Genomic DNA, 47,530 nt, shown 5'->3' on the forward strand with positions numbered 1-47,530 from the left:
AACGCTTCTTGTGGTAGCTCAACGTTACCAACCTGCTTCATACGTTTCTTACCATCCTTTTGCTTCTGCAACAGTTTTTTCTTACGACTAACGTCACCACCATAACACTTGGCGAGTACGTTTTTACGCAATTGTTTAACTGTAGAACGAGCAATAATGTGGTTACCAATAGCTGCTTGTATCGCAATATCAAACTGCTGACGAGGGATTAGCTCTTTCATTTTTTCAACCAGTTCACGACCACGATGTTGAGAGTTCGCACGGTGAGTGATCAAAGCCAACGCATCAACACGCTCATTGTTAATAAGAACATCAACACGCACCATGTCTGATGCTTGGAAGCGTTTAAATGCATAATCTAAAGATGCATATCCTCGAGAGGTTGATTTTAAGCGATCGAAGAAATCCAATACGACTTCTGCCATTGGGATTTCGTAAGTCAGCGATACTTGATTACCATGATAGACCATATTGGTCTGAACGCCACGTTTCTCAATACAAAGTGTAATAACGTTACCTAAATATTCTTTAGGCATCAGCATATGGCATTCTGCGATTGGTTCGCGTAATTCTTCAATATTGTTCAATGCTGGTAGCTTAGATGGGCTATCAACATACACGATATCACCGTTGGTTTGCTGCACTTCGTATACTACCGTGGGTGCAGTGGTAATCAAATCAAGGTCATATTCACGTTCTAAACGCTCTTGAATGATTTCCATGTGCAATAGGCCAAGGAAACCACAACGAAAACCGAAGCCTAGTGCAGTCGAAGTTTCTGGCTCATAGAATAAAGAGGCGTCATTTAGACTTAATTTACCTAACGCATCACGAAATGATTCATAATCATCAGAACTTACAGGGAATAACCCAGCGTAAACCTGTGGTTTAACCTTTTTAAACCCAGGCAATGCTTTATCCGCTGGATGACGAGCTCCCGTTAGCGTGTCACCGACTGGAGCTCCTGTAATATCTTTAATTGCACAAACCAACCAGCCTACTTCACCGCAATTCAAAACATCGCGATCAATTCGCTTGGGTGTAAAAATACCGAGACGGTCCGCGTTATACACTTGGCCAGTGCTCATGACTTTAATTTTATCGCCTTTTTTCAATGTTCCGTTCTTAATGCGGATCAATGAAACAACGCCTAAATAGTTATCAAACCATGAGTCAATGATGAGTGCTTGCAAAGGCGCATCTGCATCCCCAACAGGTGGTGGGATCTCTTTAACGAGGCGTTCAATTACATCTTGAACACCAATACCCGTTTTCGCAGAGCAGCGAACCGCATCATGTGCATCAAGACCAACAATATCTTCTATCTCATCAGCAACACGTTCAGGATCGGCAGCGGGTAAGTCAATTTTATTTAAGACTGGAACCACTTCTAAGTCCATTTCGATAGCGGTATAGCAGTTTGCCAAGGTTTGAGCTTCAACACCTTGCCCTGCATCAACCACCAGCAAAGCACCCTCACAGGCTGCTAATGAACGAGATACTTCATAAGAGAAGTCAACGTGACCCGGTGTGTCAATGAAGTTTAATTGGTAAGTTTCACCATCTGAAGCTTTATAATCAAGCGTCACGCTCTGTGCTTTAATAGTGATCCCACGCTCGCGCTCTAAGTCCATCGAGTCTAAAACTTGCGCAGCCATTTCGCGGTCGGTTAAACCACCACAAATTTGGATAATGCGGTCTGACAAGGTCGACTTACCGTGGTCGATATGAGCAATGATGGAAAAGTTTCTTATATTATTGATTTTCAAGGTAATATCTTCTTTTAAATTGCCTTACAAAATCAGTTTTGTGCAAATGTCGCAACAAAACTAAAATGCTATGATTATCACAAGATTGTTAATTAGCTGCATTTTACATATAAGAACCCGCTAACACAAAGATTCAATGTAAAACAACTGTAAACCTACATAAGATAGGTAGGTTAGTCGCCCTAATTCAGTATAAATACGACTCACTTCAACCATTTTTATAGCCATAATCAATCTATTGTAATTTCTAACTCAAAACTGACAAAATATGTTAATGACCTGATTTGTCATAATACTATATCTGTCATAATACTATTTGCCTGCTAACTAACTCTCATCCACAAAAAAGGGAAACATATGTTCCCCTTCTATTGATAATATCAAATTAACCTTCTAACTCAACATATTGAAATTTAGCAATTAATTTGCACTGAAAGCTCGTTTGGATGTAACCCGATCTGTAAAACAACGGGTTGAAAAGCTTCATCATCACGCCAATTTGATGCGAGTCTACGCGCGGCATAAAAACCAATAATACCACCAATTACACCTGAAATCGCTATCCAGAGCTGCTCAAAATCAAACGCCTGCGCTAAGCCAGCAAAAATAAATAACCCGAAAATAGGCGTTAAATAAACTAATAGCGCTGAGCGAATTAAACTTCCTTCAGGAATACCGACTTCAACTTTTTGCCCCTCAACTAGCGGTTGCTCAATCGCAATTTCTAATTCATGTTCCGTATTTGGCCCTATTTTGCTTAAAGCATAAGAACCACAGGTTTTTCGAGCACTACAACTGCCACACCCGGACGAAGAACCATAGCGCAATAAAGCCCTACCGTTTTGCCAACGGACTACTGTTGCCCACTCTTTTACCATAATTTACTCCCGAAACTGAATACTACCTGCGACCATTTGTGCTGTTGCTAACGGTAATTCACCGATGATAGTGATGACATTTTGCTTTTGCGTCATTGTGTAAATAGTCCGACGCCCATTTTGAAGCGGTTGGTCAAGTAACGGGCCTTTAGTCGATTTTGTCACATTTACAGAAAAGGTAAATAAACCATCACTAAACATCGCGGTTTCTACTACGTCATCTTCCGCCAATTTTCGCGAAGATCGAGATATTTCTTCAAAACCTGGAGGTAACATGCCCACTTGCCATTTAAAAGAAGGATTTCCATTTGTAGGGGAAATCAATAATGGTGGCATATTTACCTTACTTAATGTGAGTAATGAATCCTTCACTGTTTGGCTATCTAGCACCGTCGAGATAACACGAAATTGTTCTAATGTTTGGCTATTATTATCGAGAAGGTCAATACGTAATGGCAATTTCGTTTCTTCGTCGATTAATACTACATAGTTAAACCGAGAGTTGTCTTTCGATATTATGCGAATTACTAATGCGGGCCTATCGCCAATGTGGGTACGCCCTGCATCAATAAAATTATAATAAGGCTTAATCTGTTGATAATTGGCAAAAACTACTGACGGTAAGTTATCAACTATATATTTGCCGTTTAAGCTAAAAGCATCAAAACCAGGTTCAAAATAACTGATTTTATTGCCCTTTTGTACAATTTCACGGCGCGATGAGTCCATTTGGATCATTTGTGAAACAGGCTCACCATTGATGACTGCATGACGATAACGTACTGGTGTTATTGATTGCGGGCTGAATGTCATATAAGACATTTCGTAAGAAAGGTTCTGGGCAGCATTTCCCATTTCTTTAAAAAGAACATCGGCATCTAGTTCAGATGCCGAAGCTTGATTAGAAATAATCAGGCTGCCCGTCAGGCAGATGACGGATAACCATTTATTCATTATTGCAATTTAACTCCTGCTGAAGACGCAGGTTGTGCAGACTCTTGATATTGCTGGTTAAGCATCGAGCGTCTTTCAATTTCATATTGTTGAAGCATCGCATTAATACGTTGATTTTGTTGTTCAACTTGTTGAATTTGCTGCTCATTACCAAATAATTGGTTATCTGAGATATTCAAGCTAACTGGCGCCCCACTACCGACAGGGATCGTGTTGAACATTGGCTCGTCAACAGGAGAGTCAACAGCACTACTTTGGTTATATTGTTGAACACCAACAATCACGGCCAAAGATACACACGCTGCAACACCAATTTGAGTCAACTGGCTCGCCCAAGGACGAATTTTGCCCCAGAATGGGAAAGCCCCCCAAGTCGCAGGCTCTGGCTGCGATTCGACAACTACCTGAGGATTAATACGCACAGCTTCATTCTCTAATGCTGCCGCAACTTTACTTGCAATATCAAAGTGCATGACTTCACTAGTATCGTTACGTAGAGTATCACGAATAAGATGATAGCTCTCCCAACGTTGTTTTAACGTTGAATCACGTGAAATAGCGTTGACCAGTTCTAAGTCTAGTACTTCGCCATCCATCATTGCGGAAAGTTTCTCTCTTTGCATGCCCAATTACCTTCAGTTAATTGCATCACAATTATATTTAATTGACTGATTTAACATATTAATACTGTTGAATCAGTGGTTGAACTTTATTGTCAATTGCTTCCCTTGCCCTAAAAATCCGAGAACGTACGGTGCCAACTGGGCAATCCATTATTTCTGCGATTTCTTCGTAGCTCAAACCATCTAACTCGCGAAGCGTAATTGCCATTCTGAGGTCCTCAGGCAGCGATTCGATGGTTCGGAAAACAACTTTCTTTAATTCATCAGACAACATTAAGTTCTCTGGGTTCGAAATTTCTTTTAAGGCACCTGCGGTTTCAAAGTTTTCTGCATCACTCGCTTCCAAGTCCGACGCAGGTGGGCGTCTATCTTGGGCAACTAAATAATTTTTAGCTGTATTTACCGCAATCCGATAAAGCCAAGTATAAAATGCGCTGTCACCACGAAATGAACCAATGGCACGATAAGCTTTTATAAATGACTCCTGTGCAACATCAGGCACATCCGCTTGCGGTACATAGCGGGATACTAGGCTCGCGACTTTATGCTGATATTTTATCACCAATAAGTTGAAAGCTTGTTGATCGCCTTTCTGTACCTTTTCAACCAAAATCTGGTCGGTCAGTTGCTCGCTCATTCCAGGAAATATCTCCCGAATTCAGGCCGATAATATGTTAACTTGATCATGTTCTCCCTTCCTAAAGCAAGCACTACTTTGAGTAGTAGAACTCGTTGAAGTTCAATTTAATCTAAAAAAATAGTCAAAAATTTACAAAACCGATAAAAAAATTACTTAGATGATCTTAAAGATCCTTATTAAAACAAATGCCTATAATAATCTTACTGACTCATAAGACAGCATACAGATTTTAAATATGAATGCGATAGCTATCACAGTAAAACCATTTGAATACGTAAATAGCGCTAGGTCAATATACTGTGTCTTAACAACCATCCACTAATAGCAATAGGACACTCGATAGGCTAACATAAAAAACTCAATACATACTATTATATACATGCAAACACTTATGAACGGATCCACACAGCATTACACTGATATTTTAATCATTGGGAGTGGTGTCGCAGGACTTTCAGCTGCCTTACGGCTCGCCCCTTTTCATCAAGTGACCATTCTCAGTAAAAGCAGCCTCAGCGAAGGGGCATCTTATTACGCGCAAGGCGGTATTGCCGCTGTTTTTGATGACACAGACAGCATCGAATCCCATGTTGAAGATACCCTAATTGCTGGTGCAGGTATCTGTCAAAAAGAAGCGGTTGAGTTTATTGCCTCCAATGCGAAACATTGCGTACAGTGGCTTATCGACCAAGGGGTTTTATTCGATACTGAAGTTACCGAGAACGGCGAAACACAGTATCATTTAACACGTGAAGGTGGTCACAGCCATCGCCGGATCTTACATCATGCCGATGCGACAGGAAAAGAAGTTGAAACCACCTTAGTCGATCTTGCTTTTGCCCATCCCAACATTCATATTAAAGAACGTTATAATGCCGTCGACCTTATCCTTTCCAATGCGTCTGAATCACCACGAATTTTAGGCGCTTACGTTTGGAACCGCCACAAAGAACAAGTTGAAACTATTCGAGCGAAAACAATTGTACTCGCCACAGGTGGGGCGGCTAAAGTTTATCAATATACCACAAACCCAGATATTTCTTCTGGTGATGGCATAGCAATGGCATGGCGAGCTGGCTGCCGTGTTGCTAACCTTGAATTTAATCAATTCCACCCGACTTGTTTGTTTCACCCACAAGCACGTAATTTTTTATTAACCGAAGCATTACGTGGTGAGGGGGCTTACCTCAAGCGCCCTGATGGAAGCCGGTTTATGCCCGATCACGACGATCGTGGTGAACTTGCTCCTCGCGATGTTGTTGCACGAGCTATTGACCATGAAATGAAGCGTCTTGGGGCTGATTGCATGTATTTAGACATCAGCCATAAGCCTAGCGATTTCGTTAAAAATCATTTTCCAACGATTTATGCGAAATTGATGACGTTAGGGCTCGATCTGACCAAAGAGCCCATCCCTATCGTTCCTGCAGCCCATTATACCTGCGGTGGTGTTATTGTAGATGAAGCCGGTATGACTGATATCACGAACCTCTATGCAATTGGCGAAGTTAGCTACACCGGCTTGCACGGTGCAAACCGTATGGCTTCCAATTCGCTATTAGAATGCTTGGTATACGGCTGGGCGGCAGCAGAAAACATTAATAAAACGATCAAACAGATCGATGAAATTCCCTATTTATCTGAATGGGATGAAAGCAGAGTACATAATTCAGATGAACAGGTCGTCATTCAACATAACTGGCATGAATTGCGTCTATTCATGTGGGATTATATGGGGATCGTAAGAACCACGAAGCGCCTTGAACGCGCACTGCGTCGCATCCATCTATTGCAGCAAGAGATTCATGACTACTATGCTAATTTCCGTATTTCAAATAACTTACTTGAATTACGTAACTTAATTCAAGTCGCTGAGTTAATGGTTCGCTGTGCATTAGAACGCAAAGAGAGCCGTGGGTTACATTACACCTTAGATTACCCAGAACCACTTCCTAATTCAGGTCCCACTATTTTAAAACCTGAATAACATGAGCTAGAGCCGGCCTTTGAGCCGGCTTTAATATTTCACATAAAATGGCTGAATGAGTTTACGAAATTCATCGGTATACTCACCCTTTTCATCTTTGAGTGCCAGCGATGTCACTTGTGTTTGTGTCTCTTGCAGTTGAATGCCCAATAGCATGCGATGGTAGACCGTTGTAGGTTTATCACTAACATTGACGCGAAAAGCGGTAAACCAACCTGAATTCTCAGCCATCTTCTGCATTTTTTCACCAACTTCATAGGGCAGCACTAAGCAAAATAGTCCATGAGCAGCCAGGCAAGCTTTCGCACTTTCAAGTAAAACATCATGTGTTAGCGTCGATGTATATCTTGCTTGGTCTCTTTTTTCATCTCGACATGCAACCGCAGGTTCGAAGTAAGGTGGGTTACTGACAATTAAGTCATATTGCGCGGGAGACGACTGGCTGTAACTCAGAATGTCTTGGTTGATGACCTGTAAACGATCCACCCATGGTGATTCAATAAAATTTTCTTGTGCTTGCGATGCAGCACTACTATCTAATTCAACGGCATCAACACGTAATATTACATTTCTCTGTGCTAGCATCAACGCGATTAACCCACTACCGCTACCGATATCTAATGCAGACTGGATCCCCTCTACAGGAGCCCAAGCGCCCAATAGCACACCATCCGTTCCCACTTTCATCGCACATCGGTCATGAGCCACAAAAAACTGTTTAAACGTAAAACCGCCTTTGCGGTAATTCTTTTCTTGCTTACACATTCAGGCACTCTATTGGTTAATATTTATTCGACCATTCTCATTTTAAGCAGATAGAAGTCATAATTTAACCTATTTGCTACAATATAATTCTCATATTACGAGAATTATATTTGAGGCGGAAAAAATTTACTGATAAGTTCGAAAAAAAGGAGATGCCATGAACAGTATAAACAGAACCTTAGACATCTTGTCTTACATTACAACTTGCGCCTCTCCGGTGACACCACAGTCTATTTCCTCAGCGCTAGATATCCCATTATCAACCGTTTATCGGCTACTGACAATTCTCATAGATTGGGAATTTGTATCTCACGCAAAACAATACGGTACATATTGCGTCGGTTCGCAGAGTATCAAAAATCAAGAAAAATACTATCACCACAGTTTATTGATGAGCGCCTCTAAACAAGAGCTACAAACTTTAGCGAAAAAAACCCAAGAAACCGTGGCGATTATCACCTCAAATATACGGGAAACCATTTGTGTCGACATGATTGAGAGTGAACAAGCACTACGCTGCTCTTTTATTATTGGCCGCGGTAATACCTTAATCAAAGGTGCAAGTGCGAAAACGCTGTTAGCTTTTCGCCATGAACAATACCAAAACCAAGTATTTGAGGCTCATGCAAAACAATTAACTACTGAGCAACAAAAATTGAAACTACAACAAGATTTACAACAGATACGCCAACAAGGTTACGGCGTGTCTGTAAGTGAAATCGATGAAGGCGTACTGGGTGTCTCTGCCCCGATTTTCAAAGGGAATGATGTATTAGCCGTCGTTTCAGTTATGGCACCTGAATTTCGTTCTACACATCGCGTGGATGAGTTTATCACGCACACCAGCCAAACCGCGCATAACATCACTAAACTCATTAACTTGGAGTAATTATGACACAACCTTTCCAATGGCAAGGGCGCACAGATGGTGAAACACAAGAACACTTGCGCATCCACCAAGTCATGAACAAACACACACCCGCCAAATTTGCATTAATTGGTTTTGCCTCTGATGAAGGCGTCCGACGCAATAAAGGCCGCCAAGGCGCTAAAGCAGGCCCTGATGCAATTCGTCATCAGCTGGCAGGGTTACCTATTCATCAACCACTTGCAATCAAAGACGTTGGTACAATCCGCTGTGATGATGGCAATTTAGAAGCTGCACAGCGCTGTTTATCCGACCAACTTATTGCTCTCCTCGCTGATAACCAAAAGCCGATTGTCCTTGGCGGTGGTCATGAAGTTGCATTCGCAAGCTTCCAAGGTTTGTTTGACTATGTTGAACAGTATCAAGCGGGTAAAACGATTGGTATTATCAACTTTGATGCACATTTTGACTTACGCGAAGCCCCTGTCGCCACATCGGGTACCCCATTTTTACAATCTGCCATCTTGTGTCAGCAACACCAGCGCCCTTTCCAATATTTATGTTTAGGCATCGCTGATCATGGCAATACAAAAGTCCTATTCGACACCGCAGATAAATTGGGTTGCCAATATATCCGCGATAAAGAATTAGCTTACTCTAAGCTTCCTCAAGTAATTGAAAAGATTAAAAACTTCATTGACGATGTAGACTATTTATATGTCACCGTTGATTTAGATGTATTCTCTGCTGCTATCGCACCGGGCGTGAGTGCGCCTGCACCAAAAGGCATTTCCACTGAAATTTTTGATGAACTGTTTGCCATTATCAAGCACAGCCAAAAAATTGCTGTTTTTGATATCGCAGAATGCAACCCTGAATTTGATATTGACAACCATACTGCCAAACTCGCGGCTTATTTGATTTACCAATACTTATTCTAATAAAACAACACAACAACTCGACTGATAAATACACTGTTTCTCACGCTGTTAAGATAATTAATTTTCAAACACCACAATAAAAATAGCTTTGAAGTTGATTATCAAACTAGCCGTAGCGCAATAACTTAATGGTTTTTAACTATTGAATTTCGCGTTACAGCTAGGCGGCAAGTGATGTTATCCCTAGGAGCATACAAAAGTATGTGATTAGGGTAACGGAGCGCGGCCAACAACGCTGTAGCGTGAAAGACAACAGTTAAAAAGGGAAAAATATGATTCTACACCTCGACACACTCTCCACCCTCTTCCTAACGGTGATCTGCCTACTCATGGGGATCCACTTAAAAAAACGCATCGAATGGCTACAGCGCTTTTGTATCCCTTCTCCCGTCATTGGTGGTTTTCTCGTTAGTCTGATTATTTGGGGGCTTAAATCATTTAACTTAGCCGAAATCAACTTTGATACAAGTTTACAAACCTTTTTAATGGTCGCTTTCTTTACGACTATTGGTATTGATGGCAGCTTCCGCATCTTAAAAAGTGGCGGCCGGTTACTCTTTATCTACCTGTTTATCTGCTGGTTTGTCGTTATCTTCCAAGACACCTTTGGTGCAGGCCTTGCGCATTTACTCGGTGTTGACCCCGTTATTGGTATCATGGCTGGTGGTGTTTCACTTACTGGGGGCCATGGCGGTGCGGCTGCCTTTGGTGGAATGGCTGAAGGCCTTGGTGTGCAATCTGCAACAGTTGCAGCAATTGCCGCGGCAACTTTTGGTCTAATTACAGGAAGCTTACTTGGCGGCCCTATAGCCACGTTCTTAATTAAGAAATTTAACGTTCAGATTAAAGCAGATGAAAACGTTGAGCGGGTTCAAGTTCCTGAAACTATTGCAGGAAAAATTGAATCTATCGATGCTCACGCTTTTTTAAAAATGTTAGCACTCGTCTTAGGGATTATGGTCATCGGTCAACTCGCTTCGGCGCAATTTACCAAGGCAACCGGGTTTTCACTACCCAGCTATGTTGGGGCAATGATCATTGCAATTGTGATCCGCAATATTAATGACCAAGTAGAATTGTTCCGTATCAACCAAAAATCCGTTGACCTTATCTCTGAAGTTTCACTTGGCCTATTTTTAACGATGGCCATGATGTCATTGAAAATATGGGAACTAAAAGCGGTTGCTTTGCCATTATTCACCATCCTATTGGCACAAGTCATTATTTTAATTCTATTAGTTGTCTTTGTTATTTTCCGCTTATTAGGCAAAAACTACGACGCTGCAGTAATGTGTGCCGGTTTAATGGGCCACGGTTTAGGGGCGACACCAAATGCAATGGCAAATATGTCCTCTGTATGTGAACGCTACAAACAAGTTTCAATGAAAGCTTTCATGATTGTGCCACTCAGTGGTGCGGTACTCATTGACTTAGTGGGTATTCCTTATCACACCTGGTTAATTAATATACTAAGCTAGCGATGCATGAAGGAGGAGAAACTCGCCCTCCTCCTTCAATTATTTATCTTCTCTATATTTCACTCATATCCATAGATATATCACTCCCTGTCCGTAGTGAAAACAGTTACACTTGAGCAAAGCTGATTTTTTCAGGTGAACAATTTTGCTAACCTGTTTATAATCAGCGCCCCAAATAGAGGTATATCATGACTGCATCCACTTTTACTGAACTAGAACTTGATGAAAGCCTAATAGATGCGCTTTCAGATAAAGGCTATCAACGTCCAACCGCGATTCAAGCGGCAGCAATTCCTGCTGCAATGGATGGCCGCGATGTATTAGGTTCAGCCCCGACAGGAACAGGTAAAACCGCAGCGTTTTTACTGCCTGCGATCCAACATTTGCTTGATTTCCCAAGAAAGAAATCAGGGCCGCCTCGCGTTCTAGTTGTCACGCCGACTCGTGAATTAGCTATGCAGGTTGCTGACCAAGCAAAAGAACTATGCGCCCATAATCACTTAGACATCGCAACAATCACGGGTGGTGTTGCTTATATGAATCACGCTGAAGTTTTCAGCGAAAATCAAGATATTGTCGTCGCAACAACAGGCCGTCTACTCCAATATATTAAAGAAGAAAACTTTGACTGCCGTGCCGTTGAAATTTTGATCCTTGATGAAGCTGACCGCATGCTCGACATGGGGTTTGCCAATGATATAGAAACAATTGCTGGTGAAACACGCTGGCGCAAGCAAACCATGCTATTTTCTGCCACTCTTGAAGGCGAAGCTATTCGTGACTTTGCTGAGCGCTTATTAGAAGACCCAATTGAAATTGACGCTGACCCTTCTCGTCGTGAGCGTAAAAAAATTCAGCAATTTCATTACCGAGCTGACACACTAGAACATAAAACAGCCTTACTGTGCCATTTGTTAAAACAAGATGAAGTCACCAAAGCTATCGTCTTTGTGCGTAAGCGTGAGCGTTTGCGTGAATTAGTCCAATGGTTACGTGAAGCGGGTATCGAACCTTGTTATCTTGAAGGTGAAATGCCACAGGCTAAGCGTAATGAAGCGGTACGTCGCCTAGTTGATGGCCAAGTTAAAGTACTCGTTGCAACCGATGTGGCTTCTCGTGGTTTAGATATCGAAAACGTTAGCCATGTTTTTAACTTTGACTTACCTAGAACTGCAGATGTGTATTTGCACCGTATTGGCCGTACCGGCCGAGCGGGCCGTAAAGGAACTGCAATTTCCTTGGTCGAAGCGCATGATTTCCCTTTATTTGGTAAAATTACTCGTTATATTGAAGAGCCTATCAAGATCCGTGTTGTTGATTCTTTACGTCCAACAACTAAAGCTCCTTCAGACGCGATGTTAAATAAACCAAAACCATCGAAGAAAGTGCTTGCTAAGCGTAAAGAAAAGAAAAAAGAAGAACAAGCCAAGAAAAAAGAAAAAGTACGCCATCGCGACAAGAAAAATATTGGGAAACGTCGTACTCCGGCTAGCCATTCCGTATCAATAGATAACGACAAAAACTAGTCACTAAAAACGGGTTTAGGCCCGTTTTTTATTTAGCTCATCATTTGAAAAGCTTTATCTCGCATTTGTTTTCCTTCAGGCGTTAATAAATCATATTTAATAATATGGTTACCAAGTATATCCTTACAATCTAAGCCTTTATTATTTTTAATACACCAATCAGCCCCATTCTCCAATAATAATGCGGCAACATCGAGAGCATGACTATTTAAAGCATCATGTAAAGGGGTATTCCCTAAACTGTCTCTCATATTAACTGTTAATCCATTTTTTATTAACAGTTGTGACTGTACAAAACAACCATTTTGCGCCGCTAAATGTAAAATACTTTTTTGTTCTCTTGATTGAAACATTTTAATTGATTGACCATAACGGGATTCAATTAAAATTTTCATAAATTGCCCATTAGCTGTTCTCACTGAGTGCTGAGCAAGAAAATTAATGTCGCAAGGTTTATGGTCTAATGATAAAAGTGCTGAAAACTCAGTTATATTGCCTTTTTTCATTGCATTTTCACAACACTCTTGCCAACTTACTTCTTGTTTTTTTTCTTTAGTGGGAAAAATTTCCAGTGGTATTTCTTGTATTTTATTATATTCACCTGTAATTGCATTCCAATTATTCCATGGTTTATGTTTGCACATAACCCTAATAATCTTAAGCATTGAATGAGCTATAAAACTTCTTGTTAATAAACGGGTGGGTAACCAATTTTTCCAAGAGCTATGTTCGCTATAAGCCATTTTAATACAATTTCCCAACGCAGAAGGGATTGGTAAAGAGTTTTGCAATCTATCAAGCCAGTCATATTGCACCGTGTAATAGCGTATCAACCCTTCTTGTGCAATTTTTTCAGCAACGTGATAATCAATCCCAATATTATTAATAGTGTTTTTTGCCAATCCAGCAGGAGTGAATGCAATACAGGGCGATTGACTTGCTAACGCTGCAATTGATGCCAACCCTCCACCTAATGAATGCCCTGTACAGATCGTATTTCCATTTACTGCATTGGATAAAATATTCATCAAACCAACGGCTTGAAAATATTGAGAATCATAAAGACCAAGACCTTGACGAATATTACTGTAAAAATCGATAATATCATTAGTACCAGCAAAACAAAGAATATATAAATCATTAAACCGACAGATATTAGCCTGAAACCCTGTTTGGCCGTCATTCAATAATTCAGCGTTAATCCCAAGATCATAAACCTCTTTATTATTTAACCTTTGAACCCCCTGTATATACCGCCAATCTTTATCATAGGCCCCCTGAGATAATAAAGCTAAAATATAATCACTTTGTTGTGCATGCCCCCCTAAAAAATCTTCTCTTACTACATCTTTAGGCCATAGTTCTGTTGTGCAAGGTTTAACCGCTTGGTGCTGATGCCGTAAATAAATATTTAAGTTTTCTCTAACAAAAAAATATTCATCTTTTTTTGATAGTGTTTGTTGTGTAGATAATGACATGAGTTCTCCCTAACAAGTATATTTGTTGGAAGAATATTGAAATACAAATAACCAAGGTGGGAAATAATCAACTTTATTAGTAACAAATAAAAAGCCATTGCTAACAATGGCTTTAGAATTTAATATACGTTATTAGATGTAATTATATTTAATATTTATTACAAGCTTTCAGTGAAAGTACGAGTAATAACATCACGCTGTTGCTCAGGCGTTAATGAATTAAAACGCACTGCATAACCAGAAACACGAATTGTTAATTGTGGATATTTTTCTGGGTTTTTAACTGCATCTTCTAATGTTTCGCGACTTAATACGTTAACATTTAAGTGCTGGCCACCTTCAACGCGCACAGTTGGCTTCATTTCCAAAGGCACTTCGCGATACTCAAAAGTACCTAATTCGTCTTTAGCAACGATTTGCCCTTCGTTATAATCGGCTTTCGCGCAAACACAACGAGCTTCATTTTTTTCGTCATCCAGTAACCAGAACGAATTCAACAGCGCTGCATTATCAGTTTTTGTAATTTGAATACCTGTAATCATGTCGACCTCCACGTTCGAGCTAGATTGCATTCGATTTACTTAATAAATCGAAGCTACATTAACCATTAATCTTATAAAAACTTGCAATTGGATATTTGGTCTAACCAATGTATATAGATATTTTATACCAGCTAGACCCTCTTGTTTCTTTGATATTTATCAATTATTCCATTTAGCAACTAATTTGGACCGCTCAACTTTATGATTTAAATCAAAATTCACAATTTGTTTTTTTAACTATTTTTATAAGATTTCAATTTTTTTTGAATCAATCGTCAACATCGGGGCTTTATCTCTCCTTCATGAACCAGTAAGCTTATGGTTAGCAACTGGTTCATATAATTGTTCCTTCATAAATTCATTGTTATGGAATATTTCATGTCAAACTCCATTACGTGGCACGATGTTATTGGCCCTGAAAAATCAAAACCTTATTTCAAAGAGACGTTGGCTTATGTCGCAGAGCAACGCAAAAATGGTAAGGTAATCTACCCTGCTCAAGACGACGTTTTTAATGCATTTAAGTATACCGAGCTTTCCGATATTAAAGTCGTTATCCTAGGACAAGACCCTTATCATGGACCAGGGCAAGCCCATGGCCTCTCTTTTTCCGTACTTCCTGGTATTAAGCCACCCCCATCATTAGTGAATATGTATAAAGAGCTCGAAAAGGATATTGATGGATTTCAAAGGCCGTCTCATGGTTACTTGCTCAGTTGGGCTCAACAAGGTGTTTTACTCCTTAATACCGTCCTCACCGTAGAGCAAGGCAATGCACATTCTCATGCTCATTTAGGTTGGGAAACATTTACAGATAAAGTCATTGAAGCAATTAATGAAAATACTGAGGGTGTGATTTTTTTACTCTGGGGCTCACATGCCCAGAAAAAAGGTAAAATTATTGATACCAAACGCCATCATGTTCTGAAAGCACCTCACCCTTCTCCACTTTCTGCTCACCGTGGTTTTCTCGGGTGCGGGCATTTCTCACAAACAAATGAAATTTTAGCTCAGCAGGGCAAAACCCCCATTGATTGGGCGCCAGTGATTAGTGAATAGTTTCAGGTTGTAGACATAAAAAATGGGATACTTAAGTATCCCATTTTATCAATTACTTAGATACAATCACCATTGCAGGTCTGAGTAAACGGTTATTTAACGTGTACCCTTTTTGCATCACATCAATCACATGGTTAGATTGGTGATCAGGTGACTCAATCATCGTCATCGCTTGATGAACCTCAGGATTAAATGGCACATTCACTTCACTTACAGGCTCAATACCGAACTTAGCCACTGCATCTAAGAAGGTTTTTAGCGTTAAATTTAGCCCTTCTAACATCGCTTTAGACTCTTCACTTTCGTGATCAGCAGCTTCTATTGCACGTTCCAAGTTATCAATCACTGGCAATAATTCATTTGAGAATTTTTCCAGTGCAAATTTATGTGCCTTTTCGATATCTTGCTCAGTCCTACGACGAATATTTTCAATTTCGGCGTGTGCACGTAACATCGCTTCACGTTCAGTTTTTTGTGAAGCTTCTAACTGTTGTTCAAGCTCAGCAATACGCGCGGCTAACGCTTGTTCGTCTGCTTGTAACTCATCAGCTTGTTGAACGCTGGCTTCTTGCTCAGCTTGAACTTTTTGTGATTCATTTTGTTCAAAAGCTTGCTCATTATGCATGTTTTGGTCTTTACTACTCATGAATATCTCCGCGTATTTAGCATTAATCCCATATATGAGAGTATTATGGGGATCTAATACAGGGATTCAAGGGAAGTCATACAATCAGAGGCCAAAAAAGTATGCAAAAGGGCAATAATACACCACAACCACATTTTAAAACGATAGGCATTGTCGGGCACCCTAGGCACCCTGAGGCTTTGGCGACTCATGAATTAATATACCATTGGCTAGTTTCAAAAAAATATCATTCCATTATCGATAAACAAGTTGCTAAAGATTTAAAATTAACCAATGCCAACACCGGGACATTAACTGAAATAGGCCAACAGGCTGACTTAGTTGTCGTCGTAGGGGGAGATGGCAACATGCTTGGCGCTGCGCGTATTTTATCTCGGTATAATAATAAAGTTATTGGTGTAAATCGCGGTAATCTCGGTTTTCTTACTGATTTAGACCCTGATAACGCATTACAACAACTTTCGAGTGTTCTTGAAGGTAAATATCGTGAAGAAAGACGTTTTTTGCTAGAAGCTCAAGTTATTAAAGCTAACCAAAAAGCCCGTAAAAGCAGCGCAATTAACGAAATTGTTCTACACCCAGGCAAAGTTGCCCATATGATCGAATTCGAGGTCTATATTGATGAAAAATTTGCCTTTTCTCAACGTTCTGATGGCTTAATTATCGCCACACCAACGGGCTCTACAGCGTATTCTCTTTCTGCTGGTGGCCCTATCTTAACCCCGAATTTGGATGCGATTGTATTGGTTCCTATGTTTCCACATACCTTATCCTCAAGGCCTCTAGTCATTAGCAGTGACAGCAGTATTCGGCTGAAATTCTTACGAACAAATATTGATTATGAAGTCAGCTGTGACAGCCAAATTATGCTCCCTATTCAGGATGGCGAGGAAGTCATTGTTAAACGTAGTAATAAAAACCTTAATTTAGTTCATCCACAAGATTATAATTATTTCAATACGTTAAGTTCAAAACTAGGATGGGCTAAAAAAACTTTTTAATTTTTTCACTCTGCCTCTTTACTGTATAAAAAAACAGTCATACACTGTATTAAAACACAGGTGTGTATTTTTACAGGAGAGCGCAGATGCTTACCCAACTAACAATCAATAATTTTGCCATCGTCCGTGAATTAGAAATTGATTTCCGTAATGGTATGACAACCATAACTGGTGAAACAGGTGCGGGTAAGTCTATTGCTATTGATGCACTTGGCCTGTGTCTAGGGAATCGGGGTGAAGCCAATATGGTACGTCCCGGTGCACAACGTGCTGACCTTTGCGCTCGCTTTTCCTTAGTAGATGCACAAATGGCTGCCAATTGGCTTACAGAACACCAACTTGATAACCAAAGTGAGTGCTTATTACGTCGTACTATCTCTCCAGACGGGCGTTCACGTGGCTTTATTAACGGCATTTCAGTTCCTTTATCACAACTTAGAGAGCTAGGCACATTACTGATCCAAATTCATGGCCAGCACGCACACCAACTCTTGCTAGATAGCGCTCATCAAAAATCCCTGCTTGATGCTTATTCAAACCAGCAAGAACTGCTTGTTCAAATGAAAAAAGCATGGCAAACATGGCATGATTCCTGCCAACAATTAGCCATATTTCAAAAACAGATGCAAGAGCGTGAATCTCGGCAGCTGCTGCTGGAATACCATCTGAAAGAACTAAATGAATTCCTCCCTGTTCAAGGAGAATTTGAAGAGATAGACCAAGAATATAAACAGCTTGCTAATCATGGGCAATTTTTAGCTATTGGGCAATCAACAACGCAAATACTCTCTGAAAATGATGATGCAAATGTTATTAGCTTATTAAATATAGCAAAAAATGAATTGACTGATTTGGTCGCTCTTAACCCTAAATTTTCAGAGCTACTTGATATGCTTGAAGAAGCATCGATACAAGTCAGCGAAGTCAGTGATGAAATTAAGCACTATTGTGACCAATATGAGCTTGACCCTAATCGTTTGTTTGAACTCGAAAAGCGTATCTCTAAACAAATTAACTTAGCACGTAAACACCATGTCACACCAGAAGCCTTACCGGAATTATTTCAGCAATTACTAAGCGAACAAGAACAAATAGCTAATCAGAATGAAGACGCTGAAGTCTTAAATGCGCAAGTACAAGCAAATCATCATATAGCTCTCGAATGTGCAGAACGCTTACACCATGTACGTCTACACTATGCCCAAGAATTAAGTACATTAATTACCAATAGTATGCATCAACTTTCAATGCCTCATGGCCTATTTACCATTGATGTAAAATTTATACCTGAACAACTACAAATCGATGGTGCCTGTAAAGTAGAATTCAATGTGACGACTAACCCAGGGCAGCCACACCAAGCGCTTGCTAAAGTTGCATCGGGTGGTGAATTATCACGTATAGCATTAGCTATCCAAGTCATTACTGCTAAAAAGATGGATACACCTGCATTAATATTTGATGAAGTCGATGTCGGTATTAGTGGGCCAACAGCGGCAATTGTAGGGAAATTACTACGCGAACTCGGTGAGTCAACGCAAGTGATGTGCGTAACACATTTACCACAAGTCGCTGGGTGTGGTCATCATCACTTTTATGTGAGTAAAGAGACAAATGGCATAGAAACAGAAACTCACATGCAATTACTGGATAAAAAAGCTAGATTACAAGAGCTTGCGCGTCTTCTCGCTGGTTCTGAGGTAACAAAAAATACGCTTGCCAATGCTAAAGAGTTACTTGCAGCATAATTTTTGACAACTTTTTTATGCTTATGTGGTCTTAGAGTCGATAAGGAAGGTTTTAAATTGTATCAATGTCGATTATCATTGATGTTCTGACTCCAAAAGGAATGAGATATCCATGCGTTATAAATTGTTAACTGCTGCAGCACTATCACTCGCATTAATGTCTACGGGCTGTTCAATGATGGAACGTCTTGTCTATCACCCAGACATTAACCAAGGTAATTACCTCACAGCGAAAGATGTTGCTAAGATCCAAAAAGGAATGACACAGCAACAAGTCGCTTATACTTTGGGCACGCCAATGTTATCTGACCCATTTGGTACTCAGACTTGGTATTATGTTTTCCGCCAAGAACTTGGTCATGACCCAGTTCAGCAAGAAACTTTAACTCTGATCTTTGATCGTAATGGCATTCTGACTGACATCAAAAACGAGAAAAATCTTGCCGCGCAAGAATCAATGGAAGCCGCTGAAACAAAAGTATCAGAAACTAAAGCAGCGGAATAACCTAAGACACTAGAGCTACTTAGAATGATAATAACGCCCTGTCTTTTTAAAAGTTACCTAGGCAGGTTGTTATTATAAATGTCTTTATTACAGATTTATTTAATCTCATTTAAATTAAATAAATTTCAATAAAAAACCGAGCTTTTGCTCGGTTTGCTACTCTAGAATAAGGTGACTTATTTTTTATTTTCTTTAGATTTTTCAGCTCGCTTACGACGTAATTCTTTTGGATCTGCAATCAAAGGTCGATAAATCTCCACCCGATCCCCATCTTGCACTAAATCAGTCAATTTTGCGGGGCGACTATAAATACCAATCTTATTTTTTTTAAGGTCAATATCATCCCTAAGAGCTAGGATGCCAGAAGCAAGTATCGCTTCTTCTACTGTACTACCCTCTTTAACTTTAACCGATAGCAAAAATTGCTTTTCAGGAAGCGCATATGTCACTTCAATATTCAGCTCAGACACTGTAAACATCCTTCGCTCTTAAAGTAAAAGCTTGAACCATATTATTTGCTAATTCTTTGAAAATTTTACCAAATGCAAGCTCTATCAATTTATTTGTAAACTCAAAATCAAGGTGAAACTCGATTTTACAAGCGTCAGCGCTTAAAGGAATAAATCTCCAGCCACCCGCTAATTTACTAAATGGCCCTTCCACAAGTTGCATATGAATGCACTTATTATCTTCTAGCACATTTTTTGTGACAAAAGTTTTGCTAATGCCTGCTTTTGACACTTCAACAGAAGCGGTCATTTCTTCAGAACTATGACTAATAATTTGGCTACCGACACACCCAGGCAAAAAGCTTGGATATGAAATAACGTCATTAACGAGTTTATACATTTGTTCTGCGCTAAACGGAACTAACGCAGAGCGGCTAATCTGTGGCATATCAATTCCTATCCCCAAAAACTGAGCGTATAATACCATCTTTGATTGGTTAAACAAAAAACAAAACCCACATAGGGCAAGATTTGCACAATCAAAAAAATATCAGCTTAGAAAGATTTCTTTCAACTCAGCTTACAGTATAATGATTGCACTATGACAAAGAAAAAACCATATAAACCCGGTTCAGCAACAATTGCTATGAACAAGCGTGCTCGCCACGAATATTCTATCGAAGAGGAGTTCGAGGCGGGTCTATCCCTACAAGGTTGGGAAGTTAAATCACTCCGAGCAGGCAAAGCCAACATTGGAGATAGCTACGTTCTTTTAAGGGACGGCGAAGCTTATTTATTCGGTGCAAACTTCACTCCACTGACAGTTGCATCATCGCATGTTGTCTGTGATCCAACTCGTAGCCGTAAATTGCTTCTAAATCAACGTGAACTAGATACACTCTACGGTAAAGTCAATCGTGAAGGTTATACCGTTATTGCACTTTCCCTATACTGGAAAAATGCATGGTGTAAAGTTAAAATCGGTGTTGCCAGAGGTAAAAAATCTCACGATAAACGTTCTGATATTAAAGAACGTGAATGGCAGCTCGATAAAGCACGTATAATGAAACATTCTAACCGCTAACCTCTAGCTTTATAGAGTATTTTTCTGTTATACTGCGCACAACAACTTGGGGCTGATTCTGGATTCGACGGGATTTGCGAAACCCAAGGTGCATGCCGAGGGGCGGTTGGCCTCGTAAAAAGCCGCAAAAAAATAGTCGCAAACGACGAAAACTACGCTTTAGCAGCTTAATAACCTGCTTAGAGCCCTCTCTCCCTAGCTTCCGCTCTTAAGACGGGGATCAAGAGAGGTCAAACCCAAAAGAGATCGCGTGAATGCCTTGCCTGGGGTTGCAGCGTTAAATTTAATCAGGATAGTTTGTTGATGGCGTGTCTGTCCGCAGTTGGCAAATGAATTTAAAGACTAGACTAAGCATGTAGTACCGAGGATGTAGAAATTTCGGACGCGGGTTCAACTCCCGCCAGCTCCACCAAATTATCTTCTAAGGACGTCCAAGGAAGACTGAAAAGCCCGCTAACTCAATGAGTTGCGGGCTTTTTTATGTCCTGCGCAGTCTGATGTCACCTAATTAAATCCAATCATCTTAGGCACCTTGATAGGCACCTCGCAAACCTTTATAGTTTTTGAGGTGCCTAAAAACAATGGAACATCAAAAATGGCAAGACAAACCAAACCCTTATCTGCAAAAGAGATCGACGCAGCAAAACCAAAACAGAGTGATTATGTCCTCTATGATGGCGATGGATTAGAGCTATTGGTTAAATCCAATGGCAGCAAGCTGTGGTCATTTCGCTACATTCGTCCTCTCACCAAAAAGCGAGCTAAAAAGAGCCTTGGTTCTTACCCTGCCGTCAGTCTTGCTGATGCACGTAGTTACCGCCTTGAAGCAAGAACACTACTCGCTAAGCAGATAGACCCACAAGATCACCATAAAGAGCAAGTCCGTAACAGCTTAGAAGCTAAGGCAAATACCTTTCAACTAGTTGCTGAACGTTGGTGGGAAGTGAAGAAGTCCACCGTCACAGAAGACTACGGTAATGATATCTGGCGTTCACTTGAGCGAGATGTGTTCCCTGCCATAGGTGACATCAGCGTTACTGATATCAAAGCGCATATATTGGTCCAAGCAATACAACCGGTTCAAGCTAGAGGCGCACTAGAAACGGTTCGTCGCCTATGTCAGCGTATCAACGAAGTGATGATCTATGCTCAAAATACTGGCTTAATTGATGCAGTACCGAGCATCAATATTGGTAAGGCTTTTGAAAAACCCAAGAAAAAGAATATGCCAAGTATTCCTCCTGATCAGCTACCAAAGCTCATGCAGACAATGCGTACAGCTAGTATTAGCCTATCTACTCGATGCTTGTTTATGTGGCAGCTGCTTACCATATCCCGCCCAGCCGAAGCCGCTGAAGCCCGTTGGGACGAAATCAACTTTGAAACCAAGGAATGGAAGATACCTGCAGCTAGAATGAAGATGAACCGTGAACATACGGTTCCGTTATCTGAAGCTGCTTTAGCTATCTTAGAGCTCATGAAACCACTCAGTGGTCATCGTGAGTTTATCTTTCCTAGCCGTATCAAGCCTACCCAACCCATGAACAGCCAAACCGTCAATGCTGCATTAAAACGCGCCGGATTCGGTGGTGTATTGGTTTCTCACGGTCTTCGCTCAATTGCTAGCACCGCTCTCAATGAACAAGGCTTTCCACCCGATGTTATCGAAGCCGCCCTCGCCCACGTCGATAAAAACGAAGTGAGGCGAGCATACAACCGTAGTGACTACCTAGAGCAAAGACGCCCTATGATGCAATGGTGGGCAGATTTTATTGAGGCAGCAGATAGGGGAAGTATTATAGAAGGCGGGATAAGGGGAATATCGCTAGTTGGGTAACTTGTGTGCCAGTTCGAATTTGAACTACGCTATAATGGTACAGAGCTATGCATCGTCTAGATGTCAGCTTTGTGCCAGTAGCGGACGTTTGTTGCACATGATATTATTTTAAGGTGAGCTGATCAGAGGAGAAAAATCTCCTTTGATAAAAAACGTGGCTGGATATGTCTATTAGCAAATTAATGTAGTATGTACAGTTTTATGGTAAATAGAGCCTCCATATTGATAAGTTGAGGTTTTATTTATATTTTCATCTGTTATGAATAAGAAAGGAATGTAAATGGATTTTAATGTACCTACAGACACAGGTAATCTAACCATAGGCATTGATTTTGGCGAGGCTGTTATTTTTGTTGGTGCTAATGGCAGTGGAAAATCACGGCTTGCTATAAACATTGAAGAGTCTCTTGGGGAACGAGCTCATAGAATATCTGCTCATCGCGCGTTGAATTTAAACCCGGACGTTCCAAAAATAAGAGAAGATACGGCCCTGAGAACACTCCGGTATGGAAGTGATTGGGATGGTATATCTATTAACCAGCGTAATCAGTACCGGTGGCAATCTAAAGCCAGTAGTTTTTTACTTAACGATTTTGACTGTGTTATTCAAGCACTTTTTGCTGAGCAATCTAAAACGGCACTTGATAGTCATCATATTTTAATGGGTGAAGCCAGCGGCGAACCCAAGAAAACTAAATTAGAGAAATTAAATGAAATGTGGAGGAATTTAATCCCCCACAGAGAGTTAGTTATTGATGGGGATAATATTCAGGTAAAAATACCTGGTAATGATTTAACTTATAGCTCCGCTGATATGAGTGATGGTGAGCGAGCTATTTTTTATCTAATTGGACAAGTTTTAGTCGCTGCTACTAACTCTGTTCTCATTATTGATGAACCTGAACTCCACATCCATCGTTCTATAATGAGCTCACTTTGGGATCAGCTTGAAAGTGCTAGACAAGATTGTGCTTTTATTTTCATTACTCATGACATTGAGTTTGCTTCAAGCCGAATTGCTAAAAAAATAGCAATTAAAGATTATCAACCAAATGGCCCTATTTGGAGGGTGGAAGAGATACCAGAGGAAACTGGTTTTTCTGAAGATTTAACAACTCTTATTTTAGGTAGTAGAAGGCCGATTCTTTTCGTTGAAGGTGATGACAATAGTTTGGATAAAGCATTGTACCGTAGCATTTACCCAGAGTGGACTGTTATACCTAGAGGATCTTGCCAGAATGTGATTCATGCTGTAGTTACACTTAGAGAAAATAAAAATCTCACACGTATAAGGTGTGCTGGTATTGTTGACGCTGACGGGCATAGCGATGAAGAGATAGACGCATTTAATGAACTCGGGATTAAAGTTCTTCCAGTTTCTGAAATTGAAAACGTTTTCCTCATTCCCTCTGTTAGTCGCGCGATTGCTATCAAAGAAAACTATCCTGAAGATGAAATAATTAGGAAATTAGAAATCATATTGGACGATGTTATTGAGTTAATAAATCAAGGCACTAACTTTGAAAAATGCATTCGAATGTATTGTCAAAGAAGAATAGATAGATACCTTAAACTAGTAGATATCAGTGCTAGCAATAGCATTGGTGAAATGAAAACATTATATCATGATAAGACTAGTTCATTAGATGTCGAGCTAATATATAACACTCATGCTAACGATCTAAGGGCGGCAATTCAGGAAAGAAACATTGATAAAATTCTTTCTATTTTTGATAATAAAGGTATGCTAGCCAAAGCTGGATTGACACTAACAGGTAAAAGTAAGATTCAGTTTGAAAATTGGTTGATCAGAACCCTTACTAGCGAATCACATAGCGGAATAGTCAGCGCTGCTAGGGCTGCTTTACCGGAGATTAGGTACTAATTTCTCCCGTGAGACTAGACAACCTCTATCAGATAACCCCCCTCTCTGATAGAGGGCTCTTTTTTGCAGCAGGCACAGAACTAGTCATAGTACATCTCCCTTTAATCCAATACACACAGCTCCCTCTCTTACGTATGCCACCGTGACTGGTTCAGATCCGACCACTTCAAACTGATGTCAGTGATCCCAGTGTTTTTTCTATCTTCTTAAGATCTGCTTTTACAATTAGTTGGAGTCCCATTAGCTTTTAAACTCCATAATGGCTACATGCTCAAGCGCTTGTCTAATCTGGGCTTGAACTTGATCAGAGATTGATTGTCCTCTGATGTCATAAACGATCCTGCAAGTTCGAATGTCTACTGTTGATACTGCTCCAATCAACTTATATGATGGTTTCCAAACAAAGATAGTAAAGTAATTATTTCAATTTCATTTGCTCATGGAGCACATAAAATGGCATTAACTATAGAATCTATTCAACATTCTCTTTTCTCTAGCTTTAAACAAATCGCTCTTGAAGCTATTTGCCATCGATTCAATTTTAAAAGTATTAATGAATCATTAAATTATTTTGATGAAAAATATAGCTCATTTAAAAATAACATTAAAATTCAAGAGCATGAAGATCACTATGCCATAATAAAAGATATTACCTTCCATGAAGATGATTTTTTCAACTCTATTAATAAATCAATAATATTGTTTTTACACTCTGAATATTATTTCAATAAAAAACAAATAGATACAGCAATTTTATACTCAACCTATGCAAATTACTGTTTAGGCACCTCAGTCGGCTTTCATGTAGGAATGAAATATCAACAAGAAAAAACTCCACTTACTTCAACCCATTTTTCCAATGCTGGTAAAAAAACGGCTAAAGCAATTAGAAGTACGCGATGTAGAGAATTAATCATTAAATATTTAACTGATAATATATCAATCAAAAAGTGGAGAGATTATAACGATGCTCTTCAGGATATAATTGAGATGTTAAGACTAGAGGGTGAAAAGGATAAAACTTTATATATGAGACCTGATAGGCGCAGACCAAATGTAAAAAAATGGAACCACATGAATGATTATACATCTAAGAGTGAAATTATATTTCAAGAGAAAGTAGCCGCTATTTTTAAAAATAGTAAAGGCCGCCAATAAAGGCGGCTTTTACTCAACCATTACTCACCTTTTCGCTGCTTTTCAATCCATAACTCAATTTCTGAGAGATCCCACACAACCTTTGAATTGCCTATTTTAATGGGCCTAGGAAAATCAGGTTTAAATCGAGCTGATTTTTGATTTAACCAATCATATAAAGTTGATTTCCCCATGCAAAGCATCTGAATGAGCTCCTTGGTACTAAGAAATGTAGTTGTTGGTTTCATATATTTTCCTTTAACTTTAATTTTCCGACTAAACCGAACAAAACGAATCATAACCAACTTAAAATAAACATACTAAGAGCTGTTCATCTGTTAGATTTTACACATGCATAAGAGATTAAATAACATACAACTACATATAAGCAAAAAACATTAAAACCATTATTTTCAATAAGATAACTGAAAATCAATTCAACCTAAGCTTCTTTTGATGTACTACTAGAAAAATCTCTCTTTGAACTTAATTTAGCAAGGCAATAATCTGATAAGAATGATGCATTTCGAGCAATCATTGGGGGATAAAGTTTATATACTCACAAGGTGAACTTACTAGTAAATGATTCTTTGATATATAAAACAAATGAACGGGTTTCTTGAGCTAACTTAGTACTCCAGCCTTATTAATTAATGATGTTAAAGTGGTCAAGAAAAATCGTACTGGCCAAATGATTTCAACTACTTTACTATTAAAAATAGTGTTCAAGGTTGAAGCAATATATTGATAATTACAACAACGGTTTTCGAGGATTTTACTCCGTTTAAACTATTTCTCCTTATATTACAAAACATTCGTGGCTTGAGTGACGGTATAGTAGGTACAGGGAAATGTTATTAGAAGAAATAAAAGCAAAGCTACGGGCTGCAAATAAAACGACGGAAAGCTTGCTTGTTCAAATTAACGATTTGTACACTCAGGAAAGATGTTCTGAAGAGAGCATTTTGGCAAAAGCACTATCTGAACTACACAACTCAGGGGCAATTGACTTCGTCAAAATAGTAAAAGGAATTGATAAAAGTTCCTACAAAAACGATTTTTTTAGCATTATAGACACCTTTGAAAATGCACTACCTTTACTAAACTCAAAAGTTGAAGATGTACTACATTGCCTGGTTCACCTTGCACAACAAGTCGATAGTATTGGAGTCTATGGAGCCTTTCAGCATTTCTGTAGTGCGGAAGCAAAACGTTCCAAAGATAGCGTTGAATTTATCCTGATGCAAAATGAACTTAATGCATATGCCCCTTTCCTTTCCTACTCAATCCTTGCATACGATTCAAATTGTATGGCTGAGGCTATCCAAACAACAAAAAGTGTGATTGCTAATCGCAATCAAGCAGTCAGAAACCAAGCCTATTTTGTTTTGGGAAGACTTAATGTCGATGAAACTCAAACAAGTATCATCTTAGGGTTACTCACCAATAGTGCCATAATTGAGGATGACACTGATTGTCATGCTTCGATATTGAGGGCAATACTCCATTTTGGAGAAAAACATCCATCTTATTGGTCACAAATTAAAGAATTTTTAACTACGTTTGTTAAGAGTTTTCCTCCGGAAAATCTCAATGTAATATCGCATATTGTGGCATTTCAAAGCGACAATCTTCCAGAGAGTATTTTGCGTCTTTTGATAAAACAGCTAGCCAATACCGCCCCTGAGCACAAATCCACCATAGATAACATTGATTATTTATTGGTCAATTTAATTAAAAAAGATTTATCCTCTCTTGCTATCGAATTATTGGAATCAATTTTCGCTGTAGGTGTGAAATTCATATCACTAGACTATTTTTCTCGGAAACTATTGTGTGAACATCAAGAACTACGCAATTACATCATTACGAAGTGGTTTCTATCAGGAGAATTATCACTTTGTCATGCGGCCTCAGATCTACTTTATAATGCAATGGGTAAGGACATAGAATTAAAGGCAGATATGGCCTTGCTAGGTGATGATAAGAAACAAGTATTTGTTAGTCACAAAGCGATTGGTTGGTTATTTACTCGGCCTGTCGCGGCAGCAAGTTTCATACTATCCATTTGTGAAACCGCTTCGGCAACTACACTTAATAATCTTGAACGGATTTTGTACGAACCTTTACTTTTAAGCTATCCAGGAGAGCTTAAACAATTCTTCCAGTCATGCATTGATAAAAATGTTCAAGTACAACTATGTAAGAACTTGCTTGGGAAACTTGAGACCTATCATGCTGATATTGTAAAAGTATCTGAATTAAAAGAGTTAATGGCTCCCAGCGAAAATGTAAGAGCTTATTGGAAAAACGTTGATAAAGATATGCAAAAAGCCCACGATGAAGCATCGAAATCTTCTATTTTCCAGTTAATTGCTACGAAACAAAAGCTATTGTACGGCAACAGTTCAATCTATTATGTACATAATGGAGATGGAACGTCCGTGCGGCAGGAGGCGCAAATGCACTCGTTTTCCCATTCTACTGAAATGCCAAGGTTGAACGTTTTAGATCCCGAATCGCTAGATTATTATTTACGCATTTACCGCTACGAGAAAATGAAAAATGAAGCTAATTCTTAAACAATATTTGGCTTCACTAAAAGAGCGTGCAGAATTAGATGCCGTGCTGCCAGACTTACTGAGTAGCATGGGTATGAATGTATTTATCTCACCGACTCGTGGAGTTAAGGAGTATGGTGTTGATATAGCTGCTGTAGGACGAATCAACAATGAGGAAGACAAAGTTTATTTGTTCTCAGTGAAGTCCGGAAACCTTACTCGAGAAACTTGGAATGGAAATACAGATCAAGCTCTTAGACCTTCGTTAGATGAAATTCAAGATTCATTTATTTCTAGCCGTCTACCACCAGAACATAGAGATAAAAGAATCATTATCTGCCTATGTTTTGGTGGCGATGTTAGCTCTGGAATTAGGCAGGATGTATCCGGCTACGAGCAAAAGAATACGCGGGACAATATCTCTTTTGAAGAATGGAATGGTGATAAACTTTCAGAGTTTATTCAACAGTACCTGCTGAAAGAAGAGTTGCTGCCTAGCTCTAGTCAGGCTTTGTTAAGAAAATCATTAGCTCTACTTGAAGAGCCCGAGAGCTCAAGCAAACACTTTTCTCTATTGATCGATCGGATTCTGTCAAATGCCACCGATACAGATTCTATTGCCTCGTCTATAATACGAATAAACGTTTGTTTATGGGTTTTATTTTCATGGTGTCGCGATGAGCGGAATTTAGAGGCTGCCTATCTTTCATCAGAGCGCGCATTACTGTTGGCTTGGGATAAGGTCAAAGAAAGCTATACTGGAAAAAATAAACTATCAAAATCATTTAATAGTATTTTAGAAACTTACCAACAAATTACTGATTATTATGTAGATCAATGTGTAATTCCGTATGTTGAATTCAGATATGCTCTTTCCCATGCCGTTCATTCTCCTTGCTCTATTGATGTAAACATCAAACTCTTTGATGTATTAGGACGTTTATCAGTCAAAGGACACTGGCTCTTAGATTCACTATCAAAGAATTATGTTAATAATCCTCCAATAGATGGGGATAACGAAGAACAGGAAAAATTGCGTCTGCGCCTCAGGGAAATAACAAAATCAATTAACCTCTTGGTTGTTAATAATCCAATATTGCTATCGCCATATAAGGATTCACAAGCCATAGATATTGCTTTGACTCTAACGCTACTTTCAAATAATTCAGAGCTCGACGAATTTGTGGAGAGCTGGCTCTCACAGATGGCCAATTGGTGCATGTTTTCTTTTGAGAGCAATGGCATGTATCCAGTTGTGCATGAGTCTTACGAAAATCTGCTTGAACATAGGAAAAAAGATAAGGCTGACAATAACTATAAGAATAAAGCTACGGAAGCCAGTATTTTATACCCGTTGCTAGTAGTATTTTGCTCTTTGTATAAATTAGATTCTGTAAGTGAAAAACTAGAAAAATTTGCCACAAATGAACTAACACATTGTACGTTACAGTATTGGTACCCAAATCAAGACAGTGAACAAAATATGTACTCAAACTCAGATATGCATGGCTCAGCATCAACTAACTTCCCAATAAATGGAAACTCTGCGATAAGGCATATAGTTCAAGAGTGCAAGAATTCCGATTCGTTCAAAAGAATGTCAGCCTTTACTGAAGGAAAGGCACCATTAATACTGACCGCTTGCCGCTGCTACCGATATCCAGTACCTTTCCATTATATTGAAGATTGGCTGCTCGATTCCCTAGAGTAAACAACTTTCTCTTTTCGCTCAAAGCCAATGGCAAAATTTATTATAAACAAATGAAAAAACAACTAGTTTAAATATGCACCAACACAATTAAAACAAGTCTCTTGTTCAATCCAACAATCTACTTTGGATTCTTATTAATTAGTTTCAGTATTTATTTACTAAGCAATCCCTTAAACATATCTATTCTTAAGCAGTTCCGAAGGTTTTTTACCCCCGACTCATCCCAATAGACCGATAGCCATCGTGATAACTCTTTGTATGATCCTTTGCTAGATAATCCATGCAATGAAGTAAACTCAATAGCCGCTGAGGATAGTCTTCTTTATTGGCATTAAGTACATGACGCCCGTTCTTTGTAAAATGGACAAGCCCTTCGTATTGGGCGAGATCAATTCCTAATGCACTACACCATGCTTGCTGGATTAATCCTGCTAAGCTGGTAGTTGATTTAAAGTCCCCTGCATTCCAATTGAAATCTTTATTCAACAGTAATAAAGCATGGTAATGCTTACGCCGATTACGTTCACCAATCTCACGCACCCAAATATACCGCAAACGATTGTGCCAGTTACGATCCCAATCGTGATTTTTCTTTCTACTAGCGACATCAATCTTTGCTTTTAAAGATTCGATAAAACGCGTTATCTCTTTATTTGAATCACCGTATTGGTAATAAGAAGGAAAGCGGAGATCCACTCGTAAAGCAAGCGTACGAGGAAACTCGTGTACGGCATCATTAATTACGTTCGAGAAGGCTTGCTGATATTGGGCATTATAAGTATAAGGTTTCATCTTTATTTTGACATCCCTTAATTAGATATTAAAAGGCAGTGTCGGCATCAATAATTATGTTGTTCCAATTTATATTGTTACGATGATAATCAATGAAGCATAAGAGATGCTATCTCATTAATTAAATTAGCATACATTTAGTTAATAGAATTAGAACCTATTACCTGTGAAATGGTATTAACTATAAATCATCATTAAATAAATAAAGTAATAAACATATATTACTATACCGACACGATAAAACTTAATAATTAGATAAATTAAAAGCTATAGACATTCATTAACTTAGAAAAACGTCCGAATTGTAATTATTTCACTCTGATATTAGTCTGTGCCATTTTATCATTAATATCTGCGATTAGTTGCTACAGTAGCAGTTGTAGCTAATGGATAAAATGAGTATGCAGGGTGTTTTGTAAAGATATTGTTATTGAATTTATTACCCTCATATACAAATTTTGCACCGCGCAGTGAATAATTTGTATATACTGCATTTTCTTTTTCTAGGTTAGAAATAACTGTTTTCAATAAGTTACCTTTACGTAATGCACTTGGACCAAATCTCCGAATATCATTAAACCTTATACACCCCCTCTCTCTACCACTTTGATAATACTCACGGTTTAGCCATGATAATAATAAGGCTTCATAATACCCATCTTCATGCCCAAATAAATTAATAGCTTGTTGCATATACCATTCACAAATAACTGATGCACTATCAATATATTCCTTTTTTATATCGCAATCACCATCAATAAAATAACTAAACACCGCAGCTAAACGTGCAATATTATTTGCTAATTTAGATGCGAAATCTTTCATACTCGCATATTCTTCTTCCGGTTTAAGTCGAGTTTCAATGCTATTATAAATTTGTTCCCATGCATATTGAGCAGATGACTCTAATGATAAACATATTTTCTTACCTATTTTTTCATTTAAAATATTCTCTGCTAATAATCCTTTTATTCTGCAATGAAGATAATCAAGATGCATATTAAAAGAATGTCTATGTCTTATAAAACGCTCACCTTGAGTCGTCAATCGTTCATCTATATTCACAGCCAAACAACGTGCAAAAAAACCACTTCCCCGAGCTTTATTTCCTTGTCTCTTTAAATATAAATCAAACGGTTTCTTCTGTACCATTACAGATAGTGTAATTCGCCCATCTTCTATCGTAAAACTTGGCGTTGTCTTGCGATCAACATTAAAGCTTACACCATCCCACATGGAATTTATAAAGCTTAAATCCTTCATAATCTGCCTATCTAAGATATTAGCTCCCTCATCTGCGATTAACCCTATATGGGGATAGTTATTGAACATGCCCATTTGTAGCGCTTCAGGTGTCACATTGTTATAAATGTATCGATGATGTTTTGGCAGAATGGGTTTCTCTAATTGTAAAGCTTTGAGCTTCTCTAATATCTCTTCGGTACTTTGCCCTCGAGTTGTTTTCTTGCGAATTTGGCTTAGAATCGCTTTTTCTTTCTCTTTCCAAACCTGCATTTCAAGTGAATAGTTTGTTTTCTTTTGTTCAAACTCTCTTAATGAATTCGAATCATGTTGATAAAAAGGTTGCATCACTATTTTATCTACTGATGTTTTACGCTCCCCTGAGTTTGCTATCACAAGTAAAAACAATGACACTGGAAACGGCGCCATTTGGTTAACCCTGACATTTATAAATCCCTGACAAGACAAAGACATTGCACTAATCACAGAGGAGGCAATTAATGGAATTGGTGCTTGTGTGCATCCATGAACATCACTAATAATGTCACGAATATGCGATGGAAAAGCATTTAATGGAAAATGAGACATATTTTTCACCTTACGTTTTTTGTTTCGAGGTGGATAATTAATCGCATTTCCAGTAGCAAGTCAATAATATAAATTCATATATATCAATAGGTTAAATAAACCCAATTAGACTAATTAAGATTCCGTCAGATAAAATTGGATAAGTAAAAACTCATTTTCCCCTTATTTAAATGCTTGTTTTTTGATCGTTAATTTACATTTACTTACAGTTTATTATTGAAAAGTATGAGCCCTATAATTTTTTAACCCAATATAGTCATTTCACTAATTCAAATATTTTTCAGATATATATCACTTACACGAAATCAGTTAATTTCAATAATATCAATTAGTTAATTTAAATCAGTGACACACCCTGTCATTTCCCTTCATTTCTCTCTCGAAAAAAAGTCAAATAGCCGGACATAACCTGTCCGGTGAGGTTGTTATCGTGGTGTTCTCTTTTTCAAGCTAGGGAATAACACTGATGGCAACTTACCGATTAGATACCGATTTAGCGTTTTTACGTGAATGCAGCAATGAAGAACTGGGCCTGCTTGTGTCTGTACTGACTCACGACAGCAAAGACGGACAAAAGCGTTGGACTGAAACTTTAACCAGCTCACCTGAATATCAACTCTACCATCCAGAGCACCAGCAATATTGGATGTCGATTGCGGCAGAGCTGCAAGCTTTTGGGGCCAACAGCTTAATGAGCTTTGTTCGAGGCAATAAGGGCGTGCTGTACCGTGAAATCTTACAGGATGTCTGTGACCACCTTGATGTCAATTATCCGAAGGAGGGAAATACCGAAACCTTAGAATTAAATTTGTTATTGAAAGTATTAGAAAAAAGCTTAAATGAGCTAACCACGGAAGAGCTACAAGCCTTCTCTCGTGAGTTGCAACTTAACCTTACCAACCCGACACCCCAACTGATTTTGATTGCAGTTCAAGCTGCTATCCGTACCTCAGGCATTGCCGCGCTAGAAGTGGCAACACTCTCAGCCATTGGCGTGATTAATGCGCTAGGTGGGGTTGCCACCATTGGTACACTCTTTGCCGCACATCGAGCACTTTCCTTGATTGCTGGGCCGATTGGTCTTGCGGTGAGTTCAGCATGGCTTGTCGCTGACTTAGCTGGCCCCGCTTATCGGGTCACCGTTCCTGCCTGCATCATTGTGGCGTACTTACGACAAAAAGCCTTATCGCAATAAGGCTCGCCACTCCCATTCTATCCGCTTGCCGGAGCTATTTTTAATAAGGACAACATCATGTCGACATCTGTGTCTCGCCATGACCGGCTTGCGTCTCGGTTGGCGTTTATTATCAGTCAATTATTTCGAGGAGAAACCGTTTATTTATCGGCACTTTCAGAGGAGCTGAACGTCTCAACCCGTACCCTAAGGCGTGACTTTAATGAGCGCCTTCAGTATCTGGACTTGGAGTTTCATCAAGGTGGTTATCGATTAGCCGCATCACAACGACCCTTTCGTACCGATAAAGATATACTTCGCTTTGCCGCGATTACGCATGTCACCTCACTGTTTCCTGCCCTAGACAGGAAGCTGCTGACAGTCTTACTCGACCCGACGATTGATTCACCCTTCATTGTCTACCATACCCCACCTGAGCAGCGCCCCTCGCTGTTCGGGGGCTTTTATGTCCTGACACAAGCCATTGTGAAACGGCGTTTACTGCAATTTGCCCACCAAGGAAAAAGCATCACGAACGTGGCTCCGTATAAGTTGATTTATTACCACGGTCATTGGTATCTCGCTGCCGATATCGCGCAGCACATCCACGTCTTTGATGTGATGGCCTTGCAAGATGTGGTCATGACGGCGCGGGGCTTTCGTTATCGTGAAGACCTCAATCAGCGGTTATGTGAAGAGGCGTTTATTCAAGCCTTGCCTCATTACCAATATATTCAATCACTCGTTAAATTATAAGGCATTAAAATGAAAACTATTTTTTATACCGTTTGCATCAGCAGCGCACTCTTGTTGGGATGTGATGATTCAACGTCAACGCCCACTAAAGCCGTTTCCCAAGACATTCAGCGCGTTCAAGGGTTGATTTATAGCTATGACCGCAGTGTCACACTCGGGGGTGTACTCAACCACCGTAAAGACTGTGTTTCGCCTACATGGGAAACCTTAACGGATGAACAAGAAAGACCCTTGGTGATCTATAAATGTCAATTAGCTGAAGGGGCATTACAAACCGTCATTAACCACGATTTAACTCACTGGTATCAAAGTACAATCAATAACATGGAGGGGGTAAAATCACGATTAGCGAATGCCGAACCGCTCACCTTAGCAGATCAGGTGACTGTTCCTGACTTAAGTTCTGTATTGCATGTGGTTACTACTGTCACCCAGCAAGAGCTCGATTGGTCATTAATACGTCAGCATATTAAACAGAATTATTTTGTCGCTTACGAATTTGAGTTTATACCAAACTATCAACCGTCTGAAGAAGAAAAACAACAACTTGCTCACTGGAATAGCCTGATGGACCCGTTGCGTGCTTTTCGCTATGAGGCAGATGACGTCAGTAAAATTCTGCTTTCGTGGTTAAATCAAGAGCCAAATGCGAAACTGCAACTCACACAGTTAGAAACCCGGCTACGACAAAGCATGGTTAAACGTCAGAAACAGATTGAAGAAGTCATGACCCCGTTTAAAGCAGAGCAAAATGTTGGGATACAAGAAACACAGAAGTATATTCATGAATTAAAACAAGCTCAGACAAACTCGTCAGATTGGGCACTGACTCAAATTTTTATTTGGAGTCTCGTTAATCCTGAAAAGCCCGTATTAACTCATGCGCTATTTAGTCTCGAAGACTCAAGAGGAAGAGAGGACTTCACGCCGTGGGTAACCAAGGTTATGGGCCAATCAGCTCGTACAGATGCATTAGCTTGGGTATATCAAGATAAAATGAACTCAAAAGATTATATTAACAACCTAGCAAAAGCGCTCTTTTTCTATCAAATACAATCTATTACAAAACCTGAGTTTTCTCACTACCGTTACTAATCCGCCCATCGCGAGAATTCGCCCGATTCTTCACATTCTCTTTTGCGTTTACACTCTGTAGACGCATTCATTAAGGTTAATTTATGTCAATTTTTAAACTGATCGCGACCTCCGTGAGCGTTGTAACACTGGTATCTATCACCTACTACGCTCAAAAAACAGTCAATGAACAACTCACACTTGAAGGCGAGTACTCCGACACTGAAATTCAAGCGGCTCGACTTGGGGCGACACTCGCGTGTACTACGTTATTAGGTGGCGCAATTGAAAGGCTACTCAACGGATTATTTAGCGATAACTAAAACTTAACTATTTCAATGTAATAACAGCATAACGGCAGGCCAATAGGTCTGCCTTTTTTATTTCTCAATATCCATAATAAGGTTTTCTTATGACACTCGATTCAGTCTCTGCAACACCCGTCCCAACCCACCAACGCACACGTTTCTGGCAAAACCACTTTGGTACAGTCAAAGGCTTCGCCACGTTTGAAGTGGTGATCTTCACTATTATGGGCCAGTTCTGTGATGAATACACTGGCGGCTATTGGGAATACTGCACCTTACCCAATGGTGGCGCATTTATTTATCCTGATTTGACCCCTGAAAAACTCACACTGTTCAATATGCACAATGGAAATGAAGCGCAACTGAGCCCAGAAGCGGCTGGTGTCGCCGTTTGCTTGATGTTGTATAGCCAGTGGTCATTTAGAACAGAAAGTGAAGTATTGGTCGAGCGCTTCTATCAGCTTCGTGACTATGCCATCCAACACCCTGAAAGTTCAGCTATTTTCCATCTTATCGATTAATTCCCTCTTAATTCATTCTTTCAGTTTTACCTATCTTATTTATATTCAAGGAAATTTATTATGACTCGCTTAGCTTCCCGCTTTGGTGCAGCGAATAGTATTCGTCGTGACCGCCCATTAACTATTGAAGAATTGTTCCGTACTGTGCCGAGTGTTTTCTCTGAAGAAAAACACGAATCCAGAAGTCAGCGTTATACTTACATCCCAACTATTACCTTACTCGATAGTCTTCAAAAAGAAGGTTTTCATCCGTTCTTTGCCTGTCAAACCCGTGTACGTGATGCAAGCCGACGAGAACACACCAAGCATATGTTACGACTCAGACGCCATGACCAAATCACGGGTATACAAGTGCCTGAAATTATTCTTTTAAATAGCCACGATGGCTCAAGCAGCTATCAAATGCTGCCGGGTCTATTCAGAGCTGTATGTCAAAATGGTTTAGTGTGTGGAGATACCTTTGGTGAAGTGCGTGTACCCCATAAAGGCGATGTTGTAGGCAAGGTAATTGAAGGGGCTTATGAAGTATTGGAAACCTTTGATACTGTGGCAGAAAAGCGTGAGGAGATGCAATCGTTATTGTTACCTCCACCAGCACAACAAGCCTTGGCACAAGCGGCTTTAACGTATCGCTTTGGTGAAGAGCATCAACCAGTTACAGAGGAGCAAGTATTACAGCCGCGCCGCTGGGAAGATAAGAAAGATGACCTCTGGACGGTATACCAACGTTTGCAGGAGAATTTAATCAAAGGAGGATTATCAGGCAGAAATGCGAAAGGTAAGCGATCTCGCACTCGTTCAGTGAATGGTATTGATGGGGATATTAAATTGAATAAGGCGTTGTGGGTGATGACTGAAAAGATGCATGAGCATTTTTCTGGAAGAGAGAAGATATAAAATGGGAGCACATTGTTTTTTCATAAAATGATGTGCTGCTATCTATTTTCAAATAAGCTTATTTTTTTGTTAGACTGGACTTATTAGCGGTAGTAAAACGGATCGAGATGAATGCTACAAAGAAGTGTTTATTTCTGAGATCAGGGCAACAAAATGATGAATTAAGAATCTCAAGCTATATCGTCAAACTGATTGAGGTCGAATAGTCATATATTAGAAAGAGCTAAAAAGACTAACTGACTTTAAGAAATATCAGCAAGTACTAGAGTCATTACTGGCTAAATATCAATGATATAGTTATAGACATGAGTTACTATCTAATGAGTGACTTATGTGATAGAGAAGTATATAAGGAATTCCAAAATGGCAAGTTTAAAAAAAATAGAAGAATTAGAAAAACGTTTGTGGGCAGCAGCCGATTCATTACGTGCCAACACTGGCTTAACCGCGCAAGAATACTCTCGCCCAATACTGGGTTTGATATTCTTAAAATACGCTGAGTATCGTCTTACGCTAGCAAAAAATAAGCTCGTTGAACAAGCGAGTTCTCGCCGTCGTGGAAACGGTGACATTAAATCAAAGATCCAAGCAGAAGGCGCAATGTATGTGCCGGATGAAGCACTTTACTCGAACCTATTAGCATTACCAGAAGGCGCAAATATCGGCGTTAAAATAAATGACGCCATGAAAGTATTAGAAGCTGAAAATGAATCGATCAAAGATGCTTTACCTAAAACGTTTACTCGTTTTGAAAATGATATTCTAAAAAGCTTACTGAAAAATTTTAATGATATTGACTTTAGTCTTGGTTCAGACATTTTTGGTCGTATTTATGAATACTTCCTTAATGAATTCGCCAAAACGGAAGGTCAAGGAGGTGGTGAGTTCTTCACTCCCTCATCTTTGGTTAAATTGATCACCGAAGTAATAGAACCTTACCACGGCAAAGTATTCGATCCTGCTTGTGGTAGCGGCGGTATGTTTATCAGTTCTGCGAATTTTGTTACCAAGCACAATAAAGATGCTTCAGATGAGCTGTCTATCTTTGGGCAAGAAAAAACCGGTGATACGGTTCGTTTATCTAAGTTAAACCTCGCAGTCCATGGTTTACAAGGAGATATCCGCGAAGGTAACTCTTATTACGAAGACCCGTTCGACCTAGCTAAAGGTCAAGTGGTTGATGGCAAACAGTACGGTCAGTTTGACTACGTTATGGCTAATCCACCATTTAACGTTAACGAAATTCAAAAAGATCGTTTAGAAGGCGATAAACATCGTTTTCCTTATGGTATGCCTCGAAACGATAACGGTAATTATCTCTGGATTCAAATGTTCTACAGTGCACTTAATCAAAAAGGGCGTGCGGGGTTTGTTATGGCAAATTCCGCCAGTGATGCTCGTGGTTCAGAACAAGAGATACGCCAAAAAATGATTGAAGATGATGCTGTCGATGTGATGGTGGCGGTATCAAGTAACTTCTTCTATACGGTAACTTTGCCTTGCACACTGTGGTTTTTAGACAAGAACAAACCTGCACACAATAAAGATAAAGTGCTGTTTATTGATGCACGCCATATATTCCGTCAAGTTACCCGAGCAGTACGTGATTACACTAGCGAGCAACTTAGTTTTATTGCCAATATTGTTCGTCTGTATCGTGGTCAGGATATTGATAACACTTACCTTGAGAGCTATCTAGATGTAGGTAACGACGGTAAATTTAAGCTTGAAGATTTCTTTACGGATGACAATGGTGAACTGGTATATCAAGATATCGCTGGCTTATGTAAAGTTGCCTCTAAAATAGAAATTATTGAACAAGGCTATAGCTTAAATCCTGGTCGTTATGTAGGTGTTGCCGAAGGTGAGCAAGAGCACGGTGAAGACTTTGCAGCGAAACTGGAAGCGCTTAAAGAAGAGTTGGAAGCTTTAAACACCGAAGCTCATGAATTAGAAGCTTCAATATCTGAAAATGTGTTAAAAGTATTGGGGGCTGTAGCTTAATGAGTGAAGTTCAATACCTCCCACTAACTGCGGTTACTACGTTAGTTACTGATGGAAAGCATGGTGATTGTAAGAACGAAGAAAATTCTGGTTATTATTTTCTAAGCTCTAAAGATCTGCGTGACGGTAGGTTACATTATGACAATCCTCGTCAAATTAATTTTAAAGAATTTGCTGAAACTCATCGAAGAACAAATTTAGAGGTCGGAGATATCCTTTTAGCTAACACTGGTGCATCAATTGGAAGGGTTGGAATAGCACAGGCAGATAATAGAATACCAAATACAACATTTCAAAAAAGTATCTCAGTCATTAAAGCTGATAAAAGTATCATTGATAATAGGTATTTATATTATTTTTTTAAAGATAATAGCGACTTACTTTCTAGGTTAGGCGGTGGTGCTGCTCAACCTAATTTACTACTTGGTGATATTAGAAAGATACAGGTAAGAGTTCCTGAAAAAAACACTCAAATAAAAATAGCTAACATTTTAAGCCAATACGACAACCTAATCGAAAACAACAACCGCCGTATCGCTATCTTGGAAGATATGGCGCAATCACTTTATCGTGAATGGTTTATTAACTTCCGCTACCCAAACCATGAAAATAACCTTGATACCAACGGTAACCTAAAGCTCATCGACTTTCCACTTGGTCAAATACCTGAGGGTTGGGAAGTGAAATGTCTTAAAGATATTGGGTTAATAAATACAGGGAAAACACCTAGTAAGAAAAAAGAAGAAAATTACAGCTCAAGAGATGTTCCTTTTATAAAAACGCCTGATATGCATAGTGGTATGTTTGTTCTTAACACTAAAGAGATGTTATCGACACTTGGAGCAGATTCTCAGAAAAACAAATACATCCCTAGTTGGTCTATTTGCGTGAGTTGCATCGGTACGGCAGGAATTGTGGCTCTAAGCTCTCAAAGATCTCAAACCAATCAGCAAATAAACACGTTAGTACCAGATTCCAAAAAATATATAGAGTTCATGTATTTTGCATTGAAGTCTTTAAAGAAAACTATAGAAAATCACGGCGCTACTGGAGCGACCATGACTAACCTAAGCAAAGGCAAGTTTGAGGCTTTAGAAATTGTTTTTCCTAATGAGTCAATGCTGAATGAGTTTCATAACCTCGCTAATCCTATGTTTAAACAAATTCAAAACTTATCCCGAAAAAATGAAAACCTTAAAGAACAACGTGATATGTTGTTGTCTAGGCTAATGTCAGGGGCAGTAGAACTATGAGCCATGAATATCTAGGAAGCAGTTGGTATAAGTTTGATTTTCATACTCATACGCCAGCATCGTCTGATTATAAGAAGCCAGAAGAGACAGAAATAGACTGGTTAAAAGCTTTAATGGCCGAAGAAATTGACTGTGTGGCTATTACCGATCATGTGTCAGGTGACTGGATAGATCGACTAAAAGCAACTTACGCTGAACTCGATAAGCATGCGGAATGGTATCGACCGATACACTTATTTCCTGGGTGTGAAATCACTATAAGTACAGGTCAATCCCGTGTTCATGTTTTGGCTATTTTTGATCCTTCTTGTAACTCTGCAAAGATTGCAGCTGTTCTCGGCCAGTGCGGTATTACTGAGGGGCATGGTGACGCTGAAGAGACTTGTGCAACGGAGTCTGTTGATAAGGTTATCTCTATTGTAAAGCAAGCGGGTGGAGCAGCAATACCTGCGCATATTGATGGGGCCAAAGGACTGTTAAACGAAATAACAAATACTAACCAGGAGATTGAGTCATGGCTTAATGAGATTGAAGCCGCTGAGTTTGTCTCTTTAGCCTTTCTCGATACGGTTAACCCAGAGCTTTCAAAGGCGGCAGCGCACTTAGCAAAACTTCAAGGATCAGATGCCCATGAATGTAGTCGACTAGGTAAGAGATATTCGTGGATCAAAATGAGCCAGCCATCAATAGATGGACTGAAGTTGGCTCTGCATGATAACGATTTTTGTGTCGATAACTGTGTTGATAATCCTAACGCAATTCCAGATCTATTCTTAAAGAAATTGAATATTTCGCAAATGCGTCATTGCGGCCGTATTCCTGATCATCCTGCGATATTCGAATTACATCCTCTTTTTAACGCTGTTATCGGAGGCCGGGGCTCTGGTAAGTCAACATTCATTGAGTCTGTTCGGTTGGCATTGGGGCGTGAAAATGAAGTAGCAGAACTTGAGCAGATCCAAGAAGAGGTTCACTCTTTTAGAGAGGGAGTAACAAAATCTGATACTGAAATATACGTTGAGCTACAACGAAGAGATGAGACATACCAATCGATTTGGAAACACAGTACAGCACCCTACATTAATAAACTACAAGCAGGCGTTTGGTCCCTTGATAACGGAAAGCCAGAAGAGCGTTTTCATGTAAGTTTATACAGCCAAAAACAAATCAATGCACTGGCAAGCAATACGAACAGCTTATTAGAAATTATTGATCGCTCAAACGAAGTTAATCTTTCGGCATGGAAGTATCAGTTTGACGCTGAGCTCAACAAGTTTTTAGGGCTTTGTCGGGAAGTACGTCAACTACAGGAGCGGCTTAATAATAAAGGCACCTTAGAATCACAAAAAGACGACCTAAATAGCGATATCGAGAGTTTCGAGAAAGGTGGTCATAAAGACATCTTTAATGCCTACCAAATTTTTTCACTTGAAAAACAGAAAGTTGAAAAGGCAGCCGGTGTCTCTGGGTTAGTTGATTCTATAGACGGTATGCTGTCTGAGGAGTTTGCGGAGCTTAGCCTCATAGAAGAAGGCGAAAACAAGCCTGATTACGTCACAGAGTTAGAAGAAATACAGGCGGCATTCAAAGGGAAGTTAGTTTCTGTTCAGACAGAACTGGAAAAGCTAAAAGAGCTAATTAAAAAAGCTGAACAAGATCGAGCTGATGCAATCAGAAAATCAACTTGGTACTTAAAAGGCGTAGAAGCTACACAGCACTATGAACAAGTTGTTCAAGAGTATGCTGAAAAAGGGGAAGAGCTGAATCCAGCGCAGTATGAGTCTTGGCTTACTCAACGCAATAAGATCAACATTCAGTTGGAAGAGTTAGAAACAGTACAAACGAATCTAGGCATCAAAAAAGGCCAGTGTGATAAGTCACTTAGAAAATTGTATGTTTTAAGAAGAAGGCTTCAGATAAAACGTCAAAAATTTATTAAGAAAGTTATTGGTGGAAATCGTTATGTGAAAATGAAGCTATTGCCGTTTGCGAACAGAACTTCGATAGAGAAAAAGTATAGAGAGCATATTGGAGTGGAAACTAGTTTTGCTACTTCCATTTATCAGGATGATCAAACCAACAGCTTGTTATATGAGTTACTTTCTAAGGAGTTAAACCTGAAAGGCATTGCAAAAGAGGTCAGCAAGTTAAAAGGTGCGACTCTATCCTTAGCTTCTGGTGACGATGTACCACCATATCGAATCGATAGTCGTTTGAAGACTTCGCTCACGCAAAAGCTTTCACAACAACCTGAAATGTTTGAGCGATTGATAACTTGGTGGCCTGATGATCAACTTGTTGTTGAATATGCCAAAGACATAGAAAAAGGTAAGTTTGAGAATATTGAAAAAGGTTCAGCGGGTCAGAAAGCGGCAGCCATTTTAGCCTTTTTGCTTAGCCATGGTGATAATCCAATTATTGTAGATCAGCCTGAAGATGACTTAGACAATGCCCTTATTTACCAGCTGATTGTGTCTCAGATACATGAGAATAAGAAGCGTAGGCAAATTATCATGGTGACGCATAACCCTAATATTGTTGTTAATGGTGATGCTGAGTTTGTAAATGTGCTCCATTTCCACGCAGGGCAAGTTCAGGTATTAGAGTCAGGTGGTTTATGTGAACAAACCGTTAGAGACCATGTATGTAATATCATGGAAGGTGGAGCAACTGCTTTTGATAAGCGTTACAATAGGTTACGAGTGATTTAGGAGATGGCATGACATATACGGAAGACGCTTTAGTAGAACAACCAGCGATTAACCTTTTCTCTGAATTGAATTGGGATACGGTAACGTGTTGGGACGAGGTTTTTGGCTCGCTAGACGATGCGCACCTCGCTGATAATCAGTTGTTTTTTGGCAGAGAAACCCGAAACGATGTAGTTTTATTTGCAAGGTTAAAAGCAGCTCTGCTAAAGCTGAACCATGATGTTAATTCGCTTGTTATTCAAGAGGCTATTGACCAAATCGCTCGCGATAGAAGTGCTATGACTGATATATCCGCCAATGAAGAAATCTATGAGTTGTTAACTAACGGCTACGTGTACACTACAAATGCTGAAGATGAAGAAGATTGCGTTGTACAGTATATTGATTGGTCAAACGTGAGTAGCAATGACTTTCTTCTTTGTAGTCAAATGAGCATAACCGGTGAAATTGAAACCCGTCGCCCTGATTTGATAGGTTTTATAAATGGTTTGCCACTGGTGTTTATTGAACTAAAAGCAAGTCACAAAAACCTGTTAAGCGCATATAAAAACAATCTATCTGATTACAAAAATACCATCCCACATCTGTTTGCTTACAATCAGGTCATCATTCTTTCCAATGGTGTGCAATCTAAGGTTGGCTCTATATCTAGCCAATGGGAGCACTTTTCTGAGTGGAAAAAGATTGAGAGTGAAAAGGAAAAGCGCCGAGTCAGTTTAGAGGTAGTAATACGGGGTGTCTGTGAACAAAGTCGACTGCTAGATATCATTGAAAACTATATGCTATTTGTTAAAGCAAAGCATACAGTAAAAATTATTGCTAAGTATCACCAATATTTAGGAGTGAATCAGGCTTTATCTGGTCTTAATAACGTTAAAGAACGTACTGGGCAGTTAGGTGTCTTTTGGCATACCCAAGGTAGCGGTAAAAGCTTTTCAATGGTGTTTTTCTGTAAAAAAGCTTTTCGCAAATATACGGGGAACTGGACGTTTGTATTGGTCACAGATAGAACAGATTTAGATGATCAAATTTATAAAACCTTTAACTCTGCTGGCATTGTTACTGAAAACTGCCAAGCTGATTCAGGAGTTCAATTAAAGGCCTTACTTGGTGAAGACCACCGTTTTGTTTTCACATTGATCCAAAAGTTTAAGGGAGATGAAAAAGGAAGTTTTCCTGTACTTTCAGAACGTGATGACATCATAGTTATTACTGATGAAGCGCACCGTAGCCAATATGATTCACTCGCTATGAATATGCGTAATGCCATGCCAAATGCGTCATTTATGGCATTTACTGGTACACCATTATTAGCGGGTGAAGCAAAAACGCAGGAAGTGTTTGGTGACTACATTAGTATTTATAACTTTGCAGATGCAATCGATGATGGTGCTACATTACCTTTATATTACGAAAACCGTGTACCTGAAGTTTCGATTTCGAGCGATACTATAGGTGAAGATATTGCCGATATACTTGACCAAGCTGATCTTACTGAAGAACAAGAGACCCGCTTAGAAACTGAATTTGCTAAGGCTTATCACATCATCACAAGAGATGATCGTCTAGAAACAATTGCCACTGATTTGGTTGAGCATTATATTAACCGCGATCCATTTAGTTATGGTATGTTAGGCAAAGCAATGGTGGTTTCTATTGATAAAGCAACCACTATTAAGATGTATGATAAGGTTCAATTAGCATGGAAAACAAAGCTTAACAGCTTAAAGTCACAGGCAAAGTATGCCTCTGGTAGTCGTTTAAACAAACTGCGATTCCAAATAGAACATATGGAAACGACCGACATGGCGGTTGTTGTTTCTGGTGCTCAAAATGACGACGAACGCCTTGCTAAAAAGGGATTAGATTACAAACGCCATAGAGAGCGCTTTTTAAAAGAAAAAATTGATGAGAAATTCAAAGATCCTGAAGATAATTTAAGAATCGTATTTGTTTGTGCGATGTGGTTAACAGGCTTTGACGCACCTTCCGTTTCAACACTTTATTTGGATAAGCCTCTTAAAAGTCATACATTAATGCAGACCATTGCACGTGCTAACCGTGTATATGAGGGTAAGTCCGCAGGACAAATAGTTGACTACATAAATATATTCAGTGCGCTACAACAGGCATTGGGGTTATATGGTGGTGGTGTAGCTGAGGGTGGAGCTTCACATAACGTTGATAGCCCAGCCAAAAACAAGTCTGAACTGGTCGCAGCATTAGGTATTGCTATCAATGAACTCATTGTATTCTTAAGTGGTGTTGATATTGACTTGAAGCAGATTGTATCAGCATCAGCAGATGGCTTCGCCAAGCTCACTCTATTAGATAATGCCAGCGAAATACTGCTTGCACCCAAGAATAAAGAAGAGTTCACATCTTTCTTAAGGCAAATAAACCGCATCTTTAAGGCAATCATGCCTGATGATAGTGCGAACCAGTATGTGCCTTACCGAATTGCTATCAATATCATCTATTCTCAAATGCGTTTGAAGTCAGGCTTATCAATTGATGATGAGGATGTACTGGACGTTATTCGTAATAAAGTCAATGAATTGCTAGATGAGTCAATATCTACAATTAAAATTCAAAGTAATTTACCCGAACCAGTAAACATAGCTAATATCGACTTTGATGCCTTAGCTACAATGGTAGCTAAGATCGACAAACCGAAGCAATCCGATGCAGAAAAGCTAAAAAATATTATTGAGCGAAAATTACAGCCGATGGTACTTAAAAACAAAATACGCCAAGATTTACAGAAAAAATTTCAAGAGCTTATTGAGGTATACAATCTGGGTGCATATACAGCTGAAGAATTTTTCAATCGATTAAAAGAGTTTATTAATGATTTAAAGCATGAAGAAAAACGCACTGTGCGTGAAGGGTTAACAGAAGAACAATTAGCAGTATACGACTTAATGATTCAAAAGGCGCCCTTAACTGATAAAGAACGAAATAAAGTCAAAGAGATCGCCAAAGTGTTAACGGAAAAGATGCAAGGCATTTTGGTTATTGACTGGCGCAAGAAACAGCGCACTAAAGCCAGAGTTAAAAACATGATAGAAGAAGTGTTAGATAGCTTACCTGATTCATATGATGATGACCTGTGGCCTAAAACTTGTAATGAAGTGTATGTACATATCTTTGAGAAGTATCCAGGACAAGGACGTAGCCCTTATACGCATTAAACTGAACGATTTGCAACTAATTAGGCTGGATAATAACTCTAACGTTAGAAGCCAGAAATCCATTAATTAGAACAAAGATTGCTTACTCTCGACATGAGTTATAAACTAATTGTACATCTTTTATACCAGCATTAATTTAATATGAAAGGTAAGATGAGGTAACCCTTTTACTCGTCATTATTCTCATACTGGAAACACTAAAAATCGAAACAAAATAGCAATTTTTTCACTAGCTGATAAAATATCAATCTACAGTGAATAAGTGCCTCATTAGCTCCTACGCTCAAAAATCAATCAATTTATTTTTAGGCACCTCATTAGGCACTTTTGAAAAGTTGAATTGAACATTAGTACTATAAAATCATTTAGTTAAGCGACGAATTCAGACTCCGCCAGCCCACCAAATTTGGTGGGTCAGTGATAGGACAACAGGTTTAAAAACAGGAAGTTAGCAAAATCAGTTGGACTAGACACTGGCAACATTAAGACTAGAAAGTGCACGTGAAATGCACGCGCATTTGAAAGTTACTAAAAGCCCACTTCGGTGGGCTTTTTTATTGCACCTCAAAAATTAGAGAGTATGCCTCTCAAGCAACAATGATGTATTTTGCCACTACTCTTGCCTGAATCCTCTTTACTACATATAAATATGCTGCATACATTCACAGCCAAACAAAATGCTACGTTATACAACGTATTGAAATTTTCTTTGATAAAGAATCAAAACAAAAACCTTCTGACAAAACTAGAAACGCACTACAGGAACAAATTATAAAAAGGATTAGTGGGTGGTTCGGTCCATTGAATTTACGTGTCACTATGAGTTCGTCTCAGTCACTGACAATCAATAGCACTAAAACAGATGGTGAGAAGGAAAAGATTTTTCAAGATGATACATTGATTCCTGCGTGATAACATATCACTACTACGGATAAATACTGGTT

General features: G+C 39.3%; 39 protein-coding genes and 1 other RNA gene (1 of these 40 running past the window's edge). 26 read left to right on the forward strand and 14 right to left on the reverse strand.

Annotated elements, in window-relative coordinates:
- From lepA to rpoE, 5 genes are all read right to left on the reverse strand, one after another.
- Positions 1–1,763: the 5' portion of a translation elongation factor 4 gene (gene lepA / locus PSF42_RS15205; protein ID WP_125892449.1), read on the reverse strand. The gene continues 31 nt to the left of window position 1, outside the view; 1,763 of the gene's 1,794 nt are visible here — the first part of the coding sequence; its start codon is at positions 1,761–1,763; its stop codon lies off the left edge, out of view.
- A gap of 419 nt (positions 1,764–2,182) precedes the next feature.
- Positions 2,183–2,647, reverse strand: coding sequence for a SoxR-reducing system protein RseC (gene rseC, locus PSF42_RS15210; RefSeq protein WP_272680313.1), 465 nt, complete (start codon positions 2,645–2,647; stop codon positions 2,183–2,185).
- Between the two features lie 3 nt (positions 2,648–2,650).
- Entirely contained in the window at positions 2,651–3,601 is a 951-nt protein-coding gene (gene rseB / locus PSF42_RS15215) for a sigma-E factor regulatory protein RseB (RefSeq protein ID WP_125892258.1), read from the reverse strand.
- The gene (gene rseA, locus PSF42_RS15220) at positions 3,601–4,224 is read right to left on the reverse strand and encodes an anti-sigma-E factor RseA (protein ID WP_102137504.1); all 624 of its coding nucleotides are present in this window, start codon (positions 4,222–4,224) and stop codon (positions 3,601–3,603) included. Before rseA ends, rseB begins: the two co-directional genes overlap by 1 nt.
- A gap of 58 nt (positions 4,225–4,282) precedes the next feature.
- A complete protein-coding gene (gene rpoE / locus PSF42_RS15225; protein ID WP_004264984.1) occupies positions 4,283–4,861 on the reverse strand; it encodes an RNA polymerase sigma factor RpoE in 579 nt (192 codons plus the stop codon).
- Positions 4,862–5,255: 394 nt separating this feature from the next.
- Here rpoE and nadB point away from each other — a divergent pair, with 394 nt between their 5' ends.
- Positions 5,256–6,851, forward strand: a complete 1,596-nt coding sequence (gene nadB / locus PSF42_RS15230; RefSeq protein WP_272680314.1) for an L-aspartate oxidase — start codon at positions 5,256–5,258, stop codon at positions 6,849–6,851.
- A gap of 30 nt (positions 6,852–6,881) precedes the next feature.
- Here the strand turns inward: nadB and trmN are convergent, their stop codons facing one another.
- A complete protein-coding gene (trmN, locus tag PSF42_RS15235; protein WP_272680315.1) occupies positions 6,882–7,616 on the reverse strand; it encodes a tRNA(1)(Val) (adenine(37)-N(6))-methyltransferase TrmN in 735 nt (244 codons plus the stop codon).
- Between the two features lie 157 nt (positions 7,617–7,773).
- On the opposite strand from trmN, the gene PSF42_RS15240 reads away from it, so the two are divergent.
- The 4 genes from PSF42_RS15240 to srmB all read left to right on the forward strand — a co-directional run bounded on the left by PSF42_RS15240 (position 7,774) and on the right by srmB (position 12,429).
- Positions 7,774–8,505, forward strand: coding sequence for an IclR family transcriptional regulator (locus tag PSF42_RS15240; protein ID WP_125892264.1), 732 nt, complete (start codon positions 7,774–7,776; stop codon positions 8,503–8,505).
- Between the two features lie 2 nt (positions 8,506–8,507).
- Complete coding sequence (gene hutG, locus PSF42_RS15245) at positions 8,508–9,425, forward strand: formimidoylglutamase (protein ID WP_125892266.1); 918 nt, start codon at positions 8,508–8,510, stop codon at positions 9,423–9,425.
- A 272-nt stretch (positions 9,426–9,697) separates the two neighbouring features.
- Positions 9,698–10,903 (forward strand): sodium/glutamate symporter, encoded by a 1,206-nt coding sequence (gene gltS, locus PSF42_RS15250; protein WP_125892268.1) that lies wholly within the window; start codon positions 9,698–9,700, stop codon positions 10,901–10,903.
- A 188-nt stretch (positions 10,904–11,091) separates the two neighbouring features.
- Positions 11,092–12,429, forward strand: coding sequence for an ATP-dependent RNA helicase SrmB (srmB, locus tag PSF42_RS15255; RefSeq protein ID WP_125892270.1), 1,338 nt, complete (start codon positions 11,092–11,094; stop codon positions 12,427–12,429).
- A 32-nt stretch (positions 12,430–12,461) separates the two neighbouring features.
- On the opposite strand, the gene PSF42_RS15260 is transcribed toward srmB, so the two are convergent.
- Positions 12,462–13,907, reverse strand: a complete 1,446-nt coding sequence (locus PSF42_RS15260; RefSeq protein ID WP_272680316.1) for an ankyrin repeat domain-containing protein — start codon at positions 13,905–13,907, stop codon at positions 12,462–12,464.
- A 158-nt stretch (positions 13,908–14,065) separates the two neighbouring features.
- Complete coding sequence (gene grcA / locus PSF42_RS15265) at positions 14,066–14,449, reverse strand: autonomous glycyl radical cofactor GrcA (protein ID WP_125892274.1); 384 nt, start codon at positions 14,447–14,449, stop codon at positions 14,066–14,068.
- A 378-nt stretch (positions 14,450–14,827) separates the two neighbouring features.
- Here grcA and ung point away from each other — a divergent pair, with 378 nt between their 5' ends.
- Positions 14,828–15,508 (forward strand): uracil-DNA glycosylase, encoded by a 681-nt coding sequence (gene ung, locus PSF42_RS15270; RefSeq protein WP_125892276.1) that lies wholly within the window; start codon positions 14,828–14,830, stop codon positions 15,506–15,508.
- A gap of 52 nt (positions 15,509–15,560) precedes the next feature.
- On the opposite strand, the gene grpE is transcribed toward ung, so the two are convergent.
- A complete protein-coding gene (gene grpE / locus PSF42_RS15275; protein WP_125892278.1) occupies positions 15,561–16,154 on the reverse strand; it encodes a nucleotide exchange factor GrpE in 594 nt (197 codons plus the stop codon).
- A gap of 101 nt (positions 16,155–16,255) precedes the next feature.
- On the opposite strand from grpE, the gene nadK reads away from it, so the two are divergent.
- The 3 genes from nadK (at position 16,256) to bamE (ending at position 19,408) form a co-directional block, all read left to right on the forward strand.
- The gene (gene nadK, locus PSF42_RS15280; protein ID WP_272680317.1) at positions 16,256–17,155 is read left to right on the forward strand and encodes an NAD(+) kinase; all 900 of its coding nucleotides are present in this window, start codon (positions 16,256–16,258) and stop codon (positions 17,153–17,155) included.
- A gap of 86 nt (positions 17,156–17,241) precedes the next feature.
- The gene (gene recN / locus PSF42_RS15285) at positions 17,242–18,903 is read left to right on the forward strand and encodes a DNA repair protein RecN (protein WP_272680318.1); all 1,662 of its coding nucleotides are present in this window, start codon (positions 17,242–17,244) and stop codon (positions 18,901–18,903) included.
- A 112-nt stretch (positions 18,904–19,015) separates the two neighbouring features.
- On the forward strand, positions 19,016–19,408 hold the full coding sequence (gene bamE / locus PSF42_RS15290; RefSeq protein ID WP_125892284.1) for an outer membrane protein assembly factor BamE: 393 nt from the start codon (positions 19,016–19,018) through the stop codon (positions 19,406–19,408).
- 176 nt (positions 19,409–19,584) lie between these two features.
- On the opposite strand, the gene PSF42_RS15295 is transcribed toward bamE, so the two are convergent.
- Both PSF42_RS15295 and PSF42_RS15300 read right to left on the reverse strand, forming a co-directional pair.
- A complete protein-coding gene (locus tag PSF42_RS15295) occupies positions 19,585–19,878 on the reverse strand; it encodes an RnfH family protein (RefSeq protein WP_125892286.1) in 294 nt (97 codons plus the stop codon).
- The gene (locus tag PSF42_RS15300) at positions 19,871–20,305 is read right to left on the reverse strand and encodes a type II toxin-antitoxin system RatA family toxin (protein WP_213913147.1); all 435 of its coding nucleotides are present in this window, start codon (positions 20,303–20,305) and stop codon (positions 19,871–19,873) included. Before PSF42_RS15300 ends, PSF42_RS15295 begins: the two co-directional genes overlap by 8 nt.
- A 153-nt stretch (positions 20,306–20,458) precedes the next feature.
- Between PSF42_RS15300 and smpB the strand changes: the two genes are divergently transcribed.
- The 5 genes from smpB (at position 20,459) to PSF42_RS15325 (ending at position 25,821) form a co-directional block, all read left to right on the forward strand.
- On the forward strand, positions 20,459–20,941 hold the full coding sequence (gene smpB, locus PSF42_RS15305; protein WP_004265004.1) for an SsrA-binding protein SmpB: 483 nt from the start codon (positions 20,459–20,461) through the stop codon (positions 20,939–20,941).
- A gap of 48 nt (positions 20,942–20,989) precedes the next feature.
- Positions 20,990–21,353, forward strand: a transfer-messenger RNA (tmRNA) gene (gene ssrA / locus PSF42_RS15310).
- A gap of 183 nt (positions 21,354–21,536) precedes the next feature.
- Entirely contained in the window at positions 21,537–22,778 is a 1,242-nt protein-coding gene (locus PSF42_RS15315; RefSeq protein ID WP_272517072.1) for an integrase, read from the forward strand.
- Between the two features lie 280 nt (positions 22,779–23,058).
- Positions 23,059–24,663, forward strand: coding sequence for an AAA family ATPase (locus tag PSF42_RS15320; protein ID WP_272517073.1), 1,605 nt, complete (start codon positions 23,059–23,061; stop codon positions 24,661–24,663).
- A 453-nt stretch (positions 24,664–25,116) separates the two neighbouring features.
- Complete coding sequence (locus tag PSF42_RS15325; RefSeq protein WP_272517074.1) at positions 25,117–25,821, forward strand: hypothetical protein; 705 nt, start codon at positions 25,117–25,119, stop codon at positions 25,819–25,821.
- 20 nt (positions 25,822–25,841) lie between these two features.
- Here the strand turns inward: PSF42_RS15325 and PSF42_RS15330 are convergent, their stop codons facing one another.
- On the reverse strand, positions 25,842–26,048 hold the full coding sequence (locus PSF42_RS15330) for a helix-turn-helix transcriptional regulator (RefSeq protein WP_272517075.1): 207 nt from the start codon (positions 26,046–26,048) through the stop codon (positions 25,842–25,844).
- Positions 26,049–26,651: 603 nt separating this feature from the next.
- On the opposite strand from PSF42_RS15330, the gene PSF42_RS15335 reads away from it, so the two are divergent.
- Together PSF42_RS15335 and PSF42_RS15340 are read left to right on the forward strand one after the other, a co-directional pair.
- The gene (locus PSF42_RS15335; protein WP_272517076.1) at positions 26,652–28,382 is read left to right on the forward strand and encodes a hypothetical protein; all 1,731 of its coding nucleotides are present in this window, start codon (positions 26,652–26,654) and stop codon (positions 28,380–28,382) included.
- A complete protein-coding gene (locus tag PSF42_RS15340; protein ID WP_272517077.1) occupies positions 28,366–30,072 on the forward strand; it encodes a hypothetical protein in 1,707 nt (568 codons plus the stop codon). Before PSF42_RS15335 ends, PSF42_RS15340 begins: the two co-directional genes overlap by 17 nt.
- A gap of 207 nt (positions 30,073–30,279) precedes the next feature.
- On the opposite strand, the gene PSF42_RS15345 is transcribed toward PSF42_RS15340, so the two are convergent.
- Both PSF42_RS15345 and PSF42_RS15350 read right to left on the reverse strand, forming a co-directional pair.
- Positions 30,280–30,864: an inovirus Gp2 family protein gene (locus PSF42_RS15345; protein ID WP_272517078.1), complete on the reverse strand. Its 585-nt coding sequence runs from the start codon at positions 30,862–30,864 to the stop codon at positions 30,280–30,282.
- Positions 30,865–31,209: 345 nt separating this feature from the next.
- A complete protein-coding gene (locus tag PSF42_RS15350; RefSeq protein WP_272517079.1) occupies positions 31,210–32,694 on the reverse strand; it encodes a YfjI family protein in 1,485 nt (494 codons plus the stop codon).
- A gap of 466 nt (positions 32,695–33,160) precedes the next feature.
- On the opposite strand from PSF42_RS15350, the gene PSF42_RS15355 reads away from it, so the two are divergent.
- The 10 genes from PSF42_RS15355 (at position 33,161) to PSF42_RS15400 (ending at position 46,586) form a co-directional block, all read left to right on the forward strand.
- Complete coding sequence (locus tag PSF42_RS15355) at positions 33,161–33,889, forward strand: DUF3944 domain-containing protein (RefSeq protein ID WP_272517080.1); 729 nt, start codon at positions 33,161–33,163, stop codon at positions 33,887–33,889.
- 57 nt (positions 33,890–33,946) lie between these two features.
- Positions 33,947–34,624 (forward strand): helix-turn-helix transcriptional regulator, encoded by a 678-nt coding sequence (locus tag PSF42_RS15360; RefSeq protein WP_272517081.1) that lies wholly within the window; start codon positions 33,947–33,949, stop codon positions 34,622–34,624.
- Positions 34,625–34,633: 9 nt separating this feature from the next.
- Positions 34,634–35,719, forward strand: a complete 1,086-nt coding sequence (locus tag PSF42_RS15365) for a hypothetical protein (RefSeq protein WP_272517082.1) — start codon at positions 34,634–34,636, stop codon at positions 35,717–35,719.
- 83 nt (positions 35,720–35,802) lie between these two features.
- Positions 35,803–36,021, forward strand: a complete 219-nt coding sequence (locus PSF42_RS15370; RefSeq protein WP_036942776.1) for a hypothetical protein — start codon at positions 35,803–35,805, stop codon at positions 36,019–36,021.
- An 89-nt stretch (positions 36,022–36,110) separates the two neighbouring features.
- Positions 36,111–36,527 carry an antirestriction protein gene (locus PSF42_RS15375; RefSeq protein ID WP_272517083.1) on the forward strand — a complete coding sequence of 139 codons (417 nt, stop codon included), beginning with the start codon at positions 36,111–36,113 and terminating at the stop codon, positions 36,525–36,527.
- A gap of 60 nt (positions 36,528–36,587) precedes the next feature.
- The gene (locus PSF42_RS15380) at positions 36,588–37,424 is read left to right on the forward strand and encodes a DUF932 domain-containing protein (RefSeq protein WP_272517084.1); all 837 of its coding nucleotides are present in this window, start codon (positions 36,588–36,590) and stop codon (positions 37,422–37,424) included.
- A gap of 363 nt (positions 37,425–37,787) precedes the next feature.
- A complete protein-coding gene (locus tag PSF42_RS15385) occupies positions 37,788–39,428 on the forward strand; it encodes a class I SAM-dependent DNA methyltransferase (RefSeq protein ID WP_272517085.1) in 1,641 nt (546 codons plus the stop codon).
- Positions 39,428–40,681, forward strand: a complete 1,254-nt coding sequence (locus tag PSF42_RS15390) for a restriction endonuclease subunit S (RefSeq protein WP_272517086.1) — start codon at positions 39,428–39,430, stop codon at positions 40,679–40,681. The genes PSF42_RS15385 and PSF42_RS15390 overlap by 1 nt, the downstream gene beginning before the upstream one ends.
- The gene (locus PSF42_RS15395) at positions 40,678–43,392 is read left to right on the forward strand and encodes a TrlF family AAA-like ATPase (RefSeq protein ID WP_272517087.1); all 2,715 of its coding nucleotides are present in this window, start codon (positions 40,678–40,680) and stop codon (positions 43,390–43,392) included. The genes PSF42_RS15390 and PSF42_RS15395 overlap by 4 nt, the downstream gene beginning before the upstream one ends.
- Before the next feature lie 8 nt (positions 43,393–43,400).
- Positions 43,401–46,586 (forward strand): type I restriction endonuclease subunit R, encoded by a 3,186-nt coding sequence (locus tag PSF42_RS15400; protein ID WP_272517088.1) that lies wholly within the window; start codon positions 43,401–43,403, stop codon positions 46,584–46,586.
- Positions 46,587–47,530 lie beyond the last annotated feature (944 nt).

Source organism: Providencia sp. PROV032, from assembly GCF_028484875.1.
GTDB lineage: Bacteria > Pseudomonadota > Gammaproteobacteria > Enterobacterales > Enterobacteriaceae > Providencia > Providencia rettgeri_E.

Excerpts from the sequence above, each read along its gene's own strand:
- PSF42_RS15365 (WP_272517082.1), top strand. The coding sequence starts at position 34,634 with ATGAAAACTATTTTTTATACCGTTTGCATCAGCAGCGCACTCTTGTTG.
- PSF42_RS15345 (WP_272517078.1), bottom strand. The coding sequence starts at position 30,864 with ATGAAACCTTATACTTATAATGCCCAATATCAGCAAGCCTTCTCGAAC.
- srmB (WP_125892270.1), top strand. The coding sequence starts at position 11,092 with ATGACTGCATCCACTTTTACTGAACTAGAACTTGATGAAAGCCTAATA.
- PSF42_RS15315 (WP_272517072.1), top strand. The coding sequence starts at position 21,537 with ATGGCAAGACAAACCAAACCCTTATCTGCAAAAGAGATCGACGCAGCA.
- rseC (WP_272680313.1), bottom strand. The coding sequence starts at position 2,647 with ATGGTAAAAGAGTGGGCAACAGTAGTCCGTTGGCAAAACGGTAGGGCT.
- bamE (WP_125892284.1), top strand. The coding sequence starts at position 19,016 with ATGCGTTATAAATTGTTAACTGCTGCAGCACTATCACTCGCATTAATG.
- rseB (WP_125892258.1), bottom strand. The coding sequence starts at position 3,601 with ATGAATAAATGGTTATCCGTCATCTGCCTGACGGGCAGCCTGATTATT.
- PSF42_RS15375 (WP_272517083.1), top strand. The coding sequence starts at position 36,111 with ATGACACTCGATTCAGTCTCTGCAACACCCGTCCCAACCCACCAACGC.
- PSF42_RS15320 (WP_272517073.1), top strand. The coding sequence starts at position 23,059 with ATGGATTTTAATGTACCTACAGACACAGGTAATCTAACCATAGGCATT.
- smpB (WP_004265004.1), top strand. The coding sequence starts at position 20,459 with ATGACAAAGAAAAAACCATATAAACCCGGTTCAGCAACAATTGCTATG.
- grpE (WP_125892278.1), bottom strand. The coding sequence starts at position 16,154 with ATGAGTAGTAAAGACCAAAACATGCATAATGAGCAAGCTTTTGAACAA.
- PSF42_RS15395 (WP_272517087.1), top strand. The coding sequence starts at position 40,678 with ATGAGCCATGAATATCTAGGAAGCAGTTGGTATAAGTTTGATTTTCAT.
- gltS (WP_125892268.1), top strand. The coding sequence starts at position 9,698 with ATGATTCTACACCTCGACACACTCTCCACCCTCTTCCTAACGGTGATC.
- PSF42_RS15340 (WP_272517077.1), top strand. The coding sequence starts at position 28,366 with ATGAAGCTAATTCTTAAACAATATTTGGCTTCACTAAAAGAGCGTGCA.
- nadK (WP_272680317.1), top strand. The coding sequence starts at position 16,256 with ATGCAAAAGGGCAATAATACACCACAACCACATTTTAAAACGATAGGC.
- rseA (WP_102137504.1), bottom strand. The coding sequence starts at position 4,224 with ATGCAAAGAGAGAAACTTTCCGCAATGATGGATGGCGAAGTACTAGAC.
- recN (WP_272680318.1), top strand. The coding sequence starts at position 17,242 with ATGCTTACCCAACTAACAATCAATAATTTTGCCATCGTCCGTGAATTA.
- PSF42_RS15385 (WP_272517085.1), top strand. The coding sequence starts at position 37,788 with ATGGCAAGTTTAAAAAAAATAGAAGAATTAGAAAAACGTTTGTGGGCA.
- PSF42_RS15330 (WP_272517075.1), bottom strand. The coding sequence starts at position 26,048 with ATGAAACCAACAACTACATTTCTTAGTACCAAGGAGCTCATTCAGATG.
- ung (WP_125892276.1), top strand. The coding sequence starts at position 14,828 with ATGTCAAACTCCATTACGTGGCACGATGTTATTGGCCCTGAAAAATCA.
- PSF42_RS15360 (WP_272517081.1), top strand. The coding sequence starts at position 33,947 with ATGTCGACATCTGTGTCTCGCCATGACCGGCTTGCGTCTCGGTTGGCG.
- nadB (WP_272680314.1), top strand. The coding sequence starts at position 5,256 with ATGAACGGATCCACACAGCATTACACTGATATTTTAATCATTGGGAGT.
- trmN (WP_272680315.1), bottom strand. The coding sequence starts at position 7,616 with ATGTGTAAGCAAGAAAAGAATTACCGCAAAGGCGGTTTTACGTTTAAA.
- PSF42_RS15240 (WP_125892264.1), top strand. The coding sequence starts at position 7,774 with ATGAACAGTATAAACAGAACCTTAGACATCTTGTCTTACATTACAACT.
- PSF42_RS15380 (WP_272517084.1), top strand. The coding sequence starts at position 36,588 with ATGACTCGCTTAGCTTCCCGCTTTGGTGCAGCGAATAGTATTCGTCGT.
- PSF42_RS15300 (WP_213913147.1), bottom strand. The coding sequence starts at position 20,305 with ATGCCACAGATTAGCCGCTCTGCGTTAGTTCCGTTTAGCGCAGAACAA.
- PSF42_RS15370 (WP_036942776.1), top strand. The coding sequence starts at position 35,803 with ATGTCAATTTTTAAACTGATCGCGACCTCCGTGAGCGTTGTAACACTG.
- PSF42_RS15400 (WP_272517088.1), top strand. The coding sequence starts at position 43,401 with ATGACATATACGGAAGACGCTTTAGTAGAACAACCAGCGATTAACCTT.
- rpoE (WP_004264984.1), bottom strand. The coding sequence starts at position 4,861 with ATGAGCGAGCAACTGACCGACCAGATTTTGGTTGAAAAGGTACAGAAA.
- PSF42_RS15325 (WP_272517074.1), top strand. The coding sequence starts at position 25,117 with ATGGCATTAACTATAGAATCTATTCAACATTCTCTTTTCTCTAGCTTT.
- PSF42_RS15390 (WP_272517086.1), top strand. The coding sequence starts at position 39,428 with ATGAGTGAAGTTCAATACCTCCCACTAACTGCGGTTACTACGTTAGTT.
- PSF42_RS15350 (WP_272517079.1), bottom strand. The coding sequence starts at position 32,694 with ATGTCTCATTTTCCATTAAATGCTTTTCCATCGCATATTCGTGACATT.
- PSF42_RS15260 (WP_272680316.1), bottom strand. The coding sequence starts at position 13,907 with ATGTCATTATCTACACAACAAACACTATCAAAAAAAGATGAATATTTT.
- hutG (WP_125892266.1), top strand. The coding sequence starts at position 8,508 with ATGACACAACCTTTCCAATGGCAAGGGCGCACAGATGGTGAAACACAA.
- PSF42_RS15335 (WP_272517076.1), top strand. The coding sequence starts at position 26,652 with ATGTTATTAGAAGAAATAAAAGCAAAGCTACGGGCTGCAAATAAAACG.
- PSF42_RS15355 (WP_272517080.1), top strand. The coding sequence starts at position 33,161 with ATGGCAACTTACCGATTAGATACCGATTTAGCGTTTTTACGTGAATGC.
- grcA (WP_125892274.1), bottom strand. The coding sequence starts at position 14,449 with ATGATTACAGGTATTCAAATTACAAAAACTGATAATGCAGCGCTGTTG.